The organism is Lacrimispora xylanisolvens, from assembly GCF_002934545.1.
GTDB classification, from domain to species: domain Bacteria; phylum Bacillota; class Clostridia; order Lachnospirales; family Lachnospiraceae; genus Lacrimispora; species Lacrimispora xylanisolvens.
The window spans coordinates 346,030-403,700 of sequence record NZ_PTJA01000004.1; the positions used below are offsets into that span (position 1 = coordinate 346,030).

The 57,671-nt window shown below is 42.5% G+C and carries 52 protein-coding genes (2 of these 52 only partly in view); 6 read left to right on the top strand and 46 right to left on the bottom strand.

The features are described 5' to 3' along the window. From BXY41_RS09610 to BXY41_RS09670, 13 genes are all read right to left on the bottom strand, one after another. A protein-coding gene (locus BXY41_RS09610; protein ID WP_104436608.1) for an SLC13 family permease crosses the window boundary here: on the bottom strand, positions 1–206 show its 5' end (the start). The gene continues 1,075 nt to the left of window position 1, outside the view; the window shows 206 of its 1,281 coding nt (coding positions 1–206); it begins with the start codon at positions 204–206; the stop codon falls past the left edge of the window. Positions 207–234: 28 nt separating this feature from the next. After that, positions 235–1,071: an MBL fold metallo-hydrolase gene (locus tag BXY41_RS09615; protein WP_104436609.1), complete on the bottom strand. Its 837-nt coding sequence runs from the start codon at positions 1,069–1,071 to the stop codon at positions 235–237. A 262-nt stretch (positions 1,072–1,333) separates the two neighbouring features. Continuing rightward, positions 1,334–3,373 (bottom strand): beta-galactosidase, encoded by a 2,040-nt coding sequence (locus tag BXY41_RS09620; protein WP_104436610.1) that lies wholly within the window; start codon positions 3,371–3,373, stop codon positions 1,334–1,336. An 82-nt stretch (positions 3,374–3,455) separates the two neighbouring features. After that, the gene (locus BXY41_RS09625; RefSeq protein WP_242980138.1) at positions 3,456–4,262 is read right to left on the bottom strand and encodes a carbohydrate ABC transporter permease; all 807 of its coding nucleotides are present in this window, start codon (positions 4,260–4,262) and stop codon (positions 3,456–3,458) included. Beyond that, positions 4,255–5,148 carry a carbohydrate ABC transporter permease gene (locus BXY41_RS09630; protein ID WP_104436611.1) on the bottom strand — a complete coding sequence of 298 codons (894 nt, stop codon included), beginning with the start codon at positions 5,146–5,148 and terminating at the stop codon, positions 4,255–4,257. Before BXY41_RS09630 ends, BXY41_RS09625 begins: the two co-directional genes overlap by 8 nt. A 24-nt stretch (positions 5,149–5,172) precedes the next feature. Then, positions 5,173–6,489, bottom strand: coding sequence for an ABC transporter substrate-binding protein (locus BXY41_RS09635; protein ID WP_104436612.1), 1,317 nt, complete (start codon positions 6,487–6,489; stop codon positions 5,173–5,175). Between the two features lie 141 nt (positions 6,490–6,630). Beyond that, positions 6,631–7,557, bottom strand: a complete 927-nt coding sequence (locus tag BXY41_RS09640) for an AraC family transcriptional regulator (protein WP_104436613.1) — start codon at positions 7,555–7,557, stop codon at positions 6,631–6,633. 86 nt (positions 7,558–7,643) lie between these two features. Further along, positions 7,644–8,759: an alginate lyase family protein gene (locus BXY41_RS09645; RefSeq protein ID WP_104436614.1), complete on the bottom strand. Its 1,116-nt coding sequence runs from the start codon at positions 8,757–8,759 to the stop codon at positions 7,644–7,646. 7 nt (positions 8,760–8,766) lie between these two features. After that, positions 8,767–9,756: a mannonate dehydratase gene (locus BXY41_RS09650; RefSeq protein WP_104436615.1), complete on the bottom strand. Its 990-nt coding sequence runs from the start codon at positions 9,754–9,756 to the stop codon at positions 8,767–8,769. Positions 9,757–9,787: 31 nt separating this feature from the next. Continuing rightward, positions 9,788–11,404: an ABC transporter substrate-binding protein gene (locus BXY41_RS09655; protein WP_104436616.1), complete on the bottom strand. Its 1,617-nt coding sequence runs from the start codon at positions 11,402–11,404 to the stop codon at positions 9,788–9,790. Between the two features lie 30 nt (positions 11,405–11,434). Beyond that, a complete protein-coding gene (locus BXY41_RS09660; RefSeq protein ID WP_104436780.1) occupies positions 11,435–13,462 on the bottom strand; it encodes a dipeptide ABC transporter ATP-binding protein in 2,028 nt (675 codons plus the stop codon). 14 nt (positions 13,463–13,476) lie between these two features. Next, positions 13,477–14,334, bottom strand: a complete 858-nt coding sequence (locus BXY41_RS09665) for an ABC transporter permease (protein ID WP_242980139.1) — start codon at positions 14,332–14,334, stop codon at positions 13,477–13,479. Positions 14,335–14,343: 9 nt separating this feature from the next. Continuing rightward, positions 14,344–15,288: an ABC transporter permease gene (locus tag BXY41_RS09670; protein ID WP_104436618.1), complete on the bottom strand. Its 945-nt coding sequence runs from the start codon at positions 15,286–15,288 to the stop codon at positions 14,344–14,346. Positions 15,289–15,574: 286 nt separating this feature from the next. Here BXY41_RS09670 and BXY41_RS09675 point away from each other — a divergent pair, with 286 nt between their 5' ends. Continuing rightward, positions 15,575–16,492 carry a LysR family transcriptional regulator gene (locus BXY41_RS09675; RefSeq protein WP_104436619.1) on the top strand — a complete coding sequence of 306 codons (918 nt, stop codon included), beginning with the start codon at positions 15,575–15,577 and terminating at the stop codon, positions 16,490–16,492. A gap of 162 nt (positions 16,493–16,654) precedes the next feature. Here the strand turns inward: BXY41_RS09675 and BXY41_RS09680 are convergent, their stop codons facing one another. The 16 genes from BXY41_RS09680 to BXY41_RS09750 all read right to left on the bottom strand — a co-directional run bounded on the left by BXY41_RS09680 (position 16,655) and on the right by BXY41_RS09750 (position 31,303). Then, entirely contained in the window at positions 16,655–17,167 is a 513-nt protein-coding gene (locus BXY41_RS09680) for a ferritin (RefSeq protein WP_104436620.1), read from the bottom strand. Between the two features lie 320 nt (positions 17,168–17,487). Then, the gene (locus BXY41_RS27150) at positions 17,488–17,577 is read right to left on the bottom strand and encodes a putative holin-like toxin (RefSeq protein WP_341457824.1); all 90 of its coding nucleotides are present in this window, start codon (positions 17,575–17,577) and stop codon (positions 17,488–17,490) included. 190 nt (positions 17,578–17,767) lie between these two features. Beyond that, positions 17,768–18,421: a fructose-6-phosphate aldolase gene (fsa, locus tag BXY41_RS09685; protein WP_104436621.1), complete on the bottom strand. Its 654-nt coding sequence runs from the start codon at positions 18,419–18,421 to the stop codon at positions 17,768–17,770. Positions 18,422–18,453: 32 nt separating this feature from the next. Continuing rightward, positions 18,454–18,831, bottom strand: coding sequence for a VOC family protein (locus BXY41_RS09690; protein ID WP_104436622.1), 378 nt, complete (start codon positions 18,829–18,831; stop codon positions 18,454–18,456). Positions 18,832–18,841: 10 nt separating this feature from the next. Then, entirely contained in the window at positions 18,842–19,480 is a 639-nt protein-coding gene (locus BXY41_RS09695) for an RpiB/LacA/LacB family sugar-phosphate isomerase (protein ID WP_104436623.1), read from the bottom strand. After that, the gene (locus BXY41_RS09700; RefSeq protein ID WP_104436624.1) at positions 19,477–20,412 is read right to left on the bottom strand and encodes a transketolase family protein; all 936 of its coding nucleotides are present in this window, start codon (positions 20,410–20,412) and stop codon (positions 19,477–19,479) included. The genes BXY41_RS09695 and BXY41_RS09700 overlap by 4 nt, the downstream gene beginning before the upstream one ends. A 2-nt stretch (positions 20,413–20,414) precedes the next feature. Continuing rightward, positions 20,415–21,227 carry a thiamine pyrophosphate-binding protein gene (locus BXY41_RS09705; RefSeq protein ID WP_104436781.1) on the bottom strand — a complete coding sequence of 271 codons (813 nt, stop codon included), beginning with the start codon at positions 21,225–21,227 and terminating at the stop codon, positions 20,415–20,417. A 36-nt stretch (positions 21,228–21,263) separates the two neighbouring features. Next, entirely contained in the window at positions 21,264–22,271 is a 1,008-nt protein-coding gene (locus BXY41_RS09710) for an ABC transporter permease (RefSeq protein WP_104436625.1), read from the bottom strand. Further along, positions 22,265–23,773, bottom strand: a complete 1,509-nt coding sequence (locus BXY41_RS09715) for a sugar ABC transporter ATP-binding protein (protein WP_104436626.1) — start codon at positions 23,771–23,773, stop codon at positions 22,265–22,267. Before BXY41_RS09715 ends, BXY41_RS09710 begins: the two co-directional genes overlap by 7 nt. A 52-nt stretch (positions 23,774–23,825) precedes the next feature. Beyond that, positions 23,826–24,833, bottom strand: coding sequence for a sugar ABC transporter substrate-binding protein (locus tag BXY41_RS09720; protein WP_170072301.1), 1,008 nt, complete (start codon positions 24,831–24,833; stop codon positions 23,826–23,828). A 296-nt stretch (positions 24,834–25,129) separates the two neighbouring features. After that, complete coding sequence (gene secF / locus BXY41_RS09725) at positions 25,130–27,292, bottom strand: protein translocase subunit SecF (protein WP_104436628.1); 2,163 nt, start codon at positions 27,290–27,292, stop codon at positions 25,130–25,132. A gap of 21 nt (positions 27,293–27,313) precedes the next feature. Continuing rightward, positions 27,314–27,757 carry a hypothetical protein gene (locus tag BXY41_RS09730; RefSeq protein ID WP_104436629.1) on the bottom strand — a complete coding sequence of 148 codons (444 nt, stop codon included), beginning with the start codon at positions 27,755–27,757 and terminating at the stop codon, positions 27,314–27,316. A gap of 141 nt (positions 27,758–27,898) precedes the next feature. Beyond that, on the bottom strand, positions 27,899–28,594 hold the full coding sequence (locus BXY41_RS09735; protein WP_104436630.1) for a FadR/GntR family transcriptional regulator: 696 nt from the start codon (positions 28,592–28,594) through the stop codon (positions 27,899–27,901). A 167-nt stretch (positions 28,595–28,761) separates the two neighbouring features. Continuing rightward, positions 28,762–29,295, bottom strand: coding sequence for a MarR family winged helix-turn-helix transcriptional regulator (locus BXY41_RS09740; protein ID WP_104436631.1), 534 nt, complete (start codon positions 29,293–29,295; stop codon positions 28,762–28,764). Positions 29,296–29,421: 126 nt separating this feature from the next. Beyond that, the gene (locus BXY41_RS09745; RefSeq protein WP_104436782.1) at positions 29,422–30,198 is read right to left on the bottom strand and encodes an ABC transporter ATP-binding protein; all 777 of its coding nucleotides are present in this window, start codon (positions 30,196–30,198) and stop codon (positions 29,422–29,424) included. A 1-nt stretch (position 30,199) separates the two neighbouring features. Then, positions 30,200–31,303 carry a FecCD family ABC transporter permease gene (locus tag BXY41_RS09750; RefSeq protein WP_104436632.1) on the bottom strand — a complete coding sequence of 368 codons (1,104 nt, stop codon included), beginning with the start codon at positions 31,301–31,303 and terminating at the stop codon, positions 30,200–30,202. 214 nt (positions 31,304–31,517) lie between these two features. On the opposite strand from BXY41_RS09750, the gene BXY41_RS09755 reads away from it, so the two are divergent. Continuing rightward, a complete protein-coding gene (locus tag BXY41_RS09755) occupies positions 31,518–32,582 on the top strand; it encodes an ABC transporter substrate-binding protein (RefSeq protein ID WP_104436633.1) in 1,065 nt (354 codons plus the stop codon). Between the two features lie 47 nt (positions 32,583–32,629). Here BXY41_RS09755 and BXY41_RS09760 read toward each other — a convergent pair whose 3' ends face one another. The 6 genes from BXY41_RS09760 to BXY41_RS09785 form a co-directional block, all read right to left on the bottom strand. After that, positions 32,630–34,297: an alpha-glucosidase gene (locus BXY41_RS09760; RefSeq protein ID WP_104436634.1), complete on the bottom strand. Its 1,668-nt coding sequence runs from the start codon at positions 34,295–34,297 to the stop codon at positions 32,630–32,632. An 18-nt stretch (positions 34,298–34,315) separates the two neighbouring features. Then, a complete protein-coding gene (locus BXY41_RS09765; RefSeq protein WP_104436635.1) occupies positions 34,316–35,998 on the bottom strand; it encodes a glycoside hydrolase family 13 protein in 1,683 nt (560 codons plus the stop codon). A gap of 16 nt (positions 35,999–36,014) precedes the next feature. After that, a complete protein-coding gene (locus BXY41_RS09770; protein ID WP_242980141.1) occupies positions 36,015–36,905 on the bottom strand; it encodes a carbohydrate ABC transporter permease in 891 nt (296 codons plus the stop codon). After that, positions 36,902–37,942 carry a carbohydrate ABC transporter permease gene (locus BXY41_RS09775; protein ID WP_185140351.1) on the bottom strand — a complete coding sequence of 347 codons (1,041 nt, stop codon included), beginning with the start codon at positions 37,940–37,942 and terminating at the stop codon, positions 36,902–36,904. Before BXY41_RS09775 ends, BXY41_RS09770 begins: the two co-directional genes overlap by 4 nt. A gap of 71 nt (positions 37,943–38,013) precedes the next feature. Beyond that, positions 38,014–39,354: an ABC transporter substrate-binding protein gene (locus BXY41_RS09780; RefSeq protein ID WP_104436637.1), complete on the bottom strand. Its 1,341-nt coding sequence runs from the start codon at positions 39,352–39,354 to the stop codon at positions 38,014–38,016. A gap of 215 nt (positions 39,355–39,569) precedes the next feature. Next, entirely contained in the window at positions 39,570–40,184 is a 615-nt protein-coding gene (locus tag BXY41_RS09785) for a peptidase E (protein ID WP_104436638.1), read from the bottom strand. A gap of 93 nt (positions 40,185–40,277) precedes the next feature. On the opposite strand from BXY41_RS09785, the gene BXY41_RS09790 reads away from it, so the two are divergent. Then, on the top strand, positions 40,278–41,228 hold the full coding sequence (locus BXY41_RS09790) for a helix-turn-helix transcriptional regulator (protein ID WP_104436639.1): 951 nt from the start codon (positions 40,278–40,280) through the stop codon (positions 41,226–41,228). A 64-nt stretch (positions 41,229–41,292) separates the two neighbouring features. Here BXY41_RS09790 and BXY41_RS09795 read toward each other — a convergent pair whose 3' ends face one another. The 11 genes from BXY41_RS09795 to BXY41_RS09845 all read right to left on the bottom strand — a co-directional run bounded on the left by BXY41_RS09795 (position 41,293) and on the right by BXY41_RS09845 (position 54,957). Then, a complete protein-coding gene (locus BXY41_RS09795) occupies positions 41,293–42,336 on the bottom strand; it encodes a LacI family DNA-binding transcriptional regulator (protein ID WP_104436640.1) in 1,044 nt (347 codons plus the stop codon). 102 nt (positions 42,337–42,438) lie between these two features. Then, the gene (locus tag BXY41_RS09800) at positions 42,439–45,588 is read right to left on the bottom strand and encodes an alpha-mannosidase (protein WP_207657063.1); all 3,150 of its coding nucleotides are present in this window, start codon (positions 45,586–45,588) and stop codon (positions 42,439–42,441) included. A 21-nt stretch (positions 45,589–45,609) separates the two neighbouring features. Continuing rightward, entirely contained in the window at positions 45,610–46,431 is an 822-nt protein-coding gene (locus BXY41_RS09805; protein WP_104436641.1) for a carbohydrate ABC transporter permease, read from the bottom strand. Positions 46,432–46,443: 12 nt separating this feature from the next. After that, a complete protein-coding gene (locus tag BXY41_RS09810) occupies positions 46,444–47,322 on the bottom strand; it encodes a carbohydrate ABC transporter permease (RefSeq protein ID WP_104436642.1) in 879 nt (292 codons plus the stop codon). 78 nt (positions 47,323–47,400) lie between these two features. Continuing rightward, positions 47,401–48,822, bottom strand: coding sequence for an extracellular solute-binding protein (locus BXY41_RS09815; RefSeq protein ID WP_104436643.1), 1,422 nt, complete (start codon positions 48,820–48,822; stop codon positions 47,401–47,403). A gap of 100 nt (positions 48,823–48,922) precedes the next feature. Further along, complete coding sequence (locus BXY41_RS09820; RefSeq protein WP_104436644.1) at positions 48,923–50,179, bottom strand: ABC transporter substrate-binding protein; 1,257 nt, start codon at positions 50,177–50,179, stop codon at positions 48,923–48,925. 3 nt (positions 50,180–50,182) lie between these two features. Continuing rightward, positions 50,183–51,688 (bottom strand): response regulator transcription factor, encoded by a 1,506-nt coding sequence (locus tag BXY41_RS09825; RefSeq protein ID WP_104436645.1) that lies wholly within the window; start codon positions 51,686–51,688, stop codon positions 50,183–50,185. Between the two features lie 21 nt (positions 51,689–51,709). Next, positions 51,710–53,458 carry a cache domain-containing sensor histidine kinase gene (locus tag BXY41_RS09830; RefSeq protein ID WP_104436646.1) on the bottom strand — a complete coding sequence of 583 codons (1,749 nt, stop codon included), beginning with the start codon at positions 53,456–53,458 and terminating at the stop codon, positions 51,710–51,712. 201 nt (positions 53,459–53,659) lie between these two features. Then, positions 53,660–54,283 (bottom strand): undecaprenyl diphosphate synthase family protein, encoded by a 624-nt coding sequence (locus BXY41_RS09835; protein ID WP_104436647.1) that lies wholly within the window; start codon positions 54,281–54,283, stop codon positions 53,660–53,662. Positions 54,284–54,397: 114 nt separating this feature from the next. After that, positions 54,398–54,535, bottom strand: a complete 138-nt coding sequence (locus BXY41_RS09840; RefSeq protein WP_104436648.1) for a cyclic lactone autoinducer peptide — start codon at positions 54,533–54,535, stop codon at positions 54,398–54,400. A gap of 101 nt (positions 54,536–54,636) precedes the next feature. Then, positions 54,637–54,957, bottom strand: coding sequence for a hypothetical protein (locus tag BXY41_RS09845; protein ID WP_104436649.1), 321 nt, complete (start codon positions 54,955–54,957; stop codon positions 54,637–54,639). Positions 54,958–55,208: 251 nt separating this feature from the next. Here BXY41_RS09845 and BXY41_RS09850 point away from each other — a divergent pair, with 251 nt between their 5' ends. The 3 genes in view from BXY41_RS09850 to BXY41_RS09860 are tightly spaced (at most 27 nt apart) and all read left to right on the top strand, a layout consistent with a single transcriptional unit that may run on beyond the window. Continuing rightward, positions 55,209–55,949: a LytR/AlgR family response regulator transcription factor gene (locus tag BXY41_RS09850; RefSeq protein ID WP_104436650.1), complete on the top strand. Its 741-nt coding sequence runs from the start codon at positions 55,209–55,211 to the stop codon at positions 55,947–55,949. Position 55,950: 1 nt separating this feature from the next. Beyond that, a complete protein-coding gene (locus BXY41_RS27155) occupies positions 55,951–57,249 on the top strand; it encodes a sensor histidine kinase (RefSeq protein ID WP_242980142.1) in 1,299 nt (432 codons plus the stop codon). A 27-nt stretch (positions 57,250–57,276) separates the two neighbouring features. Next, on the top strand, positions 57,277–57,671 hold the 5' portion of the coding sequence (locus tag BXY41_RS09860) for an accessory gene regulator ArgB-like protein (RefSeq protein ID WP_104436651.1). Its footprint extends 187 nt past the window's final position; 395 of the gene's 582 nt are visible here — the first part of the coding sequence; it begins with the start codon at positions 57,277–57,279; its stop codon lies beyond the right edge, outside the window.

Here is a 57,671-nt window from a genome sequence, read left to right on the forward strand (position 1 = left end):
GGAAGTACTGCGCTGAGAGCCAGAATTGGCGCAATTAAAACCACGATCTTATTTCCAAAACCACTGAATGCTGTCTGTAAATCTACCACACCTGTTACTGCCAGAATTGCGCAGCAGGTCATGGTTGTTACTCCAAAAGGAACCTTATGAAGGACAAAAGATACCATCATAAATAAGGTCACACCCAAAACAATGTACATTTCCATACTTTTTCTCCTGTCTGTTCTAAATCAATTATTTCATCAGTGCCTTAACCTGCCGTACCCTTTCATGAATAAACTCGGCCCAGATGGTATCATCAAGGTATGGCTGGCTTTCGTGGGTGTATTGTCCTGCGCAGTCAATAATTTCAATCTGGTTTGGATGACTTGGCAGTGCAATATCCACATGAATCTCTTTCAGCTTTTCTTCATCTGAAAAGAAACGCTCTCTAAGATCCGGAGTTAAATATTTACTTATCTTATAATAATCATCATTCATGGTATTAGCCCCCACTCCACCATGCATGGCAACCTGATAGGTTTCTCCATTGACCGGATTACGTTCTTCCCAGAAAAAACTGGTACATCCAATGGTATGTCCAGGTGTGAGCATCGTCCGTATTGTTACATTTCCCAGAACAATTGGCTGGTCATCATCATAAAAGCAATCCGCCTCAAACATCTGTGGATGAGAATCCGGATCTAACACCATAGTCTCCTCAGGACAGGCTTTATAAAATTCATAATCCTCTCTGGAAATATAAAGTTCAGCCTTGGTGAGGGCTTTCATAGCTGCTGCAGCGCCGCAATGGTCAAAATGAGCGTGACTGATCAGTATCTTTTTAATATCCTCAGGCTTATAACCCAGGCGATAGATGGAATCCACAAGCATATACATGCTTTCCGGAATTGCAGTGTCAATCAGAATCAGACCCTCACCCGTATCAATGAGGTAACATCCAACCCAGCTCTGACCTGCTACGAAATATGTCTGGGGTGATACCTGAAACGGTTTTACCTCCAGCTTCCATGGCTCATATGCCAGATCCTTAACAGGATGAGGAATTGGTTTTGTACAGCGTAATGGCATAGTCGTCTCTCCTTTGTGTAAATTAAATAATTTTCTGGTTCATAATTACCTTTTTTTGTTCTTGTTGATTATATGAGATAACCATACCCAATTCAACTTATTAGTTTTTATACAATAACTTAATATCTTTAAGTCGAGATTGGTCATATTTGAAACAATTTTACTATTTTCGTGAAAAACGCATAAAAAAAGATGTCTAATCCGGCATATCACTGCCAAAACTTAGACATCTTTTTTTTCTTTTAGCTGCTCATGAAACCTGTTATCGGACATCCTTCCTTAAAATCAACGTTTCATAACCATCTATTTTACCATCTTCAAAAATTTTTCCAGCCAAAAGCGTGCCTTCTTCGATACAGGAAAGCGTCTTTTCTTCCAGTTTTACCGCCTTTTGACTGTAGTTCTGTATGAACAGGTATTCATATCGTTCTGATTCCCTGGAAGAAATCTCAAGTTCCTCCGGTAACCGCCCCTCAAGAAGCGGCTTTATCCCCGCCTCAATAGTCAGATTACGAAAGAAATCATCATAGAAATCCTGACCTGCATCTGCGCATACATAATAAGCTGTTCCTTTTCCATAAGAATTTTTTGTAAGTGCCGGATATCCCTTATAAAAATCCTTCTCATAAATAAGAAGGGGGACAGCACCAGAAAGGCTGACCAGATCGCAGAGATTTCTGCATTCAAACCGTTTTTCCTCACCAATTCCAGGCAGTGAAACCATATAGTTACAGTCTCCGTCATAGAGACCGTCAATCTCTGTGCTGCGTAGCCCCAGCACATCCATCAGTCCATGGGGAACACCGCCCAGAAAGCACTGGTCCTCTTCATCCACAATACCTGACCAGTAGGTGACCATCAACTGGCCTCCGCCTTGAACAAATCTTTTTAATTTTTCATGAATATGACTTCTGTATAAATAGATCATGGGAGCAGCTACCAGCTGGTAACTGCTTAAATCACTGTCCATGGTAACCACATCCACATTAAATCCCAGCTTTTTTATGGCACTGTAGATTTTTACGCAGGTTTCATGATAAAACAGCCCATTATTTCTTGGTCCCTGGGCATCTTCCATTGCCCACCTGTTTTCTACATCATAGATCACGGCTGCGTTTGACTTCACACCTGTACCAGCTAATTCTTCCAGACAGGAGAGTTCCTTTCCAATCTGGCTGATCTCTCCAAATACCCGTGTGTCGGATCCTCCATAATGATCAATCACAGCCCCGTGAAATTTCTCTGAACAGCCCCTGCTCTGCCGTATCTGGAAATACAGAACGCTGTCGGAACCATGAGCCACTGCCTGCCAGGAAGCCAGCGAAAGAATGCCAGGCGCCTTTAACTTGCTCACCCCCTGCCAGTTGGTGCTGCTGGGACAGGATTCCATGAGGAGAAATGGTTTTTGCTTTAAGCTTCTCATAAAATCATGCTGCATCCCATTGTCCCTTGCTGTCAGAACTTCGTTTTCTTTGTGCCACAACGGATAGGAATCCCATGATATTACATCCACGGTCTGGGCCAGTCTGTGGTAGTTAAGTCCCTTGAAATCATACATGAGATTTGTGGTAGTGGGCTGCAGGGCTCCTGCGGCTCTCAGAGAATTGACTTCCCACAGGGCAAAGTCAGCCGTCTGATCGGTTACAAATCGTTTCCAGTCCAGATTCAGACCATGAACCATGGTCTCACCTATGGAGGATGGGCTTTCAATCTGATCAAAAGATTGGTAGATATGGCTCCAGAATGCTGTGCACCATCTTCGGTTTAGATCTTCTATGGAATCATATTTCTTTTTCAGCCAGAGACGAAATGCCTTCTGACATAAGGAGCAGTGGCACTCCCCCCCGTACTCATTGGAAATATGCCACATAAGCACACCGGGGTGAGAAGCAAATTCTTCTGCTAACTTTTTATTGATCCTCTTTACTTTCTCCCTGTATACGGGAGAAGTAAAGCAATGATTATGCCTTCCTGAAAACAGCTGCCTGCGCCCCGTATCATCCACCCGAAGCACCTCGGGATATTTATCAGACAACCACTTTGGACGGGCTCCGGAAGGAGTCCCCATAATTGTATAAATTCCATTCTGATACAGTTCATCTACCCGTTCCTTCAGCCACCCAAGGTCGTATATCCCCTCTTCCGGTTCCAGGAACGACCAGGCGAACATTCCCATGGTTACTGTATTAATTCCTGCTTTTTTCATATAATCCATATCTTGTTTCAGTATGTCCGGATGATTTAGCCATTGCTCCGGATAATAATCTCCTCCATACCAGATACCAGCATGTTTCATATCCATCTGTTCCTTTCTTAAAAACAGGCGCAGCCACCGAATTTCCGTATCAGGATTCCGGTCACTTCGCCTGTTTGTGTTCTATTACTTATTTAACAGCTCCCGTAATACCTTCCGCAAAGCTCTTTTGCAGGAGGAAGAAAACGATCACTGTTGGGATGGTACACAACAATACAGCCAGCATTAAGGTTCCATAGTCGGTCACATAACCTGATTTTAAGTTAGCCACCATCATCGGCATGGTGATGCTGTTTGCATCAGACATGATTACCTTGGGCCATAAGTAACTGTTCCATGCATTCATAAAAGTAATCGTCATGGCTGCTGCATAAGTGGAGCGCATGGTTGGTATAAACATCCGACAGAAAATCTGGAATTCATTTAAACCATCCAGCCTTGCTGCCTCCATAATGTCCACCGGAAACGATCTCGCACTCTGGCGGAACATCATGATTAAAAATGGGGTGGAAATACTGGGAAGGATAAATCCAAGTGTGCTGTTTAACAGATTTGCCTTTGAAAACATCTGATACAGCGGTATCATAATAGCAGCAAACGGAACCATCATTGCCAGTAATATAATGCTCATCACCCGGTCTTTCGCCTTGTCATGAAAGATTTCAAAACCATATCCTGCAATCGAGCAGATAAACAGCGAAACCAGTGTCATGACAATGGAATATTTAAACGAATTTCCAAGGGCTGCATAAACATTCTGGGAAGCAAACAGCTTTTTTGTATTGTTTAATAATTCTGTCCCAAACATCAGAGTTCCCCTTGATACAGCCACGCTTTTGTTGGTAGCGGCCACCATCATCCAGTACAGAGGAAAAACAGAAAGCAGGGAGACAAACGTTAAAAAACTATATGCCAGAAACTTCTTTCCTTTAGTCACGTTTATCACCTACTTTCATCTGCAAAAATGCCAGAACTGCTACCAGGAACAGAATTAAGTAAGACATTGCTGCTGCATACCCAAAATTGGGTACATATTTAAACGAAACATTGTAAATATAATGTGACATGGTTATTGTGGCATTGGAAGGACCGCCATAGGTTAAGTTTACAGATTCATCAAACAGCTGCAGCGTACCATTGGTTGACATAATTGCTGTCAATAAAATCGTTGGCTTTAAAAGTGGTACCGTGATCCCCCAGAAAGACTGAATGGGAGAAGCTCCGTCAATCTTTGCTGATTCATAAATAGAATACTCAATATTTTGCAGACCGGACAGGTAAAAGACCATGTTATAACCAGTCCACCTCCAGATCAGTGCCAGAATAATGACGATTCTGGCACTGTTTGGATGTCCGAGAAAGTTATATCCTGTGGACAAAAATCCAAGTTTTATGAGGACGATATTAATCAGACCATCCACAGCAAACAGGGAACGGAAGATTACCGCATAGGATACCAGGGAGGTAGCGCAGGGCAGAAAAATTGCCGTACGGAACAACCCCTTAAACCGCAGATCTTTATTATTGAGCAAAGAGGCCAGGATCAGGGCCAGAATCAGCATAATCGGAACCTGAATGATCAGATAAATAAAATTGTTTTTTAAAGCCTGCATAAAGACAGGATCCTGAAACATTCTCACGTAATTGGTCACGCCGGCCCAGCTTAAATTGGCACCCTTCCCTGATTGGAAGGAAAGGAATAATGCCTGAATCATGGGCAGGAAGCTCATGACTGCGATAAATAAAACCGCCGGAGTTAAAAATGCCCAGCCTGCCAGGCTCTGCTTCTGGCCTAATGACAACTTTTTCTTTGAATTGTCCACTGGTAATTCCTCCTTACTGACTTACTATTTACCCATTGCGAAATTAACGGTATCCTCTGCTGTCTTAATTTCTGCATCAATATCTGCTCCGGCAACTACATTGGTAATAGCAGTTGCAACTGCATCACGGGCTTCATAATAATAAACACCGGTGTTGTTGGAAGGAATCTTTGAAGCAAAGTCGGTAATGGTAGCATAGACCGGAGCATCGCCGAAAAACTTCTGCGGCTCTGCATAAACCTTACTCTGTGCAGCCGGTAAATAGGTAGAAAGTGCACCGGACTTTGGAAGGATGGTCTCATAGAAAGAAGTGCTTCCTGCAAATGTCTTTGCCATGAAATCATAAGCCAGATCCGGATTCTTACATACAGAAGTAATTGCCCAGCTGGAACCTCCATTGTTAGAATAGTTGGTTGCTCCATCAACGCCCTCTAACTTAGGCATGTTGGTAATTGCCCATTTTCCGGACTGATCTTCAGCGGTCTGAATACTTGCCATGATCCAGCAGCCGTTAATGGTTCCGCCTACGGTACTGTTAGTAAGAGTTCCCACGTACTGATCCCAGTCATTCACTTCAATCAGAACACCGCTTTTTACCAGAGAAGCATATGTTTCCATAACCTTTTTCAGTTTATCGTTTCCAACCATGCTTGGTTTTCCATCTTTATCAAACAAGCTGCCGCCTGCTGACTGAAGCATCATCATGATTAAATCTGACTCTCCTGCCTGACAGGACAAAAGTGGTTTTCCGGTTTTTGCCAGAATTTCTTCTCCCATCTGCTGATACTTGCTCCAGGTAATATCCTTGAAATCATCTACCTTATAACCTGCCTGATCCAGAATATCGGTTCGGTAGCAGGCAACAACGGCTCCGTTATCAAATGGCACTCCGTAATTTTTTCCGTTTACGACTGAATATGCTGTTTTTGCTTTTGCAAACTGGGTAAAGTCAATTCCGCTTGCTGTGATATCCTTAAATGCATCCGGATAAGTTAAAACATTCTTCTGAAATGCATTATCCTGCAAAAGAATAATGTCAGGCAGAGTATCCAGCTTACCAGAGGTGGCAGCTGTGGTCAGCTTTGTCTGAATATCAGCCCAGGGTGTTTCCACTACGTTCAATTTAAAATCGGGGTGGTCTTTCTGGTATACCTTAGCAGCCTCATTCATGGAATAAATATTAAATGCCGGGTCCCAGCACCAGACAGTCAGTTCATTCCCGCCTTTGGCTCCTCCATCTTTTCCTCCTGAAGCCTGTCCTCCTGAACCTGAATTTCCGCAAGCGGTTAAGGAAGCAACCATGGCTCCTGCAAGTAAGAGTGATACGATTTTTTTCTTCATAGCAAAACTCCTCCTCTTTCATTAAAAAATTGGCATATGAGATCAATTTCTTTTGAATATAATCCCATTATACCAATTCTATTTTTGAAAACTTTTTATATTCAATTATAAAATGCGCAAATTCAATCATATCATTCTGTTTTACCAACCTTTTTGCGCACTAATTCTGCAATAAAGCAGCTTGCTCTCATAATTTTCAGCCGACCGCTTCCATTGATAAGGAGAAATATTGAGTATTTTTTTAAAATTCCGGTTAAAAGAAGAAATTGAAGAAAATCCCGAAGCAACAGCCACCTCTTCCATGGACTTTTCCGTCTTTTTTAACAGTTCGCAGGCGCACTGAATCCGGATTAAGTTGATGTAATCAACCGGCTTCATATCCATGCTCTCTTCGAACACCCGGCGAAAATGGCTTTCACTCATACTGGAAGCCTCTGCCAGCTGGCATATTTTAATCTCATGGGCATAGTGATCTGCCACATAGTCCAGCGCTCCCGATATCACCGCCCTGTGTGTCTTATTTCTCATGATTCGTTCTTCGTCATCAGACAGTCTTAAAAATTCCGCCAGGCAGGCCCGAAGCAGGCCACTGATACAGTCTTTGTAATAAGGTTTTTTCTGGCGTGCTTCCTCCATGACACCTAAAATCAGTCTGGTAAGTCCGGGATTTTCCTCTCCTGGCAGAAGAAATCCCACCCTCTGAATTCTTTTTAACAGTTTTTTTTGAAACATGGGATCATAACGGTTCAGCTCTGAAACAACTTTTTCTAAATCAATATACATCCACTCCCAGTAACTTTTGGTTCCTTTTTCACTGTTTGTGGTGTGCGGAAGCCTGGGAGGCACAAGCAGAATCGTTCCCGGCGAAAAGCAGATATGCTCCTGGCCAAGAATCACCTCTCCTGTGCCCCAGTGGCAGTAACCGATCTCCATCAGATTGTGAAAGTGGAGATACTTAATTTCCTTTCCATATTCACGGATCCAGCCTTCCCCCAGAAGTGCCAGAACCGGCTCATCTTCCCCGATTTCATAGTAACGAAACTCTACCTTTTCCCTTTGTTTTGCCACAAGCCCCTACTCTCCTTTAATTGCCTTATAAGCCAATTATATAAGTTCACTGGATTTCCTGCAACAGAAAAAGGCTTATATCTGATTTACATCCACAGCGCCGGTTGGCGTGCTGCAATATTACGCCTCGCTTCTTCGTCAATTGATTCCTCGGGGAGCCTGTAATACAGTTCCACAAGTTCTTTCCTTCCAAGTGTGCATCCCGCCAGAAGCATGAATCCACTGCGAGCCGGAAAGGCATCAAAGTGCATCACATCCGGAGGATAAGGCCAGCTGGATTTGTCCAGCAAATAAGGCGAAATAAAATCCAGGGCCTTCTTAATGCTTCTTCCATTGTCTGTTTCATATTCCCAGAGATTATCTTCTGGTGTAGACAGCAGATGGCACAGCGTTACCATGTTATCCACTACAAATATGGAATAATTATAGGGCTTCGTCCTTCCAAGTTCTCTTGGAAAGGAACCATCTTCCTTCTGTTGCTTTAATAGTTCTTCTTTATACTGCTGTCTGCAGAAATTTGCTATTTTTTCATTATCCGTAAATAATGCAAATGCCGCCGCCTGCACGAAAAAACAGACTCCATGATTATTATCCTTATTCATCTCCTGGATGCCGTTTTTATCAGTAAGCATCCAGCCAAGATACTCAGAAAACCACTTCTTTATCCCTTCGTAAATTTCATTGCCCATACAGCGGGAATGTTTAAGTTTTTCAACCGCAAATATTACATCAACCAAATGCAGGGTATCTATAATTCCGATTCCTCTTCCCGGACAGATCCCAAGTATTGCCTGGGCATATGACAGATGTGGTGCCATATAAGTTTCGCCGCTCAAAAAAAACTCATATAAGTGCTGAACAGCTTTTTGTGCAAAGTCTTCTTTTCCGGTAAGCAGGTAACCAGAGGTGAGAAAGACCACATTGGTTCTCATCTGCCGCATGATAATCCTATGGCTGTTAAAATTTTCCGGATTGGACTGTCCGTCTCTTTGAATATAAGGAAGGCCGTCGGGAGTATCAGGATTGGGCCACCAATAATCTCCGTTGGAATAATAATCGTGAAGCCCTCCTTCGCTTTTCGGGCTCTGCACATCAGTAATATGGAGCACAGGTGCCTTCATTGCTGCCTGCGCCTTCTCTATAATCCATTCCTGATTTCCCCAACCGGGGATAATCCTGTATTTTTTCTCGTATTTTATCATTGTGCCATTACCTGCGTATATGATTCAGTTCGGCTGACGCGCAGTTTAAAAGTGCCTTCATATATCCGGTACTGTAAGCCCATGAGGAATTTTCTCCCCCAACTGTTTCTCCCCAGACCGGTACATGATCCACATGGATGGCACCGTCGTAATCATAGCGTACCAGCTGTTTCATCAGTTCATACATATCCCCATAACCATCTTCCAGAAGCGTTTCCTCAAAATACGGCATGGTAGAACTGACATTTCGGAAATGAACCAGAAATACTTTTTTATTTTCAACAAAATACCGGATATCTTCCATTATATTACCAAACTGTGCTCCGCCTTCCAGCCAGCAGCCAAGACACATCTTTAATCCCAGATATGGGCTGTTTCCGGATAATTCGAACGCATGTTTGTAATCTTCGGCTGAAGTAATTAAATTGGATATTCCAAGGAGACAGTCAACAGGAGGATCGTTCGGATGAAGAGCAATCTTTACATTTGCCTCTTCACAAACCGGAAGAACTCTGTCGAGAAAATATTTAAAATTGTCCCACATTTCTTCCTTTGTATAGAGCCTTCCATGAGTATATGGGCGGGTTTTTAATTCCTCTAAGTCCACAATCCGGCCAATACCGCCTCTTGTTTGTTCCCCTACTCCAAATCTCGTAGTCAACACATGGTTTGGCTCCCACGTCATATATACAACCGGGATTTGTGCCTTACCCAGAATCCGGTTAAAACGATTATATTCTTCAATCGCCTCATCCCGTCCAGGCAGCCCCAGATGAATCTTATCATTCTTATATAAATGGACATTTCCCGCATCTGTTACTGTTAAATCATATTTTTTAAGACGCTCAAGAAATCTCATTACAGAATCATAATCTGTATGCTCGTCTTTGAATATAACATATACGTACTTAATACCCATCTGTTTAATAAATAACAGCTGTTCATCTGTATAGTCAGATACAACCTTTGACTGTACCTTTATCTTGTTTCCCAGCATGTGGAGATCCTCCTTCAAATTAAATAATCAGTTATTTGGTCCAGTAAACGGCTTCCGGCGTCCACTGTTCCAGACTTACATCGTAAATTCCGCTGTCTTTCAGTCCGGGAACACTAAATGCTTCATAATAAACAACAGACAGCGGAGTAATCATTACATAATCCGAAACAAGAGCCTTGGCTGCCTTTTGTAAATTTTCTTTTTTCTCGTCAATTGTTCTGGCTTCTCTGGCTGCAAACAGCGGCGTTTCAAATTCATCCGGCCGAAGCATGATTCCATGATTTTTAATTCCTTCAGAGGAATACAGACGGATATAATTATTGGTGAAATCCATCTTACTGGCACCTCTGTTTGCAATAAAACCATCAATGTCGTCTTCTTTCTGCATTGCCGCCAGGGCCGATCCATCTAAAACCTCAACCTTTGCCGTAATGCCGATTGTAGCCAATATGGCCTGGAATGCAGTCGCCGTATCATTATTCTGTGACGTTGTATAAATGGATGTTTCAAAGCCATTGGGATACCCCGCTTCAGAAAGCATCTGCTTTGCCAATTCCGGATTGTATTCATAGAATTCCTGAGGAGAATATGCCCATGAGTCAGAGGTACAGAACAAAGGAGTAGCCTCACCTAAACCGCCGGAGAGTGCCTTTGCTACCTGTTCCCAGTCAATGGCATGCATAATTGCCTGGCGCACCTTTAAATCTCCCATGGGATGCTTATCGCTCTTACTGTTCCAGATTATGTGCTTAATGTCCGCACAGTTTGCATTCTTTCTGCCGATGCTTTCAAATCCAGCCTGTTTGATTGTATTAATAATTGCGTCATTTTCCAGCTTCATAGCCACTCCCACTTCTTTATTAAGAAGAGCAGACATCATGGTATTGGTATCCATGATCATATCAATCTCCAGCTGGTCAACATGAGGCAGTCCTTCTATTCTGTAATTCTCATTTTTTGTATATGTAATTTTGTTATCATCAACAAAGGAATCCAGGACGAACGGGCCGGTTCCAACGGCATGGGTCTTGCACCATTCCTCACCGTTCTTTTCGTAGGCTTCCTTGGAAATGATAAAGATATCACCGATTAAATTATCCCAGTTGTTCGCCCACTGATCATACTGAATTTCAATTCTTCTATCATCAACCACCGTAACCTTCACTGGAGAACCAAGCTCACTGGCCTTTCCATTGTCAATATACTTCTGTATATTCCATGCTACTGCCTCCGCGTTGCAATCCGATCCGTCATGAAACTTCACGCCTTCCCTCAGCTTAATGGTGAAAATCAGATTATCCGGATCTGAGTAGAACTCTTCTGCCAGCCAGGGATAATAATTCCCCTCCTCATCGGCACGTCCAAGGGATTCAATAACCGGCTGTGCGCCAAAACGGTCACTGGTCGAGGTCGACTGGGGCAGGAAGAATGTATTATGTGACAGCGGAATGGCTATTACCAGTTTCCCCCCTTCTGCAACTTCTTTTGCAGTCTCATTTTCTACGGTCTTTGCTGCCGTTGTTTCTATGTTTTTTGCAGTGGTTGTCTCCGGGATACTGGTATCTTTACTCCCTCCGCAGCCAGCAGTCATTGCTGCAGCCATAACTGCCAAAACTGTCAATGCTAAAACTTTCTTTGCTGTTTTCATTCTGTAATCCTCCTTCAATCTCAATGTTTTTTATTGATTGTATAAGAAACAAGCCACCTGATGATTTCCTCCCGCATCAAGAAGTCTTGGTATCTCCCTTCGGCACCGTTCACTGGCCTTATCACATCTGTTATGGAACGGACAGCCTTCCGGCCTGTTTGTAAGACTTGGCACTTCTCCTCTGATGGGAACTCTCTCTCTGGTTTCCTCAACCAGAGGATCTGCTACCGGAACCGCACTGAGCAGTGTTCTGGTATAAGGATGAAGAGTATTGCTGTACAGTTCCTCACAGTCTGCAATTTCCACCACTCTTCCCAGATACATAACCAGAATCCGGCTGCTTATATGCTTGACAACTGCCAGATCATGGGCAATAAACAAATAGGTCAGACCAAGCTTTGACTGCAGCTCCTCAAGCAGATTAATAATCTGAGCCTGTATGGAAACATCCAGGGCCGATATTGGTTCATCGCAGAGAATGAGATCCGGCTGGGAGGATAAGGCCCTGGCAATGCCAAGCCTCTGTCTCTGTCCTCCTGAAAACTCATGAGGCACCCGGTATTTAAGGGCTGGATCCAGCCCGACGATCCGGAACAGTTCATCTACTCTTTTACCGTACTCCTCCCTGTTTTTCACCAGCTTATGGAGGATGAGAGATTCACCTACAATGGACTCCGCTGTCTGTCTTGGATCAAGAGAGGAAAAGGGATCCTGAAAAATCATGGATATTTTTTTTCTGAAGGGGTACATCTGTCTGTCGCTAAAGCCTGCAATGTCTGTGCCATTGAATACGATACTTCCTTCCTCCGGTTTATACACACGCATGATACATCTGGCCAGAGTCGTTTTTCCGCACCCCGACTCCCCTACAATCCCCAGCGTCTCACCCTTTCTAACATAAAAATCAATGTCCTCAATTGCTTTTACGTCGCCGATCTTCTTTCTGACCATCCCTTTGTAAATAGGAAAATACTTCCTGACATTTTTTACATCAAGACAGATTTCTTCTCCTGCCTTTGATGCAGGGGCTTTTTTTATTTTCTTAGCTGCAATCTCTTCAGCCTTTATTTTCTTTTCTTCTTCCGATAAATGGCACGCAGCGAAATGCCCTTTTACTATCTCCTGAAGCGCAGGCTTTGAACATTCCCTGCACCGATTCATGCGGTATTCACAGCGTTCATAAAAAGGACAGAATTCAGGCCTTGATGCCGGATTAGGCGGAAGCCCCTCAATAGGAATCAGAATGCGATCCTTGGGATCGTCAAGCCTTGGAATGGCTCTGAGCAGCGCTCTGGTATAAGGATGCTCCGGATCTGCAAAGAGCCTTTTTGTATCCGTCATTTCCACAACGCTTCCTGAATACATTACATAAATCCGTTCTGCAAACCTGGCTACGATTCCCAGATTATGAGTCACAATAATAACCGATGTATTGGTTTTCTTTGCGATATCCCTGATCATCTCCAGAAGCTGGGCCTGGGTAGTCACATCAAGAGCCGTAGTCGCCTCATCTGCAACCAGAATCTCAGGTTCTGATGACATAGCCATGGCAATCATGATACGCTGACGCATTCCGCCGGAAAACTGCTGCGGATAATAATCGAACCGCTCCTGCGGATCCGGTATATTAACCAGCTTCAGCATCTCTATGGCACGCTTTTTCGCTTCTTCCCTGTCCACCTTTAAGTGTTCCATAATATTTTCCTGTATCTGATATCCGATGGTCAGTACCGGATTTAAGGATGTCATAGGCTCCTGAAAAATCATACTTATTTTTCCGCCTCTCATATGACGCATTTCCTCGCTGTTTGGTCCATACTCCAGCATATTTTTTTCATTTCCCCGGATATAAACCTCACCGCCAGTCACCTTCCCCGGTGAGCCGATCAATTGCAGCATGCTCATCATGGTCACGGATTTCCCGCTCCCTGACTCCCCTACAATCCCGATAATCTCACCTGGATCCAGATACATGGTTACATTGTCAACAGCCTTTACAAGCTGTCCGTCTGTCTTAAAACAGGTTTCGATATTTCTCAGTTCCAACAAGTGTTCCATTTTATCTCCTCCCATCAAACCTCACCCCGAAGCCTTGGATCCAGTGCATCCCGGACACCGTCACCAAACATATTCAGACAGATAACCAGAACCGCCACACAGACTCCCGGTGTGAGTGCAAATACAGGATTCTGGAGAAGGAACAGGCGGCCGTCACTGACCATACCGCCCCAGGATGCAGTCGGCGCGCTGATCCCCAGACCTAAAAAGCTGAGTCCGGCTTCTGCCAGAATGGTCTGTCCCACCTGCTGGGTCATCATGACAATGATCGGTGAGATACTGTTTGGGAGAATATGTTTAAACATCAGCCTGAAATTTTTATTTCCCTGAAGCTTTCCTGCCATAACGTAATCTGCCTGCTTGATTGTCAGCACCTGCCCTCTCATCATCCGGACATATCCTGCCATGGAAGAAATTCCAAGAATAATTGCCAGATTACGGATCCCACTGCCAAACACGGCAGTCAGGGCCATAGCGAGGATAATCTGGGGAATCGCCCGGATAGCTTCCATGATTCTTGTAATAATGTCATCTGTGATTCCGCCGAAATAACCTGCAATCATTCCGAAAAATGTTCCCGCAACACATGCAATCATGACTGCAAATACGCCGATAATCAGACTGACTCTGGTTCCGTATATAATCCGGCTTAACACGTCTCTCCCGTAATTGTCGGTTCCAAGGAGATGATCTTTTCCCGGTCCCTGAAGATAAGAGGAAAAATCTGCATAATTGGGGTCATACGGAGCAAAAAACGGTGCAAAAACTGCCAGGGCAATAAAGAGGAGAACTACCGCTGCACTGAATGCGGCAATCTTTCTGGTAAACAAAATTTTAATTGTCTTTTTCCATCTTCCGTTATTTTTCATCATTTTGCCTCCCTATTCAAACCTGACTCTCGGATCAACCACCGCATACAGAATATCCGTCAAAAGGTTGATGATACAGGATACCAGCGCGGTGACCAGCACGCATGCCTGAACAACCGGTATATCTCTTGACTGAATGGCTTTAACAAATAAAGAACCCATTCCCGGAATGTTAAACACAGATTCCACAAACATGGAACCTGCCAGCATGGAACCAAGGCGCATTCCAAGTATGGTGATAACTGGTATCAGGGCATTCTTAAGAGCATGCACATAGATGACCTTCTGCTGTGACAATCCCTTGCTTTTCGCAGTTCTGACATAATCCTGCCGGATGACTTCCAGCATACTGGAACGTGTCTGCCTGGTCACTGTAGCTATTCCTCCAAGTGCCAGACAAAACAGCGGCATAACAGTCTGTCTGATTCCAGTCACCGGATCTTCATAAAACCAGGTAAAGCCGTAAGAAGGAAGCCAGCCCAGTTTCATTGCAAATACATACATGACTAACAGTGCAATCCAGAACTGGGGCAGACAGGCTGTTATGTTAGCGACCAGAGTAACTGCCGTATCCGCCGGTCTTCCCCTGTATACTGCACTGATCACACCAAACAGGATTCCCAGGGGAATGCTTATGATAAATGCACTGATTGAAAAAAACAAGGTAATTGGAATCCGTTCATTTATAATTTCCAAAGTGCTTTTATGAAACTGGGTGGACTGTCCCCAGTCCCCCTGGACCGCACCCGACAGCCAGCTGAAATACCTGCTGATAATCGGCTGATCCAATTTTAATTCATGAAACACCCTCTGATATTCTTCCTGGGATACCTCCTGACCCAGCATGGCATATACAGGATCACCGGGAATTAACGATACCAGCATAAATGTAAAGATGGATATCAGAAAAATAATCAGTATCATCTGTCCGGTACGTTTTATTATGTATGCTTTCATTTAAACTTTATAGCAGGAACTTATAACCTGCCATATTCCTCCCTCCTTGCATAACTCTTTTTACATTCTGTTGATTTTAGTGTTTTCATTATAGCGATACTTTGTTATAATAAAAATATAAATGTTTTATATAATAAATCGCGTCATCTCCTTTTGAATATAAATTTTAACTACTTTCAAGTTCTAATTATATATTTCTTTATACATTTTTTCCAATAACCCCTTCCTATTTTTACTATAGTCATTGCCTATAATCATAATTTGCACAAAAGAAAGCAGGTTTGCCATGGACATCAGATATCTGGAATATATTCTCGCGCTGGCTGAAACTGGAAATATGACGAAAGCAGCTAAAAAACTATACATATCACAACCCACTCTCAGCCAGTTTCTCACCAAGCAGGAACTGGAACTGGGTTCACCGCTATTTGAAAGATTAAGCGGTACCTATTCCCTGACTCCGGTTGGAGGCCTTTACGCAGAATACGCAAAAAAAGTGATTTCCTTAACCACAAATCTGGAAAAAGATATAAAACGAGTATCAAATTCAAGCCGGATCCGTATTGGTACCTCAGCCTCCAGCGCCATGCAAATGCTCTCCTGCATCCTGGCTGATTTCCGCAAGTATTATCCGAGGGTGGAACTTGTTCTGTCAGACGATAATCTAAGATCCACCAGTAATTTTATTTCAAAAGGTGAAATAGACCTGGCATTTGTAACTGCCAATTCTCTTGAACAGTACAGAGGCCAGAGCATTGAGCTGAAGAAAGAAGAGGTTGTCTTTGCCGCTCCCAGCAGCCATCCCTATTGTCAGAAAACCAGCGGAAACCGCCAGCGTCCTCTTACCAGTACACAGCTTCTGGAACATTTTCAAGGTTCCCCTTTCATTCTGCAGCATAAAGGATCCTGTATCCGGTATCTGATTGAAGATTTTTTTGAAACGGTGGAGTTTAACCCCACTGTTGCCTGCATGACTTCCCATGTCCAGTCTATTTGTGATATGGTATCCAGTAACATCGGGGTGGGATTTATTCCGGTTGAATATCAGCCTCCTCACAAGATGATCACCTGCTTTTCACTGGAACCGAAACTGTATAGAATTCATTCAATTCTTTACCGAAAGGATTTAATTATGACACCGCCTCATAAATGTCTGATCGATTTGGCTAAAGCATATGTAAATACCAATTGGAACCATTTTTAAAAATGGTGATCTTAAGTTAAAGACATTGAATTAGTATATGTGCCCGACAGACACAAAAAAAGAAGAATTCTTCCATCTGAAGAATCCTTCTTTTTTTAAACTGTTTTTCCCTTGCCTATAGGGGTTCTACCTTATTTAATTTCTAAACCTCTGCCTGAAAAATCAGATCACCAGCGTAGGCGGAGTATAGACTCTGGCTGCCAGCTCTGAATCCAGGAGATAAAGTCCCTTTGCATCATTACCGAATAAATCATATCTCTTAATGATCTCATCCGTATTCTTTTCTTCTTCACTCTGTTCCTTTACGAACCAGTCAAGAAACTGCATGGTACGGAAATCCTTTATTTCATAAGCAGCTCCGTAAATGTCATGAATGGAAGCTGTTACCTTGATCTCATGTTCATAAGCTTCCATGGCCGGCTGACGGAAATCAGTGAAAGCGAAGGAAGGGGCCTTAATATCCGAAAGAACAATCTTTTCTCCGTTCTGAAGAAGGTAATCCATGAACAGCATTGCATGGTCCCGCTCCTCCTGAGTCTGTATTTTAAACCAGTTTGCAAACCCATTTAAATTCTGGTCTGCATAATAGTTTGATATATCCAGATATACATATGCGGAGTAAAGTTCAAAATTAATCTGTTTGTTTATCTTAGCAACAATCTCTTTGTTAAGCATAATCGAATCCTCCTTTATAATATAAAAATCATTTTAATAAACAAGGTTGTCCAATATTTCATATTAATTTAGTTACTATCAAATATTTCAACTTGTTTATTGCTATATTCTAACATCTTTGATGAAATTTTTCAATATGATATACATAAAATATTGACATGTTTTAAAGCTAAACATATTAATTACACTTTACAACTCTGCCTCTAATGTGGTATATTTGAATTACAAAAGAGTAACCGCCACACAAGGTGGAAGCTCCCATGATTGACTAACTGCTCATGTAGCCATGAGCCAGCCTATCCTGGTCGCGTCAGGGTAGGCTATTTTTTTGCTATATATGTAAGCAATGCAATCAGGAATGTACCACCTGAAAACAATGTGCTTAAAGTCTGGTATATATCCATTTGCATCACCTCCCATCTTATTACGACATAAAGACATAAAATCTGGAAGGTTCCACCCTGTATTCGGTTACTCCTGATAGCATATTACCATACATTTCCAATACCTACAATATTTAATTATGATACAAAAAAACGACAGAGATTAATAAGCTATGAAAAAGAACGAAACTATCACAGTCCCGTTCTTTTTTCTAAGCTATTCTCCAAATACAGCCTTATAATCAGCAACAAATTTATCAATTCCCTGATCAGTCAGCGGATGGCGGATCATCTGTGCCAGTACCCCGTAAGGAACCGTAGCAATATCCGCCCCTGCCTTTGCACAGTCAATCACATGAATGGGATTTCGGATACTTGCTGCAATAATCTCCGTCTCAATTCCATGCTGGGTGAAAATCTCCATAATGTCCCGGATTAAATCAATACCCGGCATGGAGATATCATCGAGGCGGCCTAAAAACGGCGATACATAGGTTGCTCCTGCACGGGCAGCCAGCAGAGCCTGGGCAGCCGAAAATACAAGAGTTACATTTGTTTTGATACCTTCTGCATTTAAAACCTTTACTGCTTTTAATCCCTCTGCTGTCATAGGGATCTTCACTACCATGTTAGGGTGAATGGCTGCAATTTCCCTTCCCTCGCTGATCATGTTACTCGCATCCGTTGTGGTTGCTTTTACTTCACCGCTTATGGGGCCATCTACAATAGAAGCAATCTCTTTAATTACTTCTGAAAAATCTCTTCCTTCTTTGGCAATCAGGGATGGGTTGGTGGTTACTCCGCAGATAATTCCCATATCATTTGCCTTTTTTACATCTTCCGTATTTGCCGTATCAACAAAAAATCTCATGACAGTTCTCCTTTTCCCTCCGGTCTTCTCATCTATTCGTCAATTTTGCAAAATTCAATCTTTTCTCCATTTGGGCCTTTAAAAAGGAAGAAACGGTTGGTTCGTGGAGCAAACATCTCATTGGATTCAATTCCATTTGTAATTATCTGGTGGCCCTGTGCCAGAATTTCCTCATATGCTTCGTCCAGATGTTCACAGGTCAGGGCGATGTGATCGATACAGCCAGCTGGTTTTTCCTCCTGACGTCTGGGATAATACTCAATCACACAGGTCTGACACTGAAGCATTCCTCTGACGCCATGGTCAACCAGTCGGTTAAAGCCCAGATTCTCATAAAAGGAAACGGTTAATTCCGGATCATCTGTGGGAATTGCCACATGGGCAATTCCTGACGGTGTATTCTTTATCATCACTCAGCTCCTAAGCAAGCAGACTTTTTACATACTCAAGTATTGATGCATCTTTGCAGTTTTCAAAAAACAGTTCTTTGAACTTCTCACCGCCCAGTGCACCCTTTACCAGATCCTGGTCCAGTCCTTTTAAGCAGGTAATCAGATCCTTTAAATTGTTCTCTCTCACTCCGTCCAAAATCTTTTTATTGCGCTGTTCCGGAACTGCCCGCTCTCTTGGATATCCCTGTCCGCTCTCTTCAGAGAACAGTTTTTCAAAGGCGTATTCCAGATTCAGCTCTGCTCCCCAGCCAAAGCCCTTTGCAAATGGCATGGCAATGGCATTTCCATCATTGATCTGGGCAAACATGTAGCCGTCACTTGGATCCGTTACCAGACCGCAGATCACTCCCGGGAAACTGTTTAATGCCAGCATGGCTCCCTGTCCGGTTCCGCAGCCGGTCACTACGTAATCCGCTGCTTTAGAATTTAACAGGATTGCTGCCAGGATTCCATTCTGCACATAGGTAAGGGAGCAGCCATCTTCAGGAGAATACATACCGTAGTTATCCACTTCATAGCCCTTTGTATCAGCCACTTTCTTTAAACTGGCGTAAATGATTCCGTTTTTAGCAGCCTGACTGTTTTCATTAATCAATGCTATTTTCATCTGTTTAACACTCCTTTTATCTGATTATATACCTGTTTTTCACTGAGTCCGTATTCTTCTAAGAGATCTTCCGGTTTTCCTGACTGTCCGAAACGGTCCTCCACTCCGATCTTTTTAAAGGACACATTGCACTTATTGTTTAACAGAACTTCTCCTACTGCATCTCCCAGTCCGCCAATGGTGCTGTGCTCTTCTACTGTTATGACATGATTGCAGCCGGAAGCATATTTTAAAATGCAGTCCTGATCAATTGGTTTAATGGTATGCATGTTAACCACCGTAATACTGATTCCTTCTGACTCCAGGCGTTTTGCACATTCCAGGGCAGTCGCTACCATAATTCCGCAGGCAAATACAACTGCTTCCGTTCCTTCTTTCAGCACATTTGCCTTCCCGATTTCAAAAGGCATATCCTCTTCAAATACCGGACTTGGAAGTCTTGCCAGCCTTAAATATGCCGGGCCTTTCATATCAGCAACGGCCTTTACGGCACGGTGAGTCTCATTGGCGTCACAGGGAACCACTACGGTCATACCTGGAATTACACGCATCAGAGCCATATCTTCAATTGCCTGATGGCTTCCGCCATCCTCTCCCAGAGTGATTCCGGAATGAGTCATACCAAGCTTTACGTTAAAATTAGGGTAAGCAACTCCGTTACGCACCTGCTCATAGGCACGTCCTGCCCCAAATACGGCAAAGGTACTGCAAAAAGGAATGTATCCCATGGTAGACAGTCCTGCACTCATATCCACCATATTGGCTTCTGCAATTCCTGCATTGAAAAAACGCTCCGGGAATTTTGATCCAAAGGTTGCTGTCATGGTTGCATGAGCCAGATCCGCATCCAGTACAACCACCTTTTCATTTTCTTCTCCAAGACTGGCAAGGGCTTCGCCGTATGCCACTCTGATTGCTTTTAATTCACTCATGTCTATGCCTCCAGTTCCTTTAATGCCTGCTGTCTTTCTTCTTCATTTGGTGCTTTCCCATGCCAGCCAACCTGATTTTCCATAAAGGAAATGCCTTTTCCTTTTACCGTGTGAGCCAGAATGCATTTTGGTTTTCCTTCCATGGTACTGATGGAGTATGCTGCCAGTACTTCTTCTAAATTATTTCCATCTGGAAGCTCCAGTACCTGAAAACCAAATGCTTTGAATTTAGAAGATAAATCTCCCAAAGACATGACCTGATCATTGGTTCCGTCAATCTGCAGACCGTTGTTGTCAATGATAATGGTCAGATTGTCAAGATGATAGTTGGCAGCTGCCATACATGCCTCCCAAACCTGGCCTTCCTGTAACTCTCCGTCCCCTAACAGAGCATAGACCTTAATATCCTTTTTCTGCGCCTTTGCGCCCAGAGCCATGCCCACTGCTATGGAAATCCCCTGTCCCAGGGAACCTGTGGAGGCGTCGATACCAGGCACTTTTTTGGCATCCGGATGACCCTGAAGAATGCTGTGAAGCTGACGGAAGTTCTTAAACTCTGCCTTATCAAAAAATCCCATCTCACCAAGCACTGCATAATAGCAGGGTGCTGCATGGCCCTTGCTTAACACAAACCGGTCACGGTCTTCCATATCCGGGTTCTCAGGATCTACTTTCATCTGAGTATAAAAGAGCCCTGCCATCAGCTCTACTGCCGATAAAGAGCCTCCCGGATGACCGCTGGCTGCATCGGCAGTCATATTAATAATATCCTTACGGATTTCCCTGCATATCTTCTTTAATTCATCTATGTCCATCATGTCCTTATGCCTCCGTCTCTTCTATGTAAATATTTATTTTCTCATAGAACCTTTCTTCTTTAAATAATCCACGTATACTGCACCCAGAATTACAAATCCTTTTACCACAAACTGCCAGTAGCTGCTGATTTTAAGAAGGTTCATTCCATTATTTAAAACACCAATGATGAGAACACCAACTACCGTACCCCCTAAGGTACCAATTCCTCCGTTAAAACTGGTTCCGCCAAGTACAGAAGCTGCAATGGCATCACGCTCAAATCCTTCTCCCACTGAGGGCTGACCGGAGTAAAGTCTTGCTGCCAGAACCACTCCGGCAAGTGCAGCCATAACCGCACTCATGACATAGACTCTTACCTGAATCCATCTGGTATCTACACCTGCATATTTGGCCGCCTCTTTGTTACCGCCTGTCGCATAGACATGACGCCCAAAGGAGGTGCGGTTCATAATAAAATACAGAATTACAAAAGCTACGCCTACAAAGATAACAGGGATTGGCACTCCCAGAAAGCTTCCAACTCCCATGTTGTTAAATGTTTCGTTATTGGACTGTGCAGGCTGTCCGCCAGTTAAAATATAGCTGACACCACGGACGATAATCTGCATGGACAGTGTGACAATAAAGGGAGGGAGTGTGGTATGGGATATTACAAAGCCGTTCATAAAGCCGATAACTGCTCCAAATAACAGAGGAATTAAAAATACTGCGATCAGTGGAAGTCCTCCATTTCCGCATCGTACGGCGATTACTCCGGCTGCTGCCACAACAGAACCCACTGACAAATCTATGCCTCCGCAGATTAAGACACAGGTAATTCCAAAAGCAATAAAGCAGTTCACACACACCTGGCGTAAAACACTGAATAAATTATTTTTCACAAGAAAGGTATCGGTTGTGAATGATAATAAGACGCATAAGAAAACCAGGGCGATCATGGCTGCCATATTTCGTTTCAGCCAGATCAGAAAGGGATTGGTATTCCAGAGACCCGGTGCTTTTAACTGGTCTGTCTCCGGTTGATTCTTCTTGCTTAGCATGTTGTATGTTCTCCTCCCACTGCATATGACATGATCATTTCCTGCGAGCTTTCCGTTACTGTCTGATCGATGATTCCCGCCAGGCAGCCTTCCCTCATAACGGCGATCCGGCTGGAATTGTTAATAATTTCAGGAAGCTCCGAAGAAATCATAATGATGGAAACCCCTTCCTGAGCCAGGGTATGCATCAGTTTATAAATCTCAGCCTTTGCCCCCACATCAATTCCCCTTGTAGGCTCGTCCAGGATCAGGACCTTGGGCTTTGCAGCCAGCCACTTTGATATGACGATTTTTTGCTGGTTTCCGCCGGATAATTCTCCCGCAGTCTGTTCAGTTGAAGCCATCTTAATAGAAAGCTTCTGCTTAAATTCATCAACAATACTCTTCTCTTTTTTCTTATTTACCTGTAACCGCTGTATATATTCAGAAAGTACCTGAAAAGTCAGGTTGGTTGCAATGCTGTGCCCCAGAAAAAGCCCCTGCTCCTTGCGCTCTTCCGGTACAAGGGCAATGCCTGCTGAAATGGCATCCTTCGGTTTTTTGATTGTAAGCTGTTTTCCCTCCAGCCAGACTTCGCCTGACTGTATGCTGTCAATTCCGAATATTGCCAGTGCCAGCTCTGTACGCCCAGCTCCCACCAGTCCGGAAAATCCAAGTATTTCCCCTTTTTTCAATGTAAAGCTGATATCAGTAACTTTATCGGTTGTCAAATGTTTTACTTCCAGGATTACATCGCCCCCAATGACGCGCTCATTCCCGTACATATTGTTAAACTCACGTCCCACCATCATGCTGATCAGTTCGTTTTCCGTTGTTTCACTGGTCTGCCTGGTTCCGATGAATTTACCATCCCGAAGCACAGTAACGGAATCACATACCTTAAAGGTCTCTTCCATACGGTGGGAAATGTAAATCATGGCAACTCCGGCCTTTTTTAAACGGGCAATCTGGGAAAACAGATTGTCAGTCTCACTTTTTGATAAAGAAGCAGTTGGTTCATCAAGAATTAAAATTTTCGCCCCTTCGCTGACAGCTCTTGCAATCTCAATCATCTGCTGCTGGGCTACGGACAAGCCACGAATGAGCATTCCGGAATCCAGTTTCAGTCCCAGGGCATCAAGAGCCTTTTGGGCCTCCTTTTTCATTCTCCGGTAATCCACCATTTTTAAATGATTCTTCGGTTCTCTTCCAAGAAAAATATTCTCAGCAATGGTCATCTCCGGAATATTGGTGATTTCCTGATGGATAAAGCTGACGCCGAAGGCTCTGGCATCTTCTACATGCTTGATGGAAGCCTCTTTTCCGTTCATGAAAATCGTACCGGAATCTGAACTGATTATGCCGCCTAAAATTTTCATCAGCGTTGACTTTCCTGCACCATTCTCCCCCATAAGAGCCCGGACTTCTCCGGGCTTTATGGAAATACTGACTCCGTCAAGCACAACATTGCGGCCAAATGCTTTTGTAATATCTTTCATCTCAAAAACATATGCGTCTGACATGTTTTTCTACTCCTGTTCTGCATTCATCGCTTCGGGTCAAAGTGTTAACGGATTACTTACCAACGTTTTCTTCCGTAATAATAGACATGGGTACCACTACCTTCTCTTCGATTGTCTTACCAGACAGAAGTCTGTATGCACTTTCCATACAGGTGGCTCCGATTCCAGCCGGATCCTGGGCAGCAGATGCTACCATCTCACCAGAGCGGATAAATCCTTTTCCTTCATCTGATCCATCTACAGATACAACCTTGGTCTTATCCAGACGTCCAGCTTCTTTTAATGCTGCAATTGCTCCTCTGGCAGTGGGATCATTGATTGTAAATACGCCGTCAATGACTGGATTGGCATTGATAAAATCAACCATAATCGGCTGGGAATAATCAGACTTTGGTTTCTCAACGTCTTTTGTCTGAATGATTTCAATTCCAGGATAATTTTTCATTTCCTGTTCAAAGCCCAACTGGCGGTTATAACAAACTTCTGTTGTACTGTATGTAATTTCAACTACTTTGCCTTTTCCATCTAATGCTTTAGCCAGTGCCTGTGCACAAAGCTTTCCTGCTTCCAGATTATCGGAAACAACGGTACACTGAACCAGTTCCGGATTTTTTACCGCGGTATTAAATGCAATTACCGGAATTCCGGCTTCCTTACATGCTTCCAGTGTTGCCCTTACGCCTTCGGAGTTAATTGCTGAGATACAGATTACGTCACACCCCTGATTGATCATATCCATAACGTCATTCATCTGCTTGTTCTGATCTCCGCCTGCATCCTGTATGATGAGCTCATCTTCCGGATTCTGAAGGGATTTCTGCATTGCCTCTTTAATCTGAATAAAGAATACATTGGTTAAATCCGGTGCGGAAACTCCGATTTTAACTGGTTTCTGCTTTTGTTCTGTTCCTTTTGCTTCCGTCCCTTTTGCTTCTGATGTGACAGCTGCAGTTGTCTGCGCCTCACTCTGAGTCTGAGCTGTATTGTCTGCAGTCGAACTGCAGGCAGTCAAAGAGATTGCCATCATAGCTGATAATACAATTCCAATTACTTTTTTCATAATAATCCACCTCTCAACACGTTTAGTTGTCAAATTCCATACATTTTTTGTTACATTTGTTGATAACATTGTATGATATCATTCTTTTAAGCTTCCCGGGCTCGCTTTTATTGTATGCTGTCATACAATATTGTAGATTCATAATACATCTTTACTCGAAATTTGTCAACATTATTTTTAAAATTATGCAAAACAGACAAAAGGCAGTCATACACCATCATGCAATTTTGTCTTACAATCAAAAAAAAGCCAGGCAGTCAGATTAACTGACTACCCGGCCTTCGCCTGATATCTTATTATTTACCTTTCTTTTTCTCCCACATTGCCCACAGGGTACCTGCCACACAAATTGATGAATAGCATCCAGTCAGGATACCAAAGAACATAGGAAGTGAGAATTCCATGATGGACTCAATATGGAAATACACAGAAGCCACCATAAGAATTAATACACAAATTCCAGTTGTTGCGGAAGTATTAATGGATCTTCCCAGTGTCTGGGTTGTACTTACGTTAACCAGAGTATCCACCGGCATTTTGGAATCGTGTTTTCTGTTTTCACGAATTCTGTCGTAAATTACGATAGTATCGTTAATGGAGTAACCGATGATCGTCAGCACTACCGCGACGAAAGCATCATTTAACGGAATCTGGAACAATACAAATGCAAAGAATACCACAAGAACATCATGAACCAGGGCAATCATTGCTGTAATTCCGGCAGAAAGACCGGATATAACGGAAAAACGGATCCACACATATACAACAATAAAGACCAGTGACAGGATAATGGCGGCAGCGGCGTTCCTAAGCGCTTTTGCACCAATATATGGTTCTACGACAAATGTCTCAGACAGCTTTGCATCATTTTTGCCAATGGTACTGTTAATTGTATCAGTAATGGACTTCTGCTCCTCCGGTGACATACCTGCATTTCCGGCAAGTGTAACAGACAGCCTCTTTAATCCGGTCATATTGTCTTCTTTAATCTGAACGGTTACGGGACGCTTTGTTTCTTTTTCAATGGCTTCCTGTATTTTACCGGTATCTGCCTGTTCAGAAACGGAATAAGACAGAACTGCACCGCCTGTAAACTGGGTATCCAGTTTCACTCCATAGAAGAAGCAGCCCGCAATACCGGACAGGATAACAAATCCTGAGATAATTGCAAATATATATTTTTTCTGATAGAACGGTATGGTATTTTTATCTTTTCTGATTCGGAACCGTTTTTCATTTCTCCAGAAATCAGACTGAATCATTGACAGTATCATATGTTTGGATACGGATACACCAATCAGAAGATTTACCACCATACCAACCAGCAGGGTATAACCAAAACTCAGCATGGTTCCTGATCCAAAGATCATTAAGATCACTGCTACAATAGCAGTTGTCACATTACCATCCAGTACCGATGAAAATGCATTCTTATAACCGGAAACAACAGCTCCCTTTACCGATGATCCCTTCTTTAATTCATCTGAAATACGCTCTGAAATAATAATGTTGGTATCCACTGCCATACCAAGTGTCAGGATAATACCTGCGATTCCCGGAAGGGTCAGTGTATACTGGGGAATGGAAACTGCCAGCATCTGAATCACCATCTGTAAAAGCAGTGTAACACATGCAACAATACCTGGCATTTTATAGAACACGATCATAAAGAGACAGATCACGATGAATGCAGCCAGTCCGGCATAAACCATAATTGACAGAGCATTGTTTCCCAGGGATGGGCTAATGGTAGAAAAGTTGGTTGTTTTTAAGGAGAAAGGAAGAGCACCGGCATTAATTTTCTCAGCCAGAGCCTTGGCTTCCTCGTAGTTCTGCATACCAGTGATTACCGCCTGTCCACCTGATATCTGATTCTGCACCGTAGGATTGGAAATCAGATTGTTATCCATATAAATTCCGATTCTTTTACCAATCAGTTTTCCGGTGGCATCTTCAAACAGCTTTGATCCATTGCTGTTAAAACTGAGAGCTACTACGTATGTCTTGATTCCATTGGATGTATTCGTCTGAGGAGTGGCCTTTTCAACATCTTTACCCTGAATTAAAACAGTTCCATCCGGGTCCTTAAAGGTCAGTTCTGCCATCTCACCTAACTCAGATATTGCATCTTCCGGGTTAAAATCTGTTTCCCCTGATTTCCATGGGAACTGTACAATAATATAACCAGCCTCTTTATCCACAGTTACTTCACGGTCAGCAATGTTCTGGCTGTCCATACGGCTTTCAATGACTTCCCTTGCCGATTCCAGTTCCTGAGTTGTAGGCTTACGGTCTAAGTTCTGGGGTTCGAATATAGCTTCTACGCCTCCCCGTATATCGATACCAAACCGCATATCAAAGATTCCTTTAATACTATCTCCTGCTCCAAATATAGCAATGCAAACGATGGCTGCAATTCCTAAAAATATTGCAGCAAGCATTTTCTTTCCTGGCTTCATAAGTTTTCCTCATTTTCTATATTAATTTTCAATCTGCCATAGCCTGCCTGCTGCTTCTTTTTCTCCGTCGGAATTATGAATATAACGTATCACAAACATCCGGCTTATATATCCCTCCCGCATAAGAACGGTGCGAAGTGACCATAATGCAAACGGTATAAATAAGAAGAATGTTTTTAAACATATATAATTAAGGATTACGCTTTTTAGATTTGAGCGGCTTACAATATTAAGAAATACATCACTTACCGCTTCCTCTTCCAGCACATCCTTCGATTCAATCATTGCATCATATCTTTTATGGCGCAGGTTATCTCCAGAAAATCTGCCTACGGAAAAAAAGCCAGGATGTTCCAGGCTCTTGACCACATCAACCGTATTCAGTTGTGTCATTAATACTGCCGTACAAAAAAAACATGCCAGTATCAGACGATGTATCCCAGATTTTTTCCTCCTGGTTTCCAATGTAGCTCCTCCCGCTGCAGGTGTTTTTCCATTTCCCGCATACTTCTTTATACATGTTGCATTGTATCACATATTGATGAAAATGCAACGTTAATATACTGACAAAATTCCACAATTTTGGCAGGAATTTTTCCAGTTCTATTACCGTTTTATAATTACATTCATATCTGTGTTAATCAATGAAATATGGCGTTTGGCATAAAGTTCTGCCACTTCTTCATCCCGTGCCTTTAACGCTTCCACAATGTTATGGTGTGCCCGGATCGCATTCTGGGCATTCTGAGGAACCTGAAACGTTCTAAGCCGAAAATCACGAATACACTCATCAATTTTTTTACTCATAAAAATCAGCATCTTATTTTTACTGGCTTCCACAATCTGACGGTGCAGACGTTCATCATACTTTGCCATACCCGCAAAATCATTCTCTTCCACAGCCCGGATAAACCGGAAATGGGTTCGTTCAATCTGCTCCAGCTCCCCATCCGTCGCCCGCTTGGCGATAATTCTCGCACACAAGGGTTCCACTGCACTTCTTACCTCAATGTAATCCTTTAATTCAACTTCATTTTTAAGAAACCACTCAGCCAGTTCTTCCTGACCCAATTCCTTTTTGCTGACCAGAAATGCTCCCCGACCAGGCTTAATCTCTACCAGCCCCCTGGCCTCCAGAATGCGGAATGCTTCTCTGACTGTCCCTCTGCCAACGGTCAGTTTCTCACACCACTCCTTTTCTGTAGGCAATTTCTGCCCAACCAAAATTCCATCTGCTGCAATAAAATCCTTCATGCTGTTTACTACCTGCTGTACAATGGGAATTCTGGAAAGTTCTTCCATTTAATTCACTCCTTTAATTTATGTTTTTAGTCTAAATCTTTCATGTTGTCATACAATCATTGTATCACATCTGATGAAAACTGCAAACATAAACGTGTTTTTTTACATTTCTTGTGCACATGTCGGACAATTATTGAAATAAATGGTGGAGTCAATATAGATTTTTTCTATGGTAATAATTTCCTTAGTAACCCTTCCAGCTGGTCTCTTTCTTCTTTTTCCAGGCGGCTCAGCACATCTTTGTCTCCGCCCGTTATAAATTCTTCTGCCGCTTTTGTTCCTTTATCCGAAAGGGTATACTGACGTGATCCCTCTGGCTGGGTTTTCTTTTTCACATATTCCTTTTTTTCCAGTTTTTCCAGACACTCCTTCAGCTTCTCATCTTTCATTCCCGTTTCTGATACCAGTTCTGCTGCAGTCTTTCCAGCCGTCTGAAACAATGCTCCCATTACCAGTGCTCTTAATTTCTTACCGCTTAATTCTTTCTCCTTCTGACCAAACAGCCGGTGAAATCCAAATTTATAGGTAAGAAGAATTCTGTTAAAAGAAGGTTCATAGTTTTCAGTTTGCTGTTTGCTGGTCTCTTCTTTCCGTTTTAATGATTTTGCATAGACCTTACCTTTGCTGCAGTGAAGATCATCAATAGGACAATGACGCTTACAGCAGGGACAATGAAGATGATCTGATTTTTTATCACTCATGATTATTTTCCTCCTATGTCATAATGTACAAAAGGGCATATACCATCGTATATACCCCTGAATTCATTATATTCCTCCACGGAATCCATGTCAACGTCCCTATGGATAATATTTCTATTTTGTTTTCTATCTTAGCATGGATACCGGCAGATAGGCAATGCTTAACTCCCCTGTAATGGGATTAGTATAAATTTCGCACTCCACATCATAAACCTCTCCGATCAGCTGACTGGTCAGTACCTCCGTTGGAGTTCCATGTGAAATCACTTTTCCCTGCTTCATCACGTAAAGATAATCACAGTATTCAGCAGCCAGCTCCAGATCATGCAGAGCGGCAAGGGTACCAACATTCATCTGTTTTACAATGGATAAAATCTGAAGCTGGTATTTAATATCCAGATGATTGGTGGGCTCATCCATAACCAGGAAGGAGGGCTGCTGTGCCAGGGCACGTGCCAGTATGACACGCTGTTTTTCACCTCCCGACAAGGTAAGGTAGCTGCGATTTTCATATCCGGACAAGCTGACCTGTTTCAGTGCAGCACTAACAATTTTATAATCCTCCTCAGAATCGCCCTCCATAAATTTTTTATGGGGAGTCCTTCCCATAAGGACCATTTCCTGAACGGTAAAATCAAAGCTAAGATCATTAAACTGACCGACAACACCCATAATACGGGAAACCGACTTGGGATCTGATTTCACCACATCCAGATCACCCAGATATATACTGCCCTGCCTGGGCTTTATCACCTTATAAATACTCTTAAGCAGCGTGGACTTTCCACAGCCATTAGGTCCTATTAATCCAACAAACTGTTTATCTTTTACTTTAATTGAAATATCTTTTACAATATCAGTATTGGATAACGTAACGATCATATTATTCGCCTGAAGATCCACCTTATTTTCCTCCAAATCCATAACCTTTTTTCATTAGCATATACATAAACATGGGAGCTCCGATCATGGAAGTAATAATGCCAATGGGCAGCTCACTCTGATGAATCAGGGTACGTGAAAATACATCAGCCCAAATGAGAAAGGCAGCTCCAAACAAAGCAGAAGCCGGAATCAGTCTTTTATGATCTGTTCCCACCACCCCTCTGACAATATGAGGAATAATTAATCCAACAAAACCGATGGTTCCACAGCTGGAAACTATAATTCCCGTAACTAACGCACAAACCATCATATAAATGCGAAGATAACGGTTTAAGGAAATTCCCAGCGTGACAGCTGCTTCACTCCCTAACAGCATGGTGTTAAGCACCCGAAACTGGGTTAAGAAAAACACAACCGCAATTCCGATACTGATTGCTGTCAAAGGAAGCTTCTCCCATGTTGCTGACGCAATACTTCCCATGGTCCAGAAAGTTACTGTCTTAATTCCTTCCGCATTATTTGCAAAATAGATAATAAAATTAGAAAATGCACTGCACAGCGCATTGATCACCATGCCTGTAAGCACCAGCTTGGCAGAAGTAATCTTTCCGCCCATATGAGCAATAACCATTACCAGAACAGCAGCTCCAAATGCCCCTGCAAATGCCCAGGCGGCAACACCCATCTGCCCCAGCACTCCGGGAAAACCAAATCCCAGCAAAATAGCAAAGGTAGCTCCTAAAGCGCCACCTGAGGAAATCCCCAATATGTAAGGGTCTGCCAGCGGATTTTGTACGGTAGCCTGCATTACCGCACCGCATAGCGAAAGCCCGATTCCAACCAGCATTGACATCAGCGCCCTGGGCAGACGGATGTGCCAGATAATATCCGCAAAAGAGGCCGTGGAAAGACCTTCTAATGAACCAAATCTCATCCCGGAAATCTTATAAAGCAGAATCTGAAACGTATCATGAAGAGAAATAGGCACTTGCCCAATGGACACCGAACAACCGATTGAAAATACAATAAAAACCATCAGGGCGATAATTAACGGTAAAAATGCCTTATGCTGGATGTTCTCTTTTTTTCTATTTCCTGCAGTTATGCTGCTTTGTGTCTTCATTCTGATGCTCCTTAGTAATTAAAATATTAATAGAATAAGTTAGTCTTTTCTAACCGCATTTCAATATATCATACCTTAATATAACTGTCAACACTATCGTCATTTCATGAATCAGGTGAAACCTTCTAAAACAGGTTGACAAATCCACTGTTTTTACAGTATACTCTTTTGAGTTAGTATTAGCTAACCAATAATTTCAAAAGGAGAAACACATTTGAATATCACTTGGAAAAAGCATTTTACCGGCATATCACTATCTGTTCTTATGGTTGCAGGATTAGTTGGATGTACCTCCAGCTCTGCCTCTTCCAATCAGGAAAACACAACTCAAAAAACGGAGGCTGTAGATTCTCAGACGAACCAGCAGTCCAGCTCCGTCTCCTATCCCATAACCGTGTCCAATTACAGCATCAATGATGGCAACTGGACATCCAGGCAGCAGGTTTTTGAAGCGGCTCCCACACGTGTGGTCGCTAACAACCAGTCCACAGCAGAACTGCTGATTCGTCTGGGTCTGACAGATACCATGGCAGGTGTTGCCGCTCTTTACGGTGAGACCTCTGAAGATATTGCCGGAGAATTCTTAAAAATCCCCGTACTGGCCGATGGTTATGTTGGAAAAGAAGTAGCTCTGGGAGCCAATCCCGATTTGATTATTGGACGTGGTGACTTGTTTGCGGATGCAGAATGGGGTGTGGGAAGCGTTGATGAACTAAATTCTCTGGGCATTCGTACTTACATCTTTAATACCTGCAAACGAGGCGCAACCGTTGACGCTCTGTTTCAGGATATAGAAGAGATTGGCAGAATATTTAGTGTACAGGATCGTGCTTCAGTATTTGCGGACAGCCTTCATTCCAGGATTAATCACTTAACCGATACTCTCTCAGGAGTTGCGCCCCAGCTTACTTATGCCTATGTATCCTACAGCGATGGAGACCTTTCCGTCTATTCAGCAACCTCTGATACCTTTCAGAATGATGCGTTGAATATGATAAATCTGGACAATGCTTTTAAAAATGCAGCCGGCGAGATCACACTGGAGCAGCTTGTCTCAACCAATCCTGATGTTCTATTGATTTCTCGTTACTCAGGGGGCCCGGAGGCAGAAAAATCCGTTGAAGAAATTTATAAGATGCCTGCTCTTCAGTCACTTTCTGCAGTTGTGAACAAGCAGATATACATTATAGACTTTAGTCAGTTCTGGGGTTATAGTTATCAGATTTTAGACGGAGTAGAGCAGCTTGCATCGGATATGTACCCGGATCTTATCAACTGACGCCTCTATGGCAGTCAGTTGATAAAATCCCGGAAATTTTTATCAGACTAAAATAACAGTACCAGCACCTGATATCCTTTTAGTAATAGCTTCTTCCCAGTTTCTATGACCGTATCGTAATTATTAAGCAGGATTTTACGGTACGGTTCTACCAGATCTATTTCCTGTTCGTCCTGTTTAAAGTTTCCTATGACAAGAATCTTTTCATGTTCCCCGTTTCTATAGTAAGCCATCAGCCGTTCCATTTCTAAATATGCGGGTATCACCTGACCGTAAACAAGGGTATCTTTATATTCCTCATTCTTTCTTAGGGCAATCAGCTTTTTGTAAAAGTGAAAAACGGAATCAGGATCTGCAGACTGATGTTGCAGATTAATGGAGGGATAGTCCTTACTCACTGGAAGCCAGGCCATTCCTTTGGTAAATCCGGCATTCTCACTGTCGTCCCATTGGAAGGGTACCCTTGCATTATCCCGGCTGTAGCGCCTGACCGCCTCCAAAGCCTGTTGGTTTGTCAAACCGTTTTCAATTGCCACCTGGTATTCTTCTAATGTGGAAATGTCATCATACTGGTCAATGCTTTCAAAGGCCACATTCTCCATACCTATTTCCTGCCCCTGATAGATGAAGGGCATTCCTTTTAACAGAAAATACAAAGCTGCCAGCATCTTTTTTGCAGCATCGGAACACTCTCCCTCAGGAATATATCTGCTTACGCCCCTTGGTTCATCGTGATTTTCAATGATATTAGAAAGAAAACCGATTCCCTCCGCTCTTTCCTGGCTGTCAAAGCAGCACTTTCTGTAATCGTCGGGAGTAACAGGACCATTGTCGTACCAGCCTTTTTCACTTGCCCCGAATACAGTCTGGCTGAAATCAAAGATGCTGGAAAAGCATCCGTCTTCCCCTATAAAATCACACAGTTCTTCCTTTTTCTCATTAAAAACTTCACCCACCGTAAAGGCATCATATTTTTGAAAGGTGGCGTCCCGCATTTCCTTTAAAAAATCCATAACGCCCTCATTTTCATTTAGCATCAGCCTGCAGTCCGCCAGTCCGTCTTCCCGGTCAGGCTCATAATCATGAAAAGGAAGAGCCTTTTTAATATTCATAATGGCATCAATCCGAAATCCGGCAATTCCCTTTTTCAGCCACCAGTTTATCATGTCGTAAATTTCTTTTCGCACTACCGGGTTTTCCCAGTTTAGATCCGGCTGTTTTTTATGGAATAGATGAAGGTAATAAAGGCCGGTATCCCCTATTTGTTCCCATGCACTACCTCCGAAATAGGACCGGATATTGGAAGGCTCTTTTCCATCTTTTCCTTCCCTGATGTAAAAATAATCACCATATTCGCCTTTCGGATCTTTCAGGGCTTTCTGAAACCATTCATGTTCATCGGAGCAATGGTTTACCACCAGATCAAGAAGGATATAGAGATTCCTTTTTTTTGCTTCATCAATCAGTTCCTGCAAATCCTCCATGGTACCGAACCGGGGATCAATCTCATAGTAATCGGAAATATCATATCCCTGATCTGCAAAGGGAGACTGATAGATAGGGGAAAGCCAGATAATATCGATACCAAGTTCCTTTAAGTAATCCAGTTTTGAAATCACGCCTCTTAAATCTCCGATCCCATCTCCGTTGGTATCGCGAAAGCTTTTCGGATAGATCTGATAGGCTACCTTATCATGCCACCATTGTTTTTTCATTCTATTTCTCCATTCAGGTTATTTCTTATGCAGGTAATAGGCTGCCGCTTCATACGGTAACAGCCGGCTTTGTCTTTGTTGCAAAGAGTCATTGTAGTTATGAATCAGACACGTTGCATCTTCCCTAAAAAATTCTTCAGGTAAGGATACGGCCGTCTCTTCATCAGAAAAATTGCAAACCACCAGCAGCCGTTCATCTCCCAGACTTCGCACATAGGCAAATACCCGGGTATCCTCTTTCATAATCAGTTCATAATTTCCATAAACAATAATCTCATAATTCTTCCGAAGCTTAATCAGCTTCCTGTAATAATGAAACACAGAGTTTTCATCTGCCAGTTCTTTTTCCGCATTGATCTCGATATAATTAGGGTTTACGGATATCCAGGGAACTGCATTGGTAAATCCGGCCTCCGGGCTATCATCCCACTGCATGGGAGTCCTTGCATGATCCCTGCTTTTGCACCGTAAATAACGCATCATGGTTTCATGGCTTACCAGGCCTTTTCCTATAAGCTCTTTATAGGCATTGAGACTCTCAATATCCCGAAACTGGGATAATTCTGTAAATGGATAATTGGTCATCCCCAATTCCTCTCCCTGATAAATGTAAGGAGTCCCTCTCATCATATGAAGGCAGGTTGCCAGCATCTTGGCGGAAACCTCTCTGTAACGGCTGCTGTCATCACCAAAGCGGGAAACGGCTCTTGGCTGGTCATGATTATCCCAGTATAAACTGTTCCAGGCATCGTCTCCCAGCTCCTCCTGCCATCTGGAGAGAACGCGTTTTAACCGCAGCAGATCCGGCTTCTTATCCGTCCACTTTCGCAGTTCTCCGTCTCCCTCCACATGTTCAAAATGAAAGACCATATTTAATTCCTGTTCTCCGGAGCCTGCATATTTTCTGGCTTCCTCCACCGTAACCCCTGCAGTCTCACCCACCGTCATCAAATCATAGTTAGACAAAACCTTTTTATTCATTTCTTTCAGATAAGTATGAACCTTTGGTCCATGGACTGCATAAGGGGAAAAATCCCCATAAAGCCCTTCCTTTACTTCTCCGTCCGGAAGGGATGGGGTTTTGGATATCATACTGATTACATCCATTCGAAAACCATCAATTCCTTTTCTGCACCACCAGTCCATCATTTCAAAAACTTCATTTCTGACAGCCTCATTCTCCCAGTTTAAATCCGGCTGTTTTGGAGAGAACAAATGCAGGTAATACATGCCGGTTTTCTCATCCTTTTCCCAAGCAGAACCTCCAAAGCAGGAACCCCAGTTATTGGGCGGTTCATTCTCTCCCTTCCCCTCTCTCCAGATGTAATAATCCCGGTAAGGATTCTCCCTGCTGCTCCGGCTCTCCAGAAACCAGGGATGCTCATCAGAGGTATGATTTACAACCAGGTCCATAATAATTCGGATTCCGTTTTCATGGGCTTCTTTTAACAAATCATCAAAATCATTCATGGTTCCGAACTCATCCATAACCTTTTTGTAATCACTTATGTCATACCCATTATCATCGTTGGGGGATTGATAGACAGGTGACAGCCAGATCACATCAATTCCTAATAGTTTTAAATACGAAAGCTTCTGTCTGATGCCGTTTAAGTCGCCGATCCCATCTCCGTTGCTGTCTTTAAAGCTTCGGGGGTAGATCTGATATACGATTGCCTCTTTCCACCATTTTCGTTCCATCTCAGACTCCTCTCCATTATTTGATTGCCCCTTCTACCATTCCCTGTATAATCTGCCTCTGGGCACATAAAAACAGAATCACAATGGGAATCATGGCAAGAAATGCGGCTGCCAGGATTAAATCCCACTGCTTGACATAGGAACCTACAAAGCTGCTCACTGCAACAGGCAGTGTTTTAATTCTTCCATTGAGCCCCAGCATCAGGGAGGGAAGAAGATAATCATTCCAGATCCAGATTCCGTTTAGAATCAGCACAGTCATCTGCACCGGCTTTAACAGCGGAAAAACGATCTGGAAAAATGTATTTTCCGGACTGCAGCCATCAATCCACGCTGCTTCCTCCAGTTCTTTTGGAATTCCCTTTATAAATCCATGAAGAATAAACACAGATAAGGAGCCTCCAAATCCCAGATAGGCTGTGATGATACCGGTATAGCTGCTTAACAGGGGAATTCCTGTAAATTCAGATACCTTGCGAAACGTAGACAAAAGAGGAAGCATGACCACCTGAAACGGGATAACCATGGATGCCACAAACATCATGAAAATCAACTGGGACCATTTTGTCTTATTCCGAACCAGCACCCATGCAGCCATGCTGGAAAATAAGGTCAGTAAAATCAGACTGACTGCGGTGATGTATAAGGAACTTCCAAAGGATTTCCAATAGCTGAAATTCTGGTTGCCGATCACATTTTTTAAGTTAATAAACAGTTGTCCCCAGTCAGTTGGAGGTGCAATGGGGCTGATTACAATATCTGCACTTTTTTTCGCTGCATTAAATACCACAAGGATAAAAGGAGACAGTACAGTCAGTGACAGTATGAAACCAATCAGCTCAGGAATCAGATGTTTTGACTGCCTTGCGTCCCATGTCATTTTGCTCCTCCTGCTAATTTCTTTCATAGTTCCACCTCCCTTTTCTTACTGATGGAAACCTGGGTAAGAGATACGGCTGCCAGAATGAGAAAGAAAACCACAGCCTTTGTCTGCCCTTCCGCATATCTGTTTCTTGCAATCGCCGTATTATAAATATTAAGAGCCAGAAACTCCGTGGAAGCCACTGCCTTTGCTCCCAGGATCCGGCTGGGCGCTCCGTTTGTAATGGCATAGTTTAAATCAAACTGCTTAAAAGAATTGACCAGGGTAAGAAAGATACAAACCGTGAAAGTATTGGCTATCATAGGCAGCTTAATATGTAAGAGTGTTTTTAACGCTCCTGCCCCGTCTACAGCCGACGCTTCCAGAATATCTCTTGGAACTCCCTGAAGACCAGTAACATAAATCATCATAATATAACCGGCATACTGCCATGTGCTGACAATAAGAATTGCAAAAAATGCCAGATTGGGACTGGTCAGCATGGAAACACTTCCTGCCAAAAGACTTGTGAACACTTTATTAAAGATAAACTGCCACACATATCCCAGTACGATTCCTCCGATTAAGTTAGGGAGAAAAAAGGAAGCTCTGTAGAAATTTCTTCCCTTCACCCCTGAGGTACATAAAATTGCCAGGAAAAACGCAGCTATATTGACAGAAACCATATTAAAGACCGTAAATAAGAATGTAATTAACAGCGAATATAAATAATCGGGAGCATGAAACATCTGTCCATAATTCTTAAGTCCTACAAACTGGGTAAACTTAATTCCATTCCAGTCTGTAAATGAATAAAAAATGCCAAATATAAAAGGGATCAGCACGGTTATGAAAAAAGCGCCTATGAGAGGCAGCAGAAATAAACCATTTACGATCACCCTGTGCTTTTTTCCAGGAACCAGATAAAGACTAATCACAAGCAGAAGCAGCCCGCCCGCAAGGAATGGACCCCTTCCCCAAAAATCCCTGTTGTAAAAATCAAAATAAAGCCCGCAGCAAATCATCGCTGCACCTGTCACTGCCGGCAGATATGTGGTTATCTTTTTTGCTTTTCCCTCCATACGACTTCTCCTTTATCTCTGCTTTGACGTTACCATATGGATACGGGCGGCTTTTGGCCGCCCCACCCCGGTTATTTTTTCACATAGTCTGCAATAGCCGTCTGCATCATGTTTACAAATCCGTCCTTGTCAATCTCACCTTTTGCATACAGCTCAAACACCTTACCTGTGGCATTCATGGAGATTCCTTCGGGCATCTTCGTCCATTCCCAGGAATAGGTGTTTCCCGCATCCACATAGGTCTTTAAACTCATGGCCAAAGGCGTCTTGGGACTGACTTTACAGGTGGTATAAGGAGAAATCATACCGCAGTCGCTTACCAGACATTCCTGTCCTTCTTCCGTCAGGGCAAGTTCTTTTAAGAACGCCTTGCAGGCATCGATGTTGGTGCCTTTATTATAAACAGCCCACCAGGATGGACAGTCTGCAAGAACACCTTTCATCTCTTCCTTTGTAAATGCCAGTGGGGCGATTCCACATTCAAACTTCACGCTATAATCAGGAAGAGATGGATCAATCCAGTTCCCCTGGGTGATAAATGCAGTCTTTCCCTGTGCCCACAGAGCCAGCTGATCATCATATGTTCCGGAAATCAGAGTATTCTTATCGGAATAATCAAACAGTAGCTTCATGAAATCTGCAAACTGACCAAGACGCTCTGTGTCCGTCTTTCCGGATTTTAACTGATCAATATAAGTGGTGTCCCCTCTCTTTAACCCACCTGATAAGTAGTAACCAAACAGATGGTTTCCTGTTGACCAGTACATCTGCCCAGATTCAGCCGCAACTGAGCATACAGCGGACAGTCCCAGTTCTCCCTTTTTTTGATCGATGGCCTCAAACGCCTTCTTAAACCCGTCATAATTGGTAAGAGATGCGGGATCGATTCCTGCTGCTTTCAAAACGTCTTTATTATATGTAATGCCATATCCTTCTACTGCATAAGGAAATCCTACGGTTTTTCCATCCTCTGACTTAAAACCAAACTCTGTCTGGGAAGCCCATTCCTCTCCGCTTAAGTCGGTCATATAATCCTTCCAGGTCTGATAATCTCCTTCGCCGCCAAATACAAATAAGTCCGGCATATTGCCTGCTGCCAAATATCCCTTCATGGTTCCATTGATGTCAACTCCGCCTCCAAGGGACTCAATTACAACCTCCTGACCGGTCTTCTCCTGATACTTTTTGGCAAATGCCTTTAATGGCTCGTCAATTTCGATTTTTCCGTTTACAATCCGAATCGCCTGTCCCCCGGACTTAGCCTGGCTCTGGCTCTCGCTCTTACTGTCTGCGGACTGGCTTCCGGCAGAGGAGGCCACAGTTCCACCTGATTGTGCGCTCGATCCACAACCTGCAAGTGACAAAACTGCCGCTGTTCCCGCCATCGCCATAACCCATAAGTATTTCTTCATAATATACCCTCCATTATAAAATATGCTGTCAAAAAGTGATATTTTAATAATTATATTGTAACTTATGCGCATAAGTTCTATATACAGTATATTATCACTTTATGGAGGATATAACAAGAGTTTTTTGATTCATTTTTCAAGTTATTTTTATAACAAAAACGGCGGTTTTGAAAACCGCCGTTCATTATTAATACATTGCCAGGCTGACCCGGAGTTTAGTTTCTTTTGATTGCTATTTCATCCCCCCTGACCGCAATCGCTTCATGATTGCTTATGGGAGACAGGTTTAATACGTCTGAATAGGTGTCCACTATTTTCTGCCCGATTTTCTTAAAAGGTGAATTGGTATAGTGGGGAACCGTATAAAAATCCACCAGGCCTAAAGCATCAAAATTTTCTAAGTCAGGTGCTTTTTCTGCTGAATCCATTCCTTTCGCATATTCAATGTTTGCAGATGCAACCATTGCCCCGGCAGATTCGCCGATATACAGTTTTCCGGCATGAACTTCATCAATCAGTATTTGATCTGCACCGCTTCTTTTCAATTCCTGCAACAAGAAGAATGTGTTACCTCCTGTCACATAAATAAAATCGTTGTTTTTTATTTTGGCGGTGATTTCTGCAGTCGGAGCGGTTGAGATATCCAGCTCCTCAACAACAAGCCCCATCTTTTCAAGGGCCTTTCTTCCTTCCTTCACATAAAATACAACCTTTTCCGTTTTGCTTGCAGTGGGAATAAAGGTGACGGTTTTTCCGTTTAAATCTTTCTCAAAGTCTGCAAATATGTCAGCTACATCACTAAAGGATGATGCCAAAAATAATTTTTTCATAACCCATTTTATCCTTTCTTTATGATCATGAATCCAGTATAATCTATAATGGTGTCAATTAGTGAAACCATTTAATCGAAAAGAGGAAATGCCATGAATAAATCCCAGCGGCTTAATGATATGATGATATACCTCAATGATAAAAAGTCATTTAACCTTAAAAACATCATGGAACGATACTCCATATCCAAAAGTACAGCACTTCGTGATATTCAGTCCTTAGAAGAAATAGGTATGCCAATTTACTCTGCATCTGGACGAAATGGATACTATGGCATCCTTCCCAACCGTCTGCTGTCGCCCATTGTCTTTACCATTGATGAGGTTCATGCTTTATACTTTGCCATGCAGACCCTGAACGCTTATCAATCCACCCCGTTCCACCTGAATGTAAAAAAACTAAAACAAAAGTTTGAAGGGTGCATATCAGAAGAACGAATACAAAAGCTGCGGAGAATGGAATTGATTTTTAGCCTGGGAAGTTACCAAAATAAAAATGAATGCAGCTGTTTAGAGGACATTTTGAATATGGCCGTTGAGGAAAGAGTGTGTGAAGTGACCTACCAAAAGAAAGAGATTATCAATCAGTATTACGTCCAGTTTTTTGACATAACCTCTGCCTATGGACAATGGTATGCCACCGCTTACAATTTTCAGACAAAAAGACCCCAAGTGCTCCGATGCGATAAAATTCATTCTGTACATTCCTGTGATCGATATTTGCCCAAACCGCTTTCTGAATTGCTTATTCCAGTGAAAGAGATGTTTAGAGAGAAAGATGCTGTTGACTTTGAAGTTGGGATTTCTGCCAGAGGTGCGGATATATTCTATAAAGAACATTATCCGTCTATGGAGCTGTTCCATGAAAATGGGAAGAATTATATAAAAGGCTTTTATAACAAAGGGGAAGAAACTTTTATCGCAAATTATTTTATTGCCTACGGTGAGAATATTTTATCGATTCAGCCAAATCGCTTGAAGATGCTGGTTTTGGAACAATTGGAAACGATAAAAAACCACCTGCAAAAGAATTCCCCTGAATGAGGCGTCAAAAAAAGAGGGATTGGTCAGTCTGATCGATCCCCCCTCTATTTCACAGCTCAACCTTTCAGTACTCATCTGTCAGATACAGGACATCCTGCATTTTTCTCACGGAAGAACGCTCTACGATAAATACGGGAAGCTGTTCAAAATTAGCTCCGTAATCCTCATCGTTTATAATATGAAACAGCTTTTCCACCGTAATCCGGCTTTTTTCCGTTACATCCTGGTGGACGGTGGTCAGTGCAGGCCTTACCAGACGGCTGCAGACATTATCATCGAATCCCACGATGGAAAGTTCTTCGGGAATTTTCATACCACGATCCTTTAAATCATTTAAAATAAAAGCAGCGTAATAATCCGATGCACAGATAAAGGCGGTAAAGTCCCTTGCCCGATCATATGCCTGGGACAAAATCAGGGACATATCAGCACCGCTTGGTCTGAGTCTGATAAAATTGTCTTCGTTCCATGGCAGTCCGGCACTGGTCAGAGCATCCCGGTATCCCATAAACCGTTGATAGTCTACGCCCATACAGTTATCTGCCAGAAATGCAATTTTCTGATGGCCTGACTGTATCAGATATTCTGTAATCTCCCTGCCGCCTTTTCTGTCATCAATTCCAACATTGACGTAGTCAAAGGAAACATCCTCAAAATAGGCATCCACAAAAACCATGGGCTTTTTCATCTTCTGATTTAACAGTTCCCCGTCTTCTTTCTGCATTCCAAGAAGAATCAGACCATCAACATTCCAGCTGGATACGGAGCTGATAATCTCTCCTATATCACTGGAAACATATAGCATGGTAAAATATCCCTTTGCGCGGACATACCGTTCCACTGCTCCGATCAGTTCCCCTGCAAAAGGATCTTTTACAAAGTTATCGTATTTATTTTCGCTGGCTTTCATCGCCAGACCGATGATTCCGGACCGGTTACTGGCCAGATTCCTGGCATTTCTGTTTGGAACATAGTCATATTCTTCAATCAGCTTCTTCACCTTTTCCACCATAACAGGGGATACCTCTCCCTCTTTTCCATGAATCACATTGGAAACGGTAGTTGTGCTGGTGCCGAGCAATTCCGCCATTTTTTTAATTGTAATCATTCCATGCTCCTTCCTCTCTCTGCAAACCCGCTAGAATTTCTCTTATCCATTCTATTACGGCTTGTTCATTTATGCAAGCAGGAAGGAGCATGAGCCGATTACCTATTTCAGTTTTATTTTCCAGGTTTTAATCTCATAAGGTTTTATAGTATAGGATGCGATGGTGTCTGTAAATGGGATTTCCTGTTCTTCCTCTTCCAGCATGCTGCATTCCCAAACTCCAAGAATCTTAGTTCCAAAAACCATCTTTCCTGTAGTTCGCTGGTTTGCAGTCTCATAGAAGCGGATTATCATATCATCGCCGTTTCGTTCTTCTTTTACCACTTCGATGATTACATTGTCTTCCTCCGTACTAACAAGAGAAAATACACCTGGCAGACTGCCATCATCCGATTCTTTTATTTTTGCAGTCAGGGGATTATTAAGAAGATAAGCCCTCTTTGGAGTACCTGCCTCTTTCCAGTCTCCCTTATGGGGATAAATGGAAAATACAAAGCTGTGATGTTCCTTGTCTGCATCAGGATTTGGATATACCGCCGATTTTAACATGGAAATTCCAATCTCTCCATTGTGAACGTGGCAGCCATACTTACAGTCATTTAATACACTGACGCCGTAATCACCCTCGGAAACATCAAGCCACTTATGCATGCAGACCTCAAATCTGGCATAATCCCACATGGTGTTATAATGGGTTTTCCGCTTCACATTTCCATACTGAATATCAAAAACTGCCTCGTCTGTATGAACGTCAACGGGTATGATGGATTTCATAAAGATATTTTTTTCTTTCCAGTCGATCTCATTGCGAATGAGAATTTCAGGACTGTCAAAGTTAAGAGAAATATACTGGCAAATAGCAGAATCCAGGTATTTTCTCTTTACACAGACCGTGGCACGGACCGGGCCGTTTTCCACCAGTTCCATGGAGGAGACATCGGTAATTTCCCAGGATTTTTCCACATAATAATTATTTACATCCCAGGCATCGTAATTGTGGGGACGGTCTTCATAGGTCATCAGCACATTGGCGCATTTCTGATCCGGAAGGACTTCACGTTCCATAACCTTATCGTAGATGGAGGATATCTGCCCTTTCTCATTTAAAACAACACGGAGAAACTGGTTTTCCAGATGCTTCACGTCTGCCGTAAGCGTGGTTGGGGTGTCATTCTCATTATCTTCAGTCAAAATGAAGGTTCGGTAGCCCTTTGAAGGTACACCGGATACCCCAAACAACAAAGTTCCATCTTCTGTGATCTGAACCGGCAGCCTGTTCTCTCCGTCTGTGACTCCAGGGTTTTTGATCCCCTCTGGCAGCTTTATGGTTACCAGTCCTTCCCCTGAGACACTGTTGGGATTAAAGACAGCCAGAGTGTTTTTAGTCCCGGCTATCTGTTTCGTCACTTCATCCAAAGCCTGATCCACTAATTCTTTACCGGTCTTTGTTATCTTCTCATACTCGTTTCTGGAATCCTCATATACCTCTTTGATGGATGAGCCTGGGAGAATATCATGAAACTGATTTCTTAAAATAACTTCCCAGCTTTCATCTATGGTTTTCTTTGGATAGGAGCTGTTAGTGAGTATCCGGTTCAGCATTCCGAAGCATTCCGCATTTTCAAAAAGGAACTCCGACTTGCGGTTGTATTTTTTATTTCTCGCCATAGAAGTATAGGTTCCCCTGTGATATTCCAGGTAAAGCTCTCCTACCCAGGAGGGCAGATACTTTTGTCCCTTTACGCCCTGTTCCAGATTTTCAAAAAATTGTCTGGAGGTTGTCATATGGGTTTTAGGACAGCCTGGAATTCCTTTTTCAAGCCTTCTCTGGTTTTCCAGCATATCTTTTGTAGGACCGCCGCCTCCGTCACCGTACCCAAAGGACATCAGCACTTCATCATTTAAGTATTTCTGACTATACCGTTCCCAGGCACCTTTTACATAGGTGGGATTTAAATATGCATTATAGGTGGTAAAATGCTCTGTCTCCGTACCCCCTAAAACCGCCGCCTTATTATATTCCCTGCTGGGGCTGAAATGAGTCAGGATTTTAGTGCCGTCAATTCCCTCCCAGTAGAAGGTGTCATAAGGCATTTTATTAAATTCATTCCAGCTGATTTTGGTTGTCATAAAATACCGGATTCCACATTTTTTCATAATCTGAGGCAGGGCGGCAGAATATCCGAATACATCTGGAAGCCATAAAATTACATTGTCTGTTCCAAACTCTTCCCGGAAGAATTCCTTCCCGTGAAGGAACTGTCTGACCAGTGATTCTCCAGAAGATAAATTGCAGTCCGCCTCCACAAACATGCCGCCCTCTGTTTCCCATCTTCCCTCTGCCACACGTTTTTTAATCTCTTCATACACATCGGGAGCGTTCTTTTTCACATATTTGTAAAGCTGGGGCTGGCTGGACATAAAGATATATTCCGGATACTGTCTCATCAGCTCCAGAACCGTAGAAAAGCTTCTCACTGCCTTGTCTTCCGTAACAGCAAGAGTCCACAACCACGCAACGTCAATGTGGGTATGCCCCACACAGCATATGGTTTTACTTTCTCCGCCACAGTAGCGGTCATAAAACGCTTCCTTCATATAGGCGGAAGCTTTTTTTAAACTCTCATAGTATTCCGGAGAATACTCTTTTCTTAAATCCAGCAGATTCAAAGATTCATTTGCCGCGGATAAAATGGCAATGCAGCTGCTGTCTCCGTCAGGCAGCAGTTTTGCTGCTTCATAGGGTACGGATACATCATAAAAATACTGTTCCGTCTCCTGGTCGAGAATGCGGATTTTAGAATCCATCACCAGCTTAAAGTTTTGGTCTCCCGTGAAAGCAGATAAGATGATCCGGAAGGTTTCTCCTGCAATTGCCTTTCTGGTTAAAAGCACTTCCCGATGATTCACATCAAGCCCCTGGCGCCTGATTCCGTTTACATAAATGGTAAACTGAGGATTGGTGGCATCCCAGAAGCCTTCCCTTCCTGTCCGCAGTTCATAAACCACACACTGGTCTTCCCATTCCTCTGGTATGGTAACTTCCGTTTCAAACCAGTAATACTCCCTGTGCCCACCCCAAAGTTCTTCTTTAGAAAGCTTCTCCCATGACTTCGTATCCAGATCACTGACATGCTCAAACCGTTCTGCCGATTTGAGCATCCCATACTCTGATACCGGAATATCTTCTCTATAAATCAAAGACTGTAAATCACCTAACAGCTTGCCGATTCTCTCTTTTATTAATATCACGTGAAATTCCTCCTTTTTTTATCAGCCCTTGGCTGCTCCGGCCATATTAAAGCCTTTTGACATGTAATTCTGAGACAGAACATAAAGGACAATGGAAGGAACTGCATAAACTGCGGAATACGCTGCCAACTGTCCATAGATCACCATTCCATGCTGCCCGAAAAACTGATAAAGTGTCACCGAAGCGGGAAACTTATCCAGGGTCTGCAGCAATATATAAGGTACGAAGAAATTGCCCCAGCTTCCTGAAAAGGTGAAAATAAAAACCACACAAATCCCCGGAAACATGAGAGGTGCAATAATCTTTCTTAAGCTGTCAAAGGTAGAAGCCCCGTCCACCCACGCAGCCTCCTCCAGCTCCACTGGCACATTATCCATAAAATTCTTCATCAGCCAGATTCCATAGGGCATGGATGTTGCCGTAAGAAATAATATGAGCCCTCCAATCTTATCATACAACCCAACGGTCAGAAACATTTTATAAACGGGAACCATCACTGCTGTAATGGGAAGTGAGGTCATAAATAAAATCGTATATAAAAACATGTTCTTATAACGAAGTTCGTATCTTGACAGGGGATAAGCTGCAAGACCTGCAATCAGCACCACCAGTACGGACTGCCCCAGGGAGATAAGAAGCCCATTTCCAAACGCTCTCTGATTTGCCTGATTAAACAGTATGGTTTTATAATTCTCCACGGTCCACTGCGACGGCATTTTTACTGCCTGGGAAGCATTGGCATCAAAGGAGGCAAGTAAAATCCAGAGAAGAGGCAGGGCAAATATTACAGCTAAAATTGTCAGTACCAGGTAAGGGATTGTTTTACGAAATTTCCAATACATGTGGTCGCCTCCTTAATCATTTCTCATAATTCTGGTATAAAATACGCTCAGAACAATTCCAATCACCAGGAGGATCATGGATATGGCAGTTCCATATCCCAGCTGCTGGGAAATAAATGCCTGTCTGTACATAAAGATGGGAAGAGTCAGGGTTTTTGTTCCCGGACCGCCGCCTGTCATCATATAAATCAATCCGAACACTCCAAGAGTGGACAGAGTATTTAGCATGGTATTGGTTGCAATGGTATTTTTAATACATGGGAGGACAATCCGGATCATGGTCTGAAAAGGCCCTGCTCCATCCACTCTTGCCGCTTCCTCAATATCTGCAGGAACCCCATCAAGGGCTGACTGGAAGTTCATCATGGAAAATGCTGTTCCGTGCCAGATATTTGCCAGTATTACCGTAAGCATGGGAATTGCAAATAAAAATTCCACTTGCGGCAGATGGAAAAAAGAAAAGATCTGGTTTAAGGTTCCGCTGTCTCCAAAAAAAGTGCTGCAGCAAAGAGCAACTACTACCTCAGGCATAATCCATCCTGCCAAAAAAATGGGACCTACTATCCCTCTGAAAACCCTGTTCTTATTTCTCATATTAAGAGCGATGATAAAACCTAAAACCTGCTGCCCAATCAGACTTCCCAGCAGGAACACCAGAGTGTTAGTAATGCTGATACGGACAGTTCTGTCTTTAAACATGGTAAAATAATTACTCAGTCCGATAAATTTTAACTGCCTGGCATTCTCCCCTGACAAAGCCAGGTTTGTAAAGGAGTAATATACCGTAAGCAGAATGGGAGTGACAAAGAAAACTAGCAGAAGCAGGACTGACGGCATTAACAGTACCGATTTTTTCGCCTCTTCCAACAGGCCGCTTTGTTTTTTCTTCATAGTTGCCTCCTTATGGAATGCGGGTAAAGGGAAGGGCAGGTACTGAACTAACCTGCCCTCTCTAACCTCATTTTGACTTTACTTTTCCACTACATTTTCCGCGCCTACGCTGTTGGTCACATCTGACTTATACTGTGCCATTGCATCCTCCGGGCTGGTACCGGATACGACGGATTCCACCATGGTCTGAATGTGGGTGGTAACTGTGGTATACTGGCTGTTTCTCGGACGATAGAACGCGCCTGAGAGGAAGCCGGTGCAGGTTTCCATAAACGGCTGGGATGAATAGGAAGCATCTTTTGCAATGTCGGTTCTTGTGGCAATATTTCCCTGAGCAATAATGGTATCCAAATAGACATCATAGCTCATGCAGTGTTTGATAAAATCCATGGCTGCATCTTTTTGATCGGACAGATTTGGTATGGATAATGCCCATCCACCTGACATGGTAACGCTTCCCGGCGCCTGTCCTTCACTGGTGGGCATCGCTGCAATACCAAGCTTATCTTTATACTCCGGCCATGGTGCGGCTCCTGTCTCCTTGTAGTTTCCTGTCATCCAGTAACCATCTAACGTAATGGCCAGTTTGCCTTTTGGCAAATACTCTCTGGAAGCGATGTTGCCTGCCTCACCATTTAATACTTTTGATAAGGAAGGACCGTAACCATCTTTATATATGGTGCTGATAAAATTTAAGGATTTTAAAATATTATCGCTTTTTACAATCCATTTGTTGTTATCGAGAAGCTGCTCTCCTGTTCCGTAAAGTAGCATCTCATAGGTCTGCATGGAAGTTGCTTCGCCGGTTGCTACACCGGAGTTGCACCAGAATGGAACTACATCCGGACATTTTTCTTTGATAACCTTGCAGGTATCAAGGACATCCTGCCAGGTTTTTGGCTGCCAGTTGGTGTCAAGTCCTGCTGCCGCAAATACATCCTTGTTATACCAAAGACCTCTGGTATCGGTACTATAAGGAATTCCATATACGCTTCCATCATCATAGGTAACGCCATCTACCAGTGCTCCGTAAAACGTTCCGTCATTCCATTCCTTATAATCTTTTAAATAGCTGGAAAGATTGGTTAAATATCCGGCTGCCACGTCTGAGGGCAGCTGGAAAGTATCTTCACATACGATATCCGGTGCCGTATCGGCAGACTGAAGAGCCAGAGCCACCTTTGCAAAATAATCTCCCTCTGATGCAGTGATCGGTGCAATATCCAGCTCAATGGAATCTTTCTTGTCATAGGTCTCATAGGCGTGTTCAAACCACTTTTTCAGCACATCGCTTCCGTCATTTCGAAAGGTAATGCTGATCTTTGTCTTTCCTGCTGCCGCTGTTGTCTGACCGGCAGGTTTTTCTGTCTCCTTTTGTGTGGCTGCCGCTGTACTTCCTCCCTGGGTTTCTGACTTGCCTCCTGCCCCCTGACAAGCCGTTAAGGAAAGCGCCATAACTGAAGCAAGCGCTGCTGCCTGAATCCGTTTCATTTTTTTCATAATACCCTCTCCTTTTTATTTGTTAGATGAATCATAGCATATGACATTTCCCCGGTGTATTCCAAATTTTTAGAAAAGGGGTGTAATTTTAACCTCCGCCTTACCGTTCCAGAATGGCGCTGCGGATTTCTCCCTGAAGCCTTGCCCCAACTGCCTGGGGCGTCATGGATTTGTCCCCGAAAAAGTCCGACATTGCCCCTGCAATGGAATCGGAAATAATAAACCATGTGGAATAGGTGCTTTTTAAAACACTCTGGTTTCGCTCCCGTTCTACAAACCCGTCAGATAGTCCCCGCACTTTCCCCGGATTGACACACACATCCGTTCTGACAGAAAGGCTGTAGGTGTTTTTATAATAAGATTTGGCAACCTCCGGGGAAGTGATGTAATCCAGTAATTTTAATGCTTCCGTCTCATCTGCAGTCTCAGTAACTCCGATCATATCTCCCTGAAATAAAAAAGTCTGCTTTTGAATATAAGGAATTTCCGCTATCTCATAATTAATCTGGCTGGCGGAATGCTCTAACAGTGACATGGAGCTTAGTTTGGCAACCGCAATCTTTACATAGCCGCTGGAAAAAGCCTGCATAAGATCCTTCTGATTCCAGTTAATCACGTCCTGAGCAATGATTCCTTCATCCCTCATTTTCCCAAGTATCTCATACAATTTCAGGCTGTTATCTGAATCCAGACCTCGAAGGTTCCCCCCAGCCGAATAGACCAGCTGAAGAAAACTGGAAGCAATATCTTCCTTATTTTTGACTGCAATTCCAAAGCTGTAGGTCCCCAGACTTTTGGTCTCTCTGCAAAGATTATAAAAATCATCCATATTATCGGGGATCTCTTTTTTGTACCTGGCTAAATGGTCTTTGTTATAAAACACCACATATGGATTGCTGGTAAAGGGAACGCCATAGCAGATTCCATTTACCACACAGCTGCCATAGGCATGCTTTAAAAACCGGCTGGTTCTCTCCCCCGTCATATAATCGGACAGATCCCGGAGAATATCCATGGACTGGAGTGCAGGGGTCATCACGCTGTCACAGATAATTAAGTCAGGAAGACTGTTCTGATCTTTATAAAGACAGAGCTGCTTTTGAAATGCAGACTGAGCCACATACTCAGTAACCACCTTTGGATTACCCGGTATTGCAGAATATTCATCCAGTATTTTCTTTAAGTATTCATCACTTTCATCCTCTTCATAAACTGCCATAATCACCAGCTTTTTTTCTGCATTTCCAGGGCGGTGTACCACATTGGTTTCCCTGCTGAAATTAACCAGAACCCCCATGAGCAAAAGAAATACGACAGTCCAGGCTAAAATCAGTAATTTACCAATTCTTCGGTTCAAGATCTATACCCCCTTTCTGTAATCCGACGGGCAGACTCCTGCAATGGAACGAAACACTTTATTAAAATACTTGGTATCCTTATACCCCACAAGCTCCGCTACCTCATAGATTTTATATTTACCCGAGGCAAGCAGCTTTTTTGCCGTACTAATGCGAAATTCTCCTAAAAATGCAGTAAAGTTGATTCCCATTTCCTTGGTAAACAGCTTGCTTAAGTATTCCGGCGTGATTCCTACCAGTTCCGCCGCATCAGTCAGGGATATTTCCCTGGCATAGTTCTGTCTTATAAATCCAATGACATTTAAAATCATCCCGTTGTCTGTCAGTGTCGTGCTGTCCCTTTCATCTGTCACCATACCGATAATCTTCCAGTAATTATTTAAAAATACCTCTCTGATTCCGGTTTTCATCATATCGTTTAAGAGATACTGGTACAGCCCATCTATATCTTTTTCCTTCATCAGTTCTCTTGCTGTATCAAGAATTGCCATGACAAAACGTACCGTATGGTTTTTTATTGTTTCAGGCCGCTCTCTGCGTAATATTACCTGTTCCTCAAACAGCCCCGCCATACGTCTGATACCGTCCTGACTTCCATTCTTTATTTCCCGCTTTACTCCATGCTCCAGATATTCCGGATAATCAATCCGCTCAAAAACCAGCCCCTTTATCAGCTCCTGGTCAATAATACAGCTTTCAGAGAACAGGAAACTGTAAGTTAAGCTGTCCTGCATCTGCCGGATGACATCCTTTAATTCTCCAATCCCACAGATGCTTTCAAAACTAATTAAAAATTCTCCCTTCTCCTTCAGTTCTTTTAAGATTCTGGTCTGAAACAGATTTTTTAAATAGCGTACACTTTGTCCGTCTAATATCATCACCAGTATCTGCCTTTCATAAGGCAGCAGAAAGGTATAAAAGCTGGTCAGGCAGTTTGTTTCCAGACTAACCTTTAACAGTTCAGCCATCTGCTTTGCAGTATCCTCCAGAATGCTTTCCGACTGTATTAAAAACAGAGAAATCTCCTGACCATTCTGGTAGCGGATTTCACCTGCAAACTGCCTCATGGTCTCCTCTTTTAACTCTCCTGTCAGCAGGGAAAACAGCAGCTGCTGGGGTGATACTGTCTTTGCCCTGGTCTTTGACAGCCTGTTTTCCACAGTCTCTAACACACTCATAATATCCTCTACGCTTAAAGGCTTTAAAAGATATTCCACCACAGACAGCTGAATTGCCTTCTGAGCATATTCAAATTCCGAATAGCCGGTCAGTACAACTGCTGCTGCCTCACACCCCTCTTTTCTCATCCGCTCAATCATCACCAGTCCATTCATCTGGGGCATGTTAATATCTGTAATAACCACATCAGGCTGTAACCGCAAAGCCTCAGAAAGTCCCGTTTCACCATCACTTGCTCCACCCACCACCTGATGCCCGGTATAGGTCTCGATAATTTTAATAATTCCGTTTCTTGTATTGGGTTCATCTTCTACAACGAGAATTCTCATGCCTGTCCTGCCTCCTGCCTGTTATTCAAATAATATTTCTGCCCTCACTATTGTCCCGTTTTCGTCTGACTCAATTTCAAAATGACCCTCATCGCCATAGTAATACTTAATTCGCATGATCACATTCCTCACACCGATGCTTCCCTCCAGAGAGCTGGCGGAATAATCGTAATGATTGAGTTCATGGATTAATTCAGAATCCATTCCTTTTCCATTGTCTTTCACTTCAAACATCAGATGCCTCTCCCCTTTTTTTCTGATGGTTATGGTGATTAAATCCTCTCCTGACTTACCTGGGAAACCATGATTAATGGAATTTTCAATGAGAGGCTGAAATAAAAGCTTATGCATCTTAAGATCCATTACTTCCTCTTCAATATCCATAATGCAGTGGAAGGAAAAGGAAAAACGCTGCTGCTGGAGAAATATGTACTGCTTCAAATACTCAGTCTCGCTTCTTACACTGACCACACCATTGCTTTTATGAATACTGTAACGCAGAATATTGGCAAGGTTTTTTAACATCTTGCTGATTAAAAACTGTTCATTTTCTATTGCAATCCAGTTAATGGCATCCAGGGTATTATAAAGAAAGTGAGGATTGATCTGTGCTTCCAGAGCCTTTAACTCCGCATTCTTCTCCCTTAAAAGAGCTTCCTTTTCCATCCTGCCTGACTGGTCTATCTTTGTGACCATGTGGTTAAAATGCCTTGCAATTATTCCGAATTCATCCTGCCAGGAATGGCTGATCTGGACTGTATAATCCCCTTTGTAGGCCTTATCCATGGCTGATGTAATCTTCTCCACCCTGACCTGAAGGGACTCGGCAAACCGAAGCATGATCAGAATGCTTGTGATGATAATCAGGATTGTCAACAGGAAAATCACTTCAAAAATATATTTAAAATCCTTTAAAAGCTCTCTGTTATCCCGTATGGTAACCAGCACATACTGACCATTTAAAACAGGTTTTGTATAGATACTGGAAAAACGCACCTTAGTCGCCGGCTCAATTCTTGTTCCTATCAGCTCTGCCCGGTTACTGGAGATAATGGTTCCATTGGTATCACATAGAAAGGAAACGGTTCTGTCCTGCTTGTCCTCCTGAGAATACGTCTCCCTGATCCGTTCTTCATCCAGGCAGATTAAAATACTTCCTACCGTCCCCTGTCTGTAATTGTTAATATCCGCGATCCTGTGCCCCAGGTAAATAATATTCCGGCTGGTACCGTTATCTTCCTTCCGGTTAATCATATCAGAATAAACCGTCCTGGTAGTTAAAAACGTCTCATCTGCCACTTCCAGCCAGCTTTTATCCCTGTTTGGAAAGCAGAAGCTGTTCATGGTGCTGTTGGTAACAGAATCATACCCGATGCACTCTTTTTTCTGCGTTACCACCGCAATACCCAGAATCTCCGGATGTAAGTAAGATATATTTTCCAGATCATCTTCCAGTTCCTTCTTTATGAGATAATAATTTCTGGAATCCCAGACATTTAATTTTTCAAGCTTCAGTGCATATTGGTTTTCTGTATAGATGGACATGATAATGCTGTCATACTGGGAAAAATAATCCTCAAGTCCCTTCTGAGACAGCTTCATATTGCTTTCCATTAAAATGTCTGTCTGACGTTTTAAGGTGCTGGCAGCAATCATGCAGGTAATTGTCTCCATTATCATTAACGGTACGATGGAACCTGCCAGCAGTATAATAAGAGTTTTTTTTGCTATGCTATAGCTTTTATATCGGTTAAGTAATTTTCTGATCAAAACCGGCTCCTTTTGTTGTGTATTTCAGATAATTTAATCGTATTTTATTTTGCCATTATAGCACATATTACCAATAACAGGCAATCCACACATACATGATATCTTTCTAACTCCTTCTGACAGCAATGGTAAGTTTATTTTTAAGACAACAAAGAAGGCAGCCCGTTAAGGCTGCCTTAAATAATATTGTATTCTCTGTTTTTACCCCCCCAGGGTCACATCCTGCCTGGAGTACCACTCCAGCGCATTGTAAACATGATCTGTTTTAAAATCCGGCCAGTAATCGTCTACCACATAAAAATCCGAATAAACGGACTGAACCGGGAGAAAGCCGGAAAGTCTTCTCCTTCCTCCCCAACGGATGATTAAATCCATTCTGGATACATCAGAGGTTTTAAGTTCAGGACCTATGACTCCGTCTGACAGTCCCAAATCCCATTCCCAGCTGTAATTAATGAGGAAGTTGATTTTCATTCCTCCTGTACCAAAGCACACCCTTTTGGTATATGGTTTAAGCTCGTCCGGAAACATGGCCGAAGAAGTTTTCCCAAGAACCAGAAGCTGGGCATTCTCTTTAGACAACACCTCCACAGCCTTTACACAGGCCTTTGAAAATGCTTCTCTTTGTACAGACGGACGTTTGGTATTATCTGCAGTGAAGCCATAAAAGGTCATCTCTTCTACTCCCAGATCCCTGCAAAGACGGTAAAGGGTCATTCCAGGTGAGATACCCTTGTCATACCCTTCTTCTTTTTTTATGCCATTCTCCACAGCCCAACGTCTGTTTCCATCAGGAATGATACCGATGTGTTTTGGAATTCTCATTATCTGCCCTCCATGATTGGTTCCTTTCGAGGAAGTCCTGTTAAAATTATAGCCAACTTTTTCAAAGGATATCATGTCCTGCAGAAAATTATGTAATTATAGTTGCCCTGATGCTTATTTCTTAAATTTCTTAAGATCCGGCATCTTCGGCTGGTGATAGATATACATGCATCTGCTCTCAGATGCCAGCTCCACAGATTTTTTGGCTACCTGTTCCATGAATTTAGCTGCGATATTACTTTTACCTTTCATTCTTTCTACCTCCATTATTATAAAGACATTAAGATAATGCAATTATACATAAACAACAGCTATATGAAGACAAGTTGTAAAAATTACGGCTCTGCTCGTAACTATTCCCGATTTTGATACTCATGAATCCTCCCATTTTCACTTTTATAAAAAAACATGAACAGCACCAGAACGAGACACAGCAAAATATTAACAAGATTTAGCAGGGATATAAAGCTTTCCCCCAAAAATGCGGCTCTCCTCTCAAACTGCATTTCACTCCACTCAATACAATTGGAAATGACAACCGCTGTCATCATATTTATTACATAAATTTTTCTGTTAGTTTTTCGATTATTATTTTTTTCCAGAATCAGATGAACTAAATTTACTACTAAAAACACGGTACAGAGAAAAATAATGAATAGCAGATAGTGTTTCAATTTTGTTACCTCCAATATTAAAATGTGATATAATTTTTAGTGCAATAAGAAAATATTATATTTCCATTGAAAAAATCACACCATGTTGAAATTTCGAGCCTGCAAGTAATTTTTAATTTATTCAATTAGACAAAATGTGACAAAAGCTCCTATTTCTCTCTTTTAATTAATGGAAGGAATCGTACGATATACAGATATAGATGTTTCATTTTTGCATAATAAATAATCAGTTTTAATGGGGAAGGGTAAGTATGTTAAGAATAGCAATTTGTGATGACGACGTTCAGTTTACAGGAATGTTAGAAAATTTAATCAAAGAAGAAGCTCTGGCAAACGGTATTGAAATTGAAGTTGACGTATTTTTTGATGGATCCATGCTGACAAAATACGTACATCTTGGTAACTTATTTGATCTGATCTTTCTGGATATAGAAATGTCACAGCAAAACGGAATCGAGGCAGCACGCCACATCAGAGAGATTGATAAAACTGTATTGTTAATTTATATTTCCGGATACGAACAGTATTTAAAAGAATTATTTGAGGTGGAGCCGTTTCGTTTTCTTTCCAAGCCACTTGATACGGAGAAGTTCTCCCGTTATTTCAAAGAAGCATATGAGCGGATCAATGAAAATAACGTCTATTTCCAATTTAATTTTAATAAAGAAATAAAAAAAGTAGCCTTAAAAGATGTGGTCTACTTTGAAAGCCGCAACCGGGTTGTATACATATATTTAAAAGATGGGCGAGAGGAATTTTTTTATGGAAAGCTTAACGATGTGGAAAATGAGTTAGTCGGAAACAAGCAGCGTTACCTGCGGATACACCAATCCTATCTTGTAAATTATGATTATGTCAGCACCATGAATTTTTCCAGTCTTGTAATTGAAAACGGAGGAAAGTCAACCACACTGCAAATCAGTGAAGACAGGCAGAAGAAAATCCGGAAGCAGTTATGTGATCTGGCCAGTAAGAAAGCGGGAGGAAAATAATATGAAAATTCTTTCAACAACCGTTGTCAGCCCGTTTCTTTCACTTTTTTATATTTTAGTCATACGGAAATGCATTAACGCGTTTTTCGCGCCCTCGTGGAGGAAAACCACAACCTATATAATCTGGATTGCATATTATTTCTTCCAGTTGTTTCTGGGCATTGGAAATGGGATTCCACCGGCACTGACCCTTTTACTTAACATGGTCTTTGTATTTCTCGCAACCAGTATTTCTTATTCAGAAAGCTGGAAAAAATGTGCCTTGTTCTCTTTTTTAATCTGTGCAATCTGGATGCTTGTGGAAATTATCATACATATGATCTTAAATATGATGAATTTAGATGATAAAGCCGGTCTCTCAGGAGCCATTATCTCTAAAATAGTAATGATGGTTTTTGCCATTGTCACCGGACACTGTCTTCAGCATAAAAGTACCGGAGATATTTCTTTACGGTATATGGCGATTTTACTTATGGTTCCTGCAGGAAGCATTTACATTATGCATAACATTTTTCTCATCAGCAGCACGGCTGAGGATGAAGTTCTCTTCTCCTTTATATCGGGTATTTTACTGCTGTTTATTAACTATATTATTTTCGAAGTATTTGAATCTCTGGCAGCAAGTTCAGAATATCAGAAAAAAACCCTTCTTTATGAACAGCAATTGGAACTTTGCAGCCGCCAGGCTGAGGAACGGGAAATCCAAAACACCGAAATGCGTTTGTTACGCCATGATATGAAGCAGCACTTAGTCAGCATACTGGGCATGGTTAATTCCGGAAAAAATGAAGAAGCTGCCACTTATCTCACTTCTTTTTTAGAAAAGGGAACCTCAAAAAAAATAAATGAAATTTCCCACAGCGGCAATATTGTGGTGGACTCACTTGTGAATTATAAATCTTCCATTGCCCGAAAACAAAATATAGAATTCTGTACCAATATTTTTATTCCGCCGGTAATGCCTTTTCAAAACGGAAATCTGACCATTATACTGGGAAACCTGCTGGAAAATGCCCTGGAAGCCTGCCGCCAGATGAATAGCGGACATCCAAAGATTGATCTGGAAATGTCTTATCAGAAGGGAATTCTTTCCATTGTTGTCTGGAATACCTTTGAAGGGGATCGGTACACAGACGGGCAGAAACATTTTCTTACCACTAAGAAAAATCCCTCCCATCATGGCCTGGGTCTGTTTTCCATTGAACAGGCAGTATCTGCCTGTAACGGGGAAGCCATCACGCAGGTAGAGGGAAACATATTTAAAGCGGTTGTGATCTTATATCAGGAACCGGAAAAATAACAAATTACTGATCAGGGGGATGGTAATATGGAACGGTTATCCATTGTATTAACCAATTATATTTTAAAAAAAGAAGTGATCACTAAAGATGATTATGAAATATATTTGTATGGCTTTCAAAGCTTTCTGGAACTGTTTTTGAATCTGGTCTGCAGTCTCTGTATTGCGTTTTTTATTCATATGGAAGTGGAATGCCTGCTCTTCTTTTTATTGTTTATTCCTCTTCGTTCCTTTAACGGAGGACTGCATTTGAAGTCTTATTTCTCATGTCTGGTTTTCTCCTGCGCCACCATGACTGTCATACTTCTCATTGTGAAATATTACAGTCTGAACGCCCCGGTTTCGTTTCTGCTGTACCTGGTTTTTATGGTACTTATCAAAATCACGGGTGCAGTCGACCATCCCAACCGGCCGGTTGACAC

Bases quoted from the DNA above. Each gene is read 5' to 3' on its own strand.
- BXY41_RS09615 (WP_104436609.1), bottom strand. From the start codon at position 1,071: ATGCCATTACGCTGTACAAAACCAATTCCTCATCCTGTTAAGGATCTG.
- BXY41_RS27155 (WP_242980142.1), top strand. From the start codon at position 55,951: ATGAAAATTCTTTCAACAACCGTTGTCAGCCCGTTTCTTTCACTTTTT.
- BXY41_RS09815 (WP_104436643.1), bottom strand. From the start codon at position 48,822: ATGAAAAAAATGAAACGGATTCAGGCAGCAGCGCTTGCTTCAGTTATG.
- secF (WP_104436628.1), bottom strand. From the start codon at position 27,292: ATGAAGCCAGGAAAGAAAATGCTTGCTGCAATATTTTTAGGAATTGCA.
- BXY41_RS09695 (WP_104436623.1), bottom strand. From the start codon at position 19,480: ATGAAAATAGCATTGATTAATGAAAACAGTCAGGCTGCTAAAAACGGA.
- BXY41_RS09660 (WP_104436780.1), bottom strand. From the start codon at position 13,462: ATGGAACACTTGTTGGAACTGAGAAATATCGAAACCTGTTTTAAGACA.
- BXY41_RS09670 (WP_104436618.1), bottom strand. From the start codon at position 15,288: ATGAAAGCATACATAATAAAACGTACCGGACAGATGATACTGATTATT.
- BXY41_RS09770 (WP_242980141.1), bottom strand. From the start codon at position 36,905: ATGAAAGAAATTAGCAGGAGGAGCAAAATGACATGGGACGCAAGGCAG.
- BXY41_RS09710 (WP_104436625.1), bottom strand. From the start codon at position 22,271: ATGCTAAGCAAGAAGAATCAACCGGAGACAGACCAGTTAAAAGCACCG.
- fsa (WP_104436621.1), bottom strand. From the start codon at position 18,421: ATGAGATTTTTTGTTGATACGGCAAATACGGAAGATGTAAAAAAGGCA.
- BXY41_RS09635 (WP_104436612.1), bottom strand. From the start codon at position 6,489: ATGAAGAAAAAAATCGTATCACTCTTACTTGCAGGAGCCATGGTTGCT.
- BXY41_RS09735 (WP_104436630.1), bottom strand. From the start codon at position 28,594: ATGGAAGAACTTTCCAGAATTCCCATTGTACAGCAGGTAGTAAACAGC.
- BXY41_RS09740 (WP_104436631.1), bottom strand. From the start codon at position 29,295: ATGAGTGATAAAAAATCAGATCATCTTCATTGTCCCTGCTGTAAGCGT.
- BXY41_RS09645 (WP_104436614.1), bottom strand. From the start codon at position 8,759: ATGATAAAATACGAGAAAAAATACAGGATTATCCCCGGTTGGGGAAAT.
- BXY41_RS09720 (WP_170072301.1), bottom strand. From the start codon at position 24,833: ATGAAAAAAGTAATTGGAATTGTATTATCAGCTATGATGGCAATCTCT.
- BXY41_RS09780 (WP_104436637.1), bottom strand. From the start codon at position 39,354: ATGAAGAAATACTTATGGGTTATGGCGATGGCGGGAACAGCGGCAGTT.
- BXY41_RS09680 (WP_104436620.1), bottom strand. From the start codon at position 17,167: ATGCTTAACAAAGAGATTGTTGCTAAGATAAACAAACAGATTAATTTT.
- BXY41_RS09825 (WP_104436645.1), bottom strand. From the start codon at position 51,688: ATGAGAATTCTCGTTGTAGAAGATGAACCCAATACAAGAAACGGAATT.
- BXY41_RS09675 (WP_104436619.1), top strand. From the start codon at position 15,575: ATGGACATCAGATATCTGGAATATATTCTCGCGCTGGCTGAAACTGGA.
- BXY41_RS09715 (WP_104436626.1), bottom strand. From the start codon at position 23,773: ATGTCAGACGCATATGTTTTTGAGATGAAAGATATTACAAAAGCATTT.
- BXY41_RS09775 (WP_185140351.1), bottom strand. From the start codon at position 37,942: ATGGAGGGAAAAGCAAAAAAGATAACCACATATCTGCCGGCAGTGACA.
- BXY41_RS09765 (WP_104436635.1), bottom strand. From the start codon at position 35,998: ATGGAACGAAAATGGTGGAAAGAGGCAATCGTATATCAGATCTACCCC.
- BXY41_RS09705 (WP_104436781.1), bottom strand. From the start codon at position 21,227: ATGGACATAGATGAATTAAAGAAGATATGCAGGGAAATCCGTAAGGAT.
- BXY41_RS09650 (WP_104436615.1), bottom strand. From the start codon at position 9,756: ATGCTGGGAAACAAGATAAAGGTACAGTCAAAGGTTGTATCTGACTAT.
- BXY41_RS09810 (WP_104436642.1), bottom strand. From the start codon at position 47,322: ATGAAGAAAAAACAAAGCGGCCTGTTGGAAGAGGCGAAAAAATCGGTA.
- BXY41_RS09665 (WP_242980139.1), bottom strand. From the start codon at position 14,334: ATGATGAAAAATAACGGAAGATGGAAAAAGACAATTAAAATTTTGTTT.
- BXY41_RS09620 (WP_104436610.1), bottom strand. From the start codon at position 3,373: ATGGATATGAAACATGCTGGTATCTGGTATGGAGGAGATTATTATCCG.
- BXY41_RS09795 (WP_104436640.1), bottom strand. From the start codon at position 42,336: ATGATTACAATTAAAAAAATGGCGGAATTGCTCGGCACCAGCACAACT.
- BXY41_RS09700 (WP_104436624.1), bottom strand. From the start codon at position 20,412: ATGAGTGAATTAAAAGCAATCAGAGTGGCATACGGCGAAGCCCTTGCC.
- BXY41_RS09790 (WP_104436639.1), top strand. From the start codon at position 40,278: ATGAATAAATCCCAGCGGCTTAATGATATGATGATATACCTCAATGAT.
- BXY41_RS09840 (WP_104436648.1), bottom strand. From the start codon at position 54,535: ATGAAAGGTAAAAGTAATATCGCAGCTAAATTCATGGAACAGGTAGCC.
- BXY41_RS09750 (WP_104436632.1), bottom strand. From the start codon at position 31,303: ATGAAGACACAAAGCAGCATAACTGCAGGAAATAGAAAAAAAGAGAAC.
- BXY41_RS09690 (WP_104436622.1), bottom strand. From the start codon at position 18,831: ATGATAAAGAATACACCGTCAGGAATTGCCCATGTGGCAATTCCCACA.
- BXY41_RS09835 (WP_104436647.1), bottom strand. From the start codon at position 54,283: ATGAGAATTCCAAAACACATCGGTATCATTCCTGATGGAAACAGACGT.
- BXY41_RS09850 (WP_104436650.1), top strand. From the start codon at position 55,209: ATGTTAAGAATAGCAATTTGTGATGACGACGTTCAGTTTACAGGAATG.
- BXY41_RS27150 (WP_341457824.1), bottom strand. From the start codon at position 17,577: ATGCAAATGGATATATACCAGACTTTAAGCACATTGTTTTCAGGTGGT.
- BXY41_RS09805 (WP_104436641.1), bottom strand. From the start codon at position 46,431: ATGTATTGGAAATTTCGTAAAACAATCCCTTACCTGGTACTGACAATT.
- BXY41_RS09760 (WP_104436634.1), bottom strand. From the start codon at position 34,297: ATGAAAAAACAATGGTGGCATGATAAGGTAGCCTATCAGATCTATCCG.
- BXY41_RS09785 (WP_104436638.1), bottom strand. From the start codon at position 40,184: ATGAAAAAATTATTTTTGGCATCATCCTTTAGTGATGTAGCTGACATA.
- BXY41_RS09655 (WP_104436616.1), bottom strand. From the start codon at position 11,404: ATGAAAACAGCAAAGAAAGTTTTAGCATTGACAGTTTTGGCAGTTATG.